At 72.0% G+C, this 57,671-nt stretch carries 35 protein-coding genes (1 of these 35 running past the window's edge); 21 read left to right on the top strand and 14 right to left on the bottom strand.

Annotation, left to right across the window (positions count from 1 at the left end):
- The 4 genes in view from AB0L45_RS16610 to AB0L45_RS16595 are tightly spaced (at most 56 nt apart) and all read right to left on the bottom strand, a layout consistent with a single transcriptional unit that may run on beyond the window.
- On the bottom strand, positions 1-670 hold the 5' portion of the coding sequence (locus AB0L45_RS16610; RefSeq protein ID WP_365840385.1) for a hypothetical protein. The gene continues 260 nt to the left of window position 1, outside the view; the window shows 670 of its 930 coding nt (coding positions 1-670); its start codon is at positions 668-670; its stop codon lies beyond the left edge, outside the window.
- A gap of 56 nt (positions 671-726) precedes the next feature.
- Positions 727-1,617: a fumarylacetoacetate hydrolase family protein gene (locus tag AB0L45_RS16605; RefSeq protein WP_365840383.1), complete on the bottom strand. Its 891-nt coding sequence runs from the start codon at positions 1,615-1,617 to the stop codon at positions 727-729.
- Positions 1,614-2,180, bottom strand: coding sequence for a hypothetical protein (locus AB0L45_RS16600; protein WP_365840381.1), 567 nt, complete (start codon positions 2,178-2,180; stop codon positions 1,614-1,616). The genes AB0L45_RS16605 and AB0L45_RS16600 overlap by 4 nt, the downstream gene beginning before the upstream one ends.
- Positions 2,177-3,295 (bottom strand): epoxide hydrolase family protein, encoded by a 1,119-nt coding sequence (locus tag AB0L45_RS16595; protein ID WP_365840379.1) that lies wholly within the window; start codon positions 3,293-3,295, stop codon positions 2,177-2,179. Before AB0L45_RS16595 ends, AB0L45_RS16600 begins: the two co-directional genes overlap by 4 nt.
- Positions 3,296-3,380: 85 nt before the next feature.
- Here AB0L45_RS16595 and AB0L45_RS16590 point away from each other — a divergent pair, with 85 nt between their 5' ends.
- Together AB0L45_RS16590 and AB0L45_RS16585 are read left to right on the top strand one after the other, a co-directional pair.
- A complete protein-coding gene (locus AB0L45_RS16590) occupies positions 3,381-4,307 on the top strand; it encodes a LysR family transcriptional regulator (RefSeq protein WP_365840377.1) in 927 nt (308 codons plus the stop codon).
- Complete coding sequence (locus AB0L45_RS16585) at positions 4,304-4,666, top strand: DUF6193 family natural product biosynthesis protein (protein WP_365840375.1); 363 nt, start codon at positions 4,304-4,306, stop codon at positions 4,664-4,666. Before AB0L45_RS16590 ends, AB0L45_RS16585 begins: the two co-directional genes overlap by 4 nt.
- Before the next feature lie 170 nt (positions 4,667-4,836).
- Here AB0L45_RS16585 and AB0L45_RS16580 read toward each other — a convergent pair whose 3' ends face one another.
- Together AB0L45_RS16580 and AB0L45_RS16575 are read right to left on the bottom strand one after the other, a co-directional pair.
- Positions 4,837-6,087: an MFS transporter gene (locus tag AB0L45_RS16580; protein WP_365840373.1), complete on the bottom strand. Its 1,251-nt coding sequence runs from the start codon at positions 6,085-6,087 to the stop codon at positions 4,837-4,839.
- The gene (locus tag AB0L45_RS16575) at positions 6,084-7,229 is read right to left on the bottom strand and encodes a PLP-dependent cysteine synthase family protein (protein ID WP_365840372.1); all 1,146 of its coding nucleotides are present in this window, start codon (positions 7,227-7,229) and stop codon (positions 6,084-6,086) included. Before AB0L45_RS16575 ends, AB0L45_RS16580 begins: the two co-directional genes overlap by 4 nt.
- 875 nt (positions 7,230-8,104) lie before the next feature.
- Here AB0L45_RS16575 and AB0L45_RS16570 point away from each other — a divergent pair.
- Positions 8,105-8,521 carry a hypothetical protein gene (locus tag AB0L45_RS16570; RefSeq protein WP_365840370.1) on the top strand — a complete coding sequence of 139 codons (417 nt, stop codon included), beginning with the start codon at positions 8,105-8,107 and terminating at the stop codon, positions 8,519-8,521.
- Positions 8,522-9,206: 685 nt separating this feature from the next.
- Positions 9,207-10,520, top strand: a complete 1,314-nt coding sequence (locus AB0L45_RS16565; RefSeq protein ID WP_365840368.1) for a YcaO-like family protein — start codon at positions 9,207-9,209, stop codon at positions 10,518-10,520.
- A gap of 322 nt (positions 10,521-10,842) precedes the next feature.
- Here the strand turns inward: AB0L45_RS16565 and AB0L45_RS16560 are convergent, their stop codons facing one another.
- The gene (locus AB0L45_RS16560; RefSeq protein WP_365840366.1) at positions 10,843-13,620 is read right to left on the bottom strand and encodes an AAA family ATPase; all 2,778 of its coding nucleotides are present in this window, start codon (positions 13,618-13,620) and stop codon (positions 10,843-10,845) included.
- A 268-nt stretch (positions 13,621-13,888) separates the two neighbouring features.
- Here AB0L45_RS16560 and AB0L45_RS16555 point away from each other — a divergent pair, with 268 nt between their 5' ends.
- The 8 genes from AB0L45_RS16555 to AB0L45_RS16520 all read left to right on the top strand — a co-directional run bounded on the left by AB0L45_RS16555 (position 13,889) and on the right by AB0L45_RS16520 (position 24,327).
- On the top strand, positions 13,889-15,547 hold the full coding sequence (locus AB0L45_RS16555) for a hypothetical protein (protein ID WP_365840364.1): 1,659 nt from the start codon (positions 13,889-13,891) through the stop codon (positions 15,545-15,547).
- The gene (locus tag AB0L45_RS16550) at positions 15,537-16,652 is read left to right on the top strand and encodes a Gfo/Idh/MocA family oxidoreductase (protein WP_365840363.1); all 1,116 of its coding nucleotides are present in this window, start codon (positions 15,537-15,539) and stop codon (positions 16,650-16,652) included. Before AB0L45_RS16555 ends, AB0L45_RS16550 begins: the two co-directional genes overlap by 11 nt.
- A complete protein-coding gene (locus AB0L45_RS16545) occupies positions 16,649-17,956 on the top strand; it encodes a radical SAM protein (protein ID WP_365840361.1) in 1,308 nt (435 codons plus the stop codon). The genes AB0L45_RS16550 and AB0L45_RS16545 overlap by 4 nt, the downstream gene beginning before the upstream one ends.
- Positions 17,953-19,101, top strand: coding sequence for a Gfo/Idh/MocA family oxidoreductase (locus AB0L45_RS16540; RefSeq protein WP_365840359.1), 1,149 nt, complete (start codon positions 17,953-17,955; stop codon positions 19,099-19,101). Before AB0L45_RS16545 ends, AB0L45_RS16540 begins: the two co-directional genes overlap by 4 nt.
- On the top strand, positions 19,098-20,027 hold the full coding sequence (locus AB0L45_RS16535; RefSeq protein ID WP_365840357.1) for a methyltransferase domain-containing protein: 930 nt from the start codon (positions 19,098-19,100) through the stop codon (positions 20,025-20,027). The genes AB0L45_RS16540 and AB0L45_RS16535 overlap by 4 nt, the downstream gene beginning before the upstream one ends.
- A complete protein-coding gene (locus AB0L45_RS16530) occupies positions 20,024-21,703 on the top strand; it encodes a serine hydrolase domain-containing protein (protein WP_365840355.1) in 1,680 nt (559 codons plus the stop codon). The genes AB0L45_RS16535 and AB0L45_RS16530 overlap by 4 nt, the downstream gene beginning before the upstream one ends.
- Before the next feature lie 82 nt (positions 21,704-21,785).
- Positions 21,786-22,871 (top strand): methyltransferase, encoded by a 1,086-nt coding sequence (locus AB0L45_RS16525; protein WP_365840353.1) that lies wholly within the window; start codon positions 21,786-21,788, stop codon positions 22,869-22,871.
- 172 nt (positions 22,872-23,043) lie between these two features.
- Positions 23,044-24,327: a cytochrome P450 gene (locus AB0L45_RS16520; RefSeq protein ID WP_365840351.1), complete on the top strand. Its 1,284-nt coding sequence runs from the start codon at positions 23,044-23,046 to the stop codon at positions 24,325-24,327.
- Between the two features lie 239 nt (positions 24,328-24,566).
- Here AB0L45_RS16520 and AB0L45_RS16515 read toward each other — a convergent pair whose 3' ends face one another.
- Entirely contained in the window at positions 24,567-24,704 is a 138-nt protein-coding gene (locus AB0L45_RS16515; RefSeq protein WP_365840349.1) for a hypothetical protein, read from the bottom strand.
- A gap of 531 nt (positions 24,705-25,235) precedes the next feature.
- Between AB0L45_RS16515 and AB0L45_RS16510 the strand changes: the two genes are divergently transcribed.
- On the top strand, positions 25,236-25,700 hold the full coding sequence (locus AB0L45_RS16510; RefSeq protein WP_365840347.1) for a hypothetical protein: 465 nt from the start codon (positions 25,236-25,238) through the stop codon (positions 25,698-25,700).
- Between the two features lie 24 nt (positions 25,701-25,724).
- Here AB0L45_RS16510 and rfbC read toward each other — a convergent pair whose 3' ends face one another.
- Genes rfbC through AB0L45_RS16495 form a run of 3 tightly spaced genes read right to left on the bottom strand, consistent with a single transcriptional unit; the run spans position 25,725 to position 28,590 of the window.
- On the bottom strand, positions 25,725-26,348 hold the full coding sequence (rfbC, locus tag AB0L45_RS16505) for a dTDP-4-dehydrorhamnose 3,5-epimerase (RefSeq protein ID WP_365840345.1): 624 nt from the start codon (positions 26,346-26,348) through the stop codon (positions 25,725-25,727).
- A 58-nt stretch (positions 26,349-26,406) separates the two neighbouring features.
- A complete protein-coding gene (locus AB0L45_RS16500; RefSeq protein WP_365840343.1) occupies positions 26,407-27,306 on the bottom strand; it encodes an LLM class F420-dependent oxidoreductase in 900 nt (299 codons plus the stop codon).
- Between the two features lie 36 nt (positions 27,307-27,342).
- Positions 27,343-28,590 carry a cytochrome P450 gene (locus AB0L45_RS16495; RefSeq protein ID WP_365840341.1) on the bottom strand — a complete coding sequence of 416 codons (1,248 nt, stop codon included), beginning with the start codon at positions 28,588-28,590 and terminating at the stop codon, positions 27,343-27,345.
- Between the two features lie 414 nt (positions 28,591-29,004).
- Here AB0L45_RS16495 and rfbA point away from each other — a divergent pair, with 414 nt between their 5' ends.
- Both rfbA and rfbB read left to right on the top strand, forming a co-directional pair.
- On the top strand, positions 29,005-29,910 hold the full coding sequence (gene rfbA / locus AB0L45_RS16490) for a glucose-1-phosphate thymidylyltransferase RfbA (protein WP_365840339.1): 906 nt from the start codon (positions 29,005-29,007) through the stop codon (positions 29,908-29,910).
- A complete protein-coding gene (rfbB, locus tag AB0L45_RS16485) occupies positions 29,910-30,893 on the top strand; it encodes a dTDP-glucose 4,6-dehydratase (protein WP_365840337.1) in 984 nt (327 codons plus the stop codon). Before rfbA ends, rfbB begins: the two co-directional genes overlap by 1 nt.
- Positions 30,894-31,042: 149 nt before the next feature.
- On the opposite strand, the gene AB0L45_RS16480 is transcribed toward rfbB, so the two are convergent.
- The 3 genes from AB0L45_RS16480 to AB0L45_RS16470 are packed head-to-tail and all read right to left on the bottom strand — an operon-like array spanning position 31,043 to position 34,768.
- The gene (locus tag AB0L45_RS16480) at positions 31,043-32,428 is read right to left on the bottom strand and encodes an NDP-hexose 2,3-dehydratase family protein (RefSeq protein WP_365840335.1); all 1,386 of its coding nucleotides are present in this window, start codon (positions 32,426-32,428) and stop codon (positions 31,043-31,045) included.
- A complete protein-coding gene (rfbH, locus tag AB0L45_RS16475; RefSeq protein ID WP_365840333.1) occupies positions 32,425-33,729 on the bottom strand; it encodes a lipopolysaccharide biosynthesis protein RfbH in 1,305 nt (434 codons plus the stop codon). Before rfbH ends, AB0L45_RS16480 begins: the two co-directional genes overlap by 4 nt.
- Entirely contained in the window at positions 33,722-34,768 is a 1,047-nt protein-coding gene (locus AB0L45_RS16470; RefSeq protein WP_365840331.1) for an NAD-dependent epimerase/dehydratase, read from the bottom strand. The genes rfbH and AB0L45_RS16470 overlap by 8 nt, the downstream gene beginning before the upstream one ends.
- Positions 34,769-34,965: 197 nt before the next feature.
- On the opposite strand from AB0L45_RS16470, the gene AB0L45_RS16465 reads away from it, so the two are divergent.
- From AB0L45_RS16465 to AB0L45_RS16440, 6 genes are all read left to right on the top strand, one after another.
- A complete protein-coding gene (locus AB0L45_RS16465; RefSeq protein WP_365840329.1) occupies positions 34,966-36,342 on the top strand; it encodes an activator-dependent family glycosyltransferase in 1,377 nt (458 codons plus the stop codon).
- Positions 36,343-36,431: 89 nt separating this feature from the next.
- A complete protein-coding gene (locus AB0L45_RS16460; RefSeq protein ID WP_365840327.1) occupies positions 36,432-38,375 on the top strand; it encodes a non-ribosomal peptide synthetase in 1,944 nt (647 codons plus the stop codon).
- Entirely contained in the window at positions 38,372-54,763 is a 16,392-nt protein-coding gene (locus AB0L45_RS16455; RefSeq protein WP_365840325.1) for an amino acid adenylation domain-containing protein, read from the top strand. The genes AB0L45_RS16460 and AB0L45_RS16455 overlap by 4 nt, the downstream gene beginning before the upstream one ends.
- Before the next feature lie 9 nt (positions 54,764-54,772).
- Positions 54,773-54,985: an MbtH family protein gene (locus tag AB0L45_RS16450; RefSeq protein ID WP_365840323.1), complete on the top strand. Its 213-nt coding sequence runs from the start codon at positions 54,773-54,775 to the stop codon at positions 54,983-54,985.
- 58 nt (positions 54,986-55,043) lie between these two features.
- Positions 55,044-56,246 carry a cytochrome P450 gene (locus AB0L45_RS16445; protein ID WP_365840321.1) on the top strand — a complete coding sequence of 401 codons (1,203 nt, stop codon included), beginning with the start codon at positions 55,044-55,046 and terminating at the stop codon, positions 56,244-56,246.
- A gap of 46 nt (positions 56,247-56,292) precedes the next feature.
- A partial coding sequence (locus AB0L45_RS16440; protein ID WP_365840319.1) for an activator-dependent family glycosyltransferase occupies positions 56,293-57,671 on the top strand: 1,379 nt, incomplete at its 3' end.

Raw genomic sequence — 57,671 nt, 5'->3', positions numbered from 1 at the left:
CGCGTGTGACGAGGCGTGTCGTTGCCGCGGCCACCTCCTCGTCGTTCCACAGCCGGGTGGCACGTGCGATCGCTTCCGGGAAGTGACCTGTCGCGGTTTGCAGGACGTTGCAGTCACACGGCCCGAGGCCGTTGGCGGCGAGCACGGTGACATGCGCGTCGCCGCGCCACTCGCGCAGCACCGTGATCTGCTGCCATAGCGCGACGAGCGGATCGGCTGGGAGGGGGACCGAGGCGTTGGCGGCAGCCATGGTCTTCCCGGCGTAGTCGGCGCTCGCGACGACCGGGTCGATCAGCGATCGTGCCTCGGCGATCTGATCGGCGGTAAGGCTCACGCCGACGCGCCGCAACGCACGATCGACGGCGGCGAAGCGAGCGGCCTGCCACTCCTCTGGCGTCGCTGCATCCCACACGCCTGCCATGGCCTGCACCGACCGCGGGCTGAAGTTGTAGAAGGCCGCGAGGGTGACCTGCCACGGGACTGCGCCCATCGGGGCTGACCGGAACGCGAAGTACGCCGGTCCGTACTCGGTCACGCCCAGCTTGGCGGCCTCTTCTGGTGCCTCGGGGATGAAGTAGACGAACAGGTGGGTCGCGTTGATGGTGAGGCTGGCCTCGCGGACGGCGCTCGGGTCCATGTCGGCGCGAGCGAAGGTGTGGGCGAGATGCATCGCGGTGGTCTCCTGGCAAGTGGAAGGATCAGGATCGTCTTGGTGCGTCCGGGAGGTCAGGACGGCTCTGGCGCGGTGATCCGTGCGGAGACCGCGCCGAGTTCCTGCACTTCGATCCGGACCGTGTCTCCCGGTGCCAGGTAGGGGCGGTGGCCGGACAACTCCTGGATGCAGCCGGTGCCCACGGGGCCGCTGGCGATGATGTCACCGGTTCGCAGCGTGGTGCCGCGCGACGCGTGCGCCAGCATCTCGCCGAACGACCAGTGGATCTCGTCCCAGCTGCCGCCGCCGTAATGCTCGTCGTTGACGTACCCGTCCATGCGCAGCGCATAGCCCTTGTCCGAGCGGTAGGGCTCCAGTTCGTCGGGGGTGACGAGGAACGGGCCGAGGCTGGTCGAGGCGTCCGTGCTCTTGGACGGACCGTACACGAACCCCATCTCGCTCGCGGATATGTCGCGTGCGCTCCAGTCGCAGTAGACCAGGTAGCCGGCGATGTGATGCTCCGCCGTGGTGGCGTCAAGATTCGAGCAGTCCCCGGCGATCACCGCGGCGACCTCGACCTCGTAGTCCCACAACTGAGCGCCCGGGGCGATGGGGACCTCGTCGTGCGGCCCCTTGATCGCTGCCGGGTTGGAGAAGTAGAAGAGCGGATGCCTGTACCAGACCGGGCTGACCGTGCCGTCGCCAACGGCTGCCTTACCCGCGTTGCTGACGTGACGTTCGAACGCGGCGAAGTCCCGGACCGCCGGGGGCACCGGTACCGGCGCCAGCAGGTCGGCCGCGGCCAGCTCGACGATCTCAGCCGGTTCCCTGGTTGCGGCGGCCTCCAGCCCGCCTTCCGCGCGCAACAGCTCCAACAGGCCCGTACCCACGGCGTGGATCTTGTTGTCGTGCACCACGCCGCAGCGCGTGGAACCGCCGGCGGAGCGGTAGCTGACCCACTTCATCGGGCAAGCACCTCCCGGGTGCAGTCGTAGAGCCATCGTGCGCAGGCGGGGGAGGATGCCTGACGGGCCAGGGGGACGGCGACTCCCTCGCTCACGGCGACGGGGCGTCCCGGGGTGCCGGAGTCCAGGAACGGCAGGACCTCCTTGGCGGCGGTCTCCACGGGCTCACCGGTCGCGCGAAGACGGCTGATCTGCGCGGTCTCGGCCTCGTCATAGTCACCGGGGAAGCTCGTGGCGACGGTGCCGGGGAAGTTGTTCACGTACCGGATGGCAGGGTGACGGTTGACGAAGTGGAACTCCAGGCCGTCGGCGGTCTCCGTACGCCTGGAGCGCTGGAACCGGGCACCCAGGGCGAGGACTTCGACCGTGACGAGCTCGGCGGAGAGCCGGTCGATCAGCCGCCTGTTCTCGTCGATGAGCTCCAGGTCGGTCCGGACGAACCAGGCGCCGGGCTCGGCCTTGTCGGTCCCGACGGCCACGACCCAGCCTCCACCCTTGAGGTGGATACGGGCGAGGCCGCGCCCGATGCCGTCGGTGTCTTCGGTGATCACGACCGTTTTCATGCGGCCACCGTCCGCGCGAACTTGACGATCTCCGCAACGAACAGCTCAGGCTGCTCCAGGGCGGCGAAGTGGCCGCCCGCGGGGATCTCGTCGTTGAAGTAGCGCAGGTCGTGATAGGCGCGCTCGGCCCAGATGCGCGGCGTACGCGTCAGTTCGTCCGGGAAGACGCTGACCCCGACGGGAAGGTCCAGCTCGGTCGGAACGAGCGGCTGCCGGGCGTACTCCCAGTACAGGCGGGCGGAGGAAGCAGCGGTGCCGGTGAACCAGTACAGGGAGATGTGGTCGAGGATCTCGTCAGGGGTGAGGGCGTCGGGCCGGGCCCAGTCGAGGAACTTCTCGTAGATCCAAGCAGCCAGCCCGGCCGGGGAGTCGGTCAGGGCGTAGCCGATGGTCTGCGGCCGGGTGCGCTGCACGACGTGGTATCCGGCATGGACGGCGAAGAAGCGGCTGCCCTGTTCGAGTGCGGCCTTCTCCTCAGGGGCCGGGTCGTCACCGACCGGTGGTGCGGCGAGGAACTCCGGGAAGTTGACGTGGATCGCACGCAGGCCCGCCAGGCGCTGCGCCCCCATGCGGGTCGCGACGACACCGCCCCAGTCGCCTCCCTGGGCCAGGTAGGAGCCATAGCCGAGGCGCCGCATGAGCACGCCGTACGCACGGGCGATCCGGTCCGGATCCCAGCCGGTCGAGGCGGGTTGGTCGGAGAAGCCGTAGCCGGGCATCGAGGGGACGACGAGGTGGAAGCCGTGCTCGGTGAGCGGGCCGAGGGTCTTGAGGAACTCCAGGAACGAGCCCGGCCATCCGTGCAGCAGCAACAGGGGGGTGGCGTCGGGGCGGGGCGAGCGTACGTGCATGAAGTGGAGGCCGAGACCGTCGACGGTCGTGCGGAACTGGCCCAGCTCGTTGAGCCGCCGCTCCAGAACGCGCCAGTCGTACCCGGTGGCCCAGTACTCCAGCAGCTCCTCAAGGCGCTCCCGCTGCACCCCTTGGCTGCTGTCCGGCGCTGTCTCCCGGCCGGCCAGGCGTACCCGGTGGAGCCGATCCGTCAGATCCTCCAGGGCACTGTCCGGAATGCCGATACGAAACGGTGTCACGCTGTCCGATGTCATGGTCACCACGGTGCGGCCGCGACGAGCGCGCAGTCCAATGATTGTTCCGATACAGGTCATACGGACTGCGCATAAGGGCAGCTAGAGTGGGGTGGTGTCCGAACGCTTCCCCGCACCCGTGGACCTCGACCTCCGGCTGGTGCAGTGCTTCACGGTGGTCGCCGAGCACCGGCACTTCGGCCGTGCCGCCGAGGCGCTGCACACCACCCAGCCGTCGCTGAGCCGGCAGATCCGCCGCCTCGAACAGCAAGTGGGCGTCCGCCTGCTCGACCGCACCACGCACGGCACCCGGCTCAGCGAGGCCGGCGAGGTTTTCCTGCCACAGGCCCAGGGGCTGCTGCGCACCGCCGTCGAGGCGATGGCCCGCACCCGTGCCGCGGCCCGGCCCAGCAGCATCACCATCGGCTACAGCAAGGGGCTGGTCATCACTGCGGCCGTGCGGGCCCTGCGGGACCGCAATCCCGATGCCGAGGTCCACACCCGCCTGCTCGCCTGGAACGACTCACGCGGCGCGCTGCTGGAACACCGCGTCGACGCGGTGGTGACGCGCCTGCCGTTCCCCACCGACCGGCTGCGCGTCACCGTCCTCCATGACGAGCCGCGCGTGCTGGTCGTGTCCCGGGACCACCGTCTGGCCGGCAAGGAGTCGGTCACCCTCGGCGACATCGCCGACGAGCCGATCCCCCACGTACGCCAGTCCGACCCGTTGCTGAACGCCTACTGGCGGCTCGATCCCCGCCCCGACGGGCGGCCCGCGCCCGACGGCCCCCTGGCCGAAGCCCTTGAGGACAAACACGAACTCATCGCCGCCGGACAGGCCGTGGCCATCGGACCGCCCCTCGACCACGCCACCGGCCTGCACCCCAGCCTCACCACCGTCCCGTTGCACGGGGTCGAACCGAGCCAGGTCGTACTCGCCACGCGCACCGGCGACCGCAGCCGTCTGGTCACCGCTTTCCGTAGCCTTGCCGAAGCTCTGCTCACCGGACCCCACCGGACCGGACCGATACACACGACATGATCAGACGCCACGATCGCCTGCGACGGCATGCCTCGCTGCTCGCGGCGGCCTACGCCGAGCCGCGGCTGCGGCAGCTCTTTCCGTGGGTCGGGATGTGGGAGTTGCATTTCAGCCGCTGTACTGAACTCCGTTGGACGTGGGATGTGCCGTACATCGGCCCGGCAGCACCCGGTCCGGACCACTCCGGTGCGTACTACGTCGCAGGGCCCTCACGGACACAGAAGGCCGGTAGGGCCGCTAGCGCGCAGGAAGCCGTGGCGATGGTCGTTGCGCGGGTGCCGTCCAACTGTGGCCCTGCGTTCGTCGGCACATCCGAGGGCCTCGCCGAGCACGAACGCCGGCATCGACAGAGCTCTTGAGCAGCCGCGGCTGGAGGAGGGGCCCACAGCAGGGAGTCCTCCCGCACCGTGCGGCGGACTCCACCGAGGTCGGGTCCTTCGCTGCGGGAACGGCAGCACGGCCGCGGCCGCCAGGGCGAGGCGGTGTGTGCCGGCCCGGCGCCGGTGGCCCGGGCCGGCACAGCAGCTGACTATGCCGAGGCAGGGTGTGGCCGCCGGCTCGGTGCCAGGTATCCGCCCCGGGCGAGGGCGGCCAGGGCTGTCGCGCAGGCCAGTCCCGTCGCGGCCAGGACGCTCCAGGCCAGCCAGCGGGCCTCGTGGCGGGCGGCGAAGTCCCACAGCGCGCCGGTACCGATGTTGCCCACGGTGACGCCCAGTCCGGAAACGGTGTTGTAGAGGCCGTAGTGGGTGGCTACCAGACGGCCTTCGGACAGCGCGACGACGGTGTCCATCTCGTAGGGGTAGACCACAGCGCTGCCCGCGGCCAGCAGGACGACGGCGGCGACGAGCGCGGCCAGGACCGCAGCGGGTACGCCGGAAGAAGTCAAGGCCAGGGGGAAGAACGCGAGCCCCATGGCGGCCAGGCCGCGCACCAGGGCCTGGCTGGGGCTCCACCGGGCCTTGGCCCAGCCGGTCAGCCGGAGTTGGCCGGCGACGGTGACGGCGGCCGAGATGACGAACAGGCCGCTGGTGGCCAGGGTGCCCCGGGCACCGAGGGCGTCGGAGGCGGCCAGCGGCAGGGCGAGGTAGACCTGAAAGGTCAGGACGTAGGAACCGACCATCGCCAGCGAGAACAGCAGGAAGGGCCGGTTCGAGGCGACCGTGCGCCACTGCGTGAGCACCCGTTCCCGTGCGATGGCGGTCGTGCCGCTGAGCCGGGGCAGGGTGCGCCATTGCAGCAGGGTGAGTGCGGCGAACACGGCGGCGGCGACCGTGCACACCAGGCGGAAGTCGGCGGTCAGCAGCGCCAGGCCGACGAGCGGACCTGCGAGCATGCCGGCTTGGTAGTAGACGTTGAAGGTGGCGAAGGCGTCCACCCGCCGCGGGCCGGCTTCGGCGGCGAGGTAGGCGCGGACGGCCGGGTTGAACAGGGCGCCGGCGAAGCCGGTCGCTGCGGAGGCGGCGATCAGGGCGGGCAGGCTGTCGACCCAGCCGAGCAGGCCGAAGCCGACGGTGCGCAGCAGGCAGCCGGCCATGATGGGGATCTTGTAGCCGACGCGGTCGGCGAGGGTGCCGCCGATGAGGAACATGCCCTGCTGGGAGAAGTTGCGTACGCCCAGGACGAGGCCGACGGCCCAGGCTGCCAGGGCCAGGGTGCCGGCCAGGTGGGCGGCGAGATAGGGCATGAGCATGTAGAAGGCGAGGTTGATGGCGAACTGGTTGGCCATCAGCAGCTGTGCTGCGGGCGGAAAGGAGCGGGTCTGCTGCCACAGGCGCTTCATCGGACTGCTCCCGCGGCGGTCCGGTCGTGGCAGGCGGTGGGTCGGGTCGGGTCGGTGACGTGGCGGCAGCGGGTCCAGCGGGTGACGACCCGCTGGCCGGGGGCGTCGATCTCGTCGGGGTCTTCGGCGGGCAGCTGGTCCAGCAGGTGGTGTTCGCGGCCGTAGGTGTCGTCGAAGACGGTGCTGACGTAGCGCTGCGGGCCGTCGGGGAAGACCGCGACGATCCGTTCCTCGGCGGGCACGGTGCGGGCCAGCCAGCGGGCGACCAGGGCGACGGCGCCCACGCTCCAGCCGCCGGTGGCGTAGTGGTGGCGGGCCAGGCGTCGTGCGGCCCAGACGGCTTCGGGGGCGGCGACCCAGTGCACCTCGTCGAAGAGGTGGTAGGCGACGTTGCGGGGGTAGATGCTGGAGCCCAGACCACGCATCAGGCGAGGCGCGGCGGGCTGGCCGAAGATCGTGGAGCCGGTGGTGTCGACGCCGACGACGCGCAGGCGCGGGAAGAAGCCGCGCAGGACGGAGGCGATGCCGGCCGAGTGGCCGCCGGTTCCCACCGACACCACCAGGGTGTCGATCCGGCCGAGCTGAGCGGTCAGTTCGTGGGCGAGCGGGGCGTAGGCGGCTACGTTGTCGGGGTTGTTGTACTGGTCGGGGCACCAGGCGTCACGGTGTGCGGCCAGGAGTTCTTCGACGCGGTGGCGGCGGGCCTGCTGCCAGCCGCCGGCCGGGTGGGGGCGATTCACCAGGGTGATGTCGGCACCGTAGGCGGTGAGCAGGCCCGTCATCAGGGGTTCCATGCCCGGGTCGGTGACAACGGTGACCGGATGGCCGAAGGTGGCGCCGGCCAGGGCCAGTCCGAGGCCCAGGGTGCCTGAGGTGGATTCGACGATGCGGGCGCCGGGCAGCAGCTGCCCCCGCGCCCGCGCCTCACGGACCATGTGCAAGGCGGTGCGGTCCTTGATGCCGCCGGGATTGTGTCCTTCGAGCTTCGCCCAGAAACCCCGCCCGGGGGCGGTGAAGGGCTCGCCGATCCACAGGACGGGGGTGTCTCCGACGAGGCCGGCGGGGGTGTGCATCGGGCGCCGGGCGCCGGCCAGCAGTTGGGCCGGGGCGGTGGGCACGGCAGTGCGGGTGAGCTGGTTCAAGGCGTGTTCCTCCTGCGGCCGGCGCCGTACGGCGGCCACCGGCCGTGAGTCGGGAAAGGCGGACGTGCTCACTGGCCGCGCCCGGAGCCGGCGCGGCCCTCGGAGCGCTCAGGTCCGCCACACGCCAAGGCGGGCCCGCTCCTGCCCGGCCGACGTGCGGCCGGGATTGGGGGGCGGCGGCTGGTCAGCCGCCGCGCTGTCCGGCTCGGCTTTGGTGAATCCGGTCGGCACAAGGCCCGGAAACGGCGGGGGAGAGGTGACCTGCCGTGAGGGCTGGAGTGTCGGACTGTCCAAACCTGAGCACGCTTCCCCGTGTCCGTGCAGCGCGTGCGCGGCCGCGGTGTCCGTGCGCTGTTCCGGTGCGTCCGCGCAGTCGAAGGCGACTGCCGTGACGGGGGTGTCGATGCGACCGGCACCTGCCGGTCCCGGTCCGTGCGCGCAGACCAGTACGTGGGCCAGGGCAGCAAGCAGTACCAGGATCACCGCTCCGGTCCGGGACGCGGAGCAGCCGAGCGGTACTGCACGGTCGGCCGTCATCGGCGGCCACAGTAATCGTCACGCCCGTGAAGAGAGCGTCAGATGTGAATTGTGGCCGATACCGGCGCTGCCGTCACCGCAAACGGTGAGGGCCGCGCGCCGTGCAGTCCGGGGCGGGCCTGCCGTGTCCCCGGGCGCAGTAGCCGTTCTTTCGGTGCCTGGCCGCTGGTGCGCTGTGGTTCCGGCAGGGATGGCTGGTTCTTCGCTCATCTTCCGCATCTGCGGCACCACAGACTGTGCCCCGGCTCGTGCAGCCCGCCCCGGAGAGGGCGCTCAGGCCGGCTCCATGACGGGCGGGGGAACTTCTACAGATCTTCGTTGCGAGCAGGGAGACAACTATGAACGGATCCAAGAAGCTGGCCGTGGGCGCCGCAGCGGTGACTCTCACGCTCGGCGGCTCGGTCGCGGCATCGTCCGCGTCCGCCGAGTCCGCTCAGGCCGCGGTGACGGCCACCACCACCGCATGGGCCAAGGTCACCTCGAACGGTCAGCTCCTGGGCGGCCAGGGCATCACCGGGATCAACAAGTTCGGCATCGGCCGCTACAACATCACCACGACCTCCGGCCTCAACGGGTGCGCCCTCCTGGGCACCATCAACACCAGCGGCGGCAGCGACCCCGGGCCGGGCAGCGCGTCCATCCTGGTCGGCCAGGTGAACGGGAACACCCTCTTCGTCCGCACCGCGACGCCGTCCGGGTCCGGCAGCGCAGCCGTGGACAGTGACCGGCCGTTCTCGATCACCGTCGTCTGCTGACCCTCCGCCAGACGCCGGAGCACGGCGTCACTCTGGCCGGACCGGTCAGAGCCAAGAACGCCCGCCAGTCCCGCGCCGGCTCGGCAGCCTCGGAAGCCGGCTGCTCTCCGGGACTTCGTCCGGAAGCGCCTCTCCCGGCCCGGTTCCTGGCGCGTCACACTGCCCGCAGGCTGAGGCGCTCTGTGCCGCGGTAGCGGCCGGCGTCTTGTCCCAGCCCCGTCGAAGACGGTTGTCACGGGCGGCAGCTTCAGCCTGCCAGGACGCTGCGGGGTACGCGCCGATTCCGCCAGTGATCATGCGCAGCTGGTACCGAAAGCCGGCGGAAGGAGGTCCCCGACGCCTCCTGCGGCCGCCGGAACGTGATGGCCGGCCGGCACCCTGCCAGCCGCACCCGCCGCCACGCTCATGATCACGTTGCCTGCCCAGGCGCCGCACCCGAATCTGCGGATAATTGAGACAAAAGGTGATTCACCTAGGAAGGACTGGTCATGGGCAAAGTCAGAGAATGGGGCAGGGCCCTGGAAGCCCAGCAGAAGCTGACCTCCGCGGAGCAGCAGCGGCTGCAGCGGCTGCTGGCTCAGGTCCGTCGCAGCAGCAAGTAGAGCCGGGCCCGGCAAGGCCGGCATACCGAGGTGGGCACGGGCGCGCTGCCCGTGCCTGCGTACGTGCTGCGGCGGGAGACCGGATGAACACATCAGTGCGCCGTGCCGCCGGCCGGCTGGGCCCGGCCGAGAGCATGCCGCTTTCCGGTACGGAGCGGGAGGTGCCGCCGGCCGAGGCCGCACGGCGAGTGACGGCGGCGCTCCAGGCACTCGACCTGCAACCCCATCTGACCGAACTGGGAGACGGCGGCGAGCCGACCGCCTGGCGGTGCGAACTGCGCACGCGCGACGGCGGGCTCGCGCCGGAGGCGCAGGGCGCGGGCAAGGGCAGTCGGGACGAGGCCCGGGTGGGCGCGCTGTTCGAGGCGCTGGAGCACTACCTGAGCGGCCCGGCACGCTTCGACCCGGCCGCCGTGGAGCAGCTGCCCGCCGCCACCGTGGCCCAGGACCTGGCCGCCGATGTCATCGCCCCGCTGCTGCAGCCCTCTTCGGTACCGCTGGCCTGCCACCGCTACCACCGCCTGGACACCGGCCGCCGGTCCCCGCACCGGCCGCCCCGGGCAAACCCCCTGGCCGTACCGGTGTTCTTGCCGTGCCCGTGGTACATCGACGAACCCGCCTGGCGGCACCGCGCCGGTGACGCCTTCGACTACACCCCGGTGGGCCGCTACAGCTGCAACAGCGGCTCCGCCATCGGGGTCAGCGCCGCCGAAGCGGCCGTGCACGGTCTCGACGAAGCCATCGAACGCGACGCCTTCTCCCTGCTGCTGGCCCGCACCTTCCTCGCCGGCCACCCCCTGCGCGTGATCGACCCCACCACCCTGCCCGGCGACCTCGCCCACGCCCTGGAAGTGGCCCGCCACCACGCCGGCCACCCGGTCCACCTGCTCGACATCACCACCGACCTGGGCGTACCCACCTTCTTGGCCTACACCGCCCCCGCCGGCGACCGGCCGCACCAGCGCGGCTGCGGCACCTCCCTGGACGCCCGCTACGCCGCCTGGCGCGCCATCAGCGAACACGTCCAAGGCAGCCTCGCCGACGACCACATGGGCATGCAGCCGGCCGACCTGTCCGCGCTGGCGCCCTACCCCGAACTCCACGCCTGCGCCCGCTTCGACCTCACCACGCACCTGACCGGCGCCCGCACCGTCGCCTACCGGACCACCCCGGCCGCGCCCCACCACCCCGACGGTCACCTCCACGAGCTCACCCGCCTCCTGACCGCCGCCGGCCACCCGCCCTACCACCGCACCGTGGCCCGCCTGCCCGGCGGCATCACCGCGGCCCACACCCTCCCCCTCGGCCTGGAACGCTTCATCCTCATCCTCGACGGCGCCCTCGTCCTGCCCGGAGAACGCGCCACCGCTGCCCTGGACCACTCGACAGCCCCCTGACCGGCCCCGTGGCGGGCGGTGAAGGAACTGAGCCGGTCACAGGCGCACCCATCGGTCGGCTGGTTCGCCCTGCTGGGCTTCGGGACCATGCCGACGGAAACCGGCGCACGGACAGTAGACACGCCTTTTCACCACAAGCAGGTGAGCATGCAGAAGGCGAGGTTGATGGCGAACTGATCGGCCGGCCACAGCCGCGCTCATGTCGCCGAGCTCCCGTCGCTGCTCGACGCCATCCGCAGGTGTGCTTCGCTTCGCCCCCTGGGGCCTGTCATTTTGCAGGTCGCCGGGGGCGGGGCGCTTCCATGGGGCGGCCGGGTGCCGGTCACCGTGCCTCGTCGAAGGCCATGCCGCGCAGTTCGGCGCGGGAGCCCACACCCAGTTTGGGGAACGCCTTGTAGAGGTGGTAGCCCACGGTGCGGGGGCTGAGGAAGAGACGCGCGCCGATCTCGCCGTTGCTCAGCCCCTGTGCTGCGAGGTGTACGACTTGGTGTTCCCGCACGGTGAGGGAGGACTCGTCAGCGGCCCTGGCGGGCGCGGCGGCACGGGCGGACCGGTCGCCCGCCGCTGCCAGTTCCATACGGGCCAGCCGGGCCCACGGCAGGGCGCCGATCCTGCGCAGATGGATCTCGGCCAGCCGCAATTGCTTGCGGGCGAACTTGATGCGGCGCTCGCGTCGCAGCCACTCGCCGTACAGCAGCAGGGTGCGGCCCGTTTCGAAGGGGGAGACGTCGGCCTTGTCCAGAGCGGCGGTGAAGAGTTCTTCGGCACGGTCGCCCTGGGCGAGCAGGGCTTGGCAGCGCAGCCGGGCCGCGAGCAGGTGCGGACCGTCGTGCGGGTGGAGGCCACCGATGCGCCGTAGTGCCTCCTCAGCGCGCCGGGGTTCGCCGGCCCGTACGCCGGCCTCGACGTAGTCGGGAAGGACGAGGCGGCGCAGCATGAAGTGGCCGGCCGCACCGCCTTCCGCGCAGACCTCGCCCAGCAGCTGCGCGGCCTGCGCAGGCCGGCGCTCGGCCAGGCTGTTCAGCCCCAGTGCCCAGTGGCCGAGCGTCACCGCGCTGGCTATGCGGCGCGGTACGGCGATGTCCAGGGACTCCCGCGCCAGGAGCAGACAGCGGGCACTGTCGCCCTGGGCAGCGGCCATCCAGGCGAGCATCGCGCGCAGGTGGCTCGCGGCGCCGAGCTGTCCCGTCTCCAGGGCCAGGGCGAGGGCTTCGTTGCCGTGGGCGGTGGCCTCGGACCACGGGCCGGTGACCATCTGGAGGGCGACCAGCGGCGCCAGGGACATGGGCAGCGCGCCGATCGCGCCGTTGCGGCGCAGGGTGTCCACGGCCTGTCGGAGGGTGTCGCGCAGGGGCAGGGTGGCGTTCAGGAGGTGCGGCAGGAAGGTCGGCGGCCACACCCACGGGCGGGGGTCCTCGGGGCGGATCCAGGTGTCGGGGATGCGCGCGCCGCGTACGTCGGCGTCGGCGGAGCCCGGGGGAGAGGTGGTGCGGTCGGCGGCCAGGCCGCTCAGGTACCGCAGGTGCCGGGCGAGCGGATCGGGGGACTCGCCCCGCTGTACGCCGGGACGGTCGCCGTCCGTCGTGGCCAGACGTTCCAGCAGACCCGCCACGTGTGCCAGCCGGCCGGGATCGTCGGCGACCCACGCGGAGCGGGCGGCCATGGCCAGGGACTCCCGGGCGAGGTACGGATCGGAACGCCCTGTCAGCTCGGCGCTTTCGAGGAGCGTCACGCAGGCTATGGACGGGTCGCCGGAGGCATGGGTGATGGTGCCGCGCACCCGCACCAGCCGGGCCCGTGACGCCGGCCGGTCCACCAGCGGCTCCGCCTCCTTGAGGAGGGCCTCGGCCTCGGTGGCCTGAGCCGCGGTCCAGGCGCAGTCGGCGGCGTCGATGAGCAGCTGGGCCCGTAAAGGGGGCGACGGCGCGAGGGCGGCCGCGCGGCGCAGGGCCTTGGCGGCGGTGGCGACGCCCCCGGTGTACCGGGTCCGGGCGGCCATCTCCGCCAGCAGGTGGCAGACCTGCTGGTCCGGGCCCACGGCCGCGGCGGCCCGATGCCATACGTGCCGGTCGTCGCCTGCGTCGAGGGCCTCGGCCAGGGCGATGTGCGCGGCGCGGCGCAGGCTCAGCGGCGCGCCCTGGTAGAAGGCGGAGCGGACCAGGGGGTGCCGGAAGCGCAGGTGTTGCTGGTCGAGGGTGAGCAGGCCCGCGCTCTCCGCGGCGGCCAGTTCGTCCATGGCCCGGTCGGTGTCGCCGGCGGCGCGCAGGATGACGGCCAGTTCACCGTCGCCCTCGGCCGCGGCCAGCAGGCAGGCGTTGCCCGGCCGGGCGAGCAGGTCGCTGATCCGGTGCCGGTAGAGCCGTTGCAGCCGTTCGGTGAGCGGCAGTTCCTCGGGCAGCGCCGCCGCGCCGTCGAGCTGGGCGCGGCTGAGGGCGAGGGGGAGTTCGGTCAGGGCCAGCGGATTGCCGCCGGCCGCGCGCAGCAGCCTGTCGCGGGTGGCGGGGGCGGTGCGCGGCAGGTGCCGGGCCAAGAGGGTCGTGGCGGCGGCCGGGGCCAGCGGGCCGATGTGCAGCTCGGCCAGGCCCGGTGCGGGAAAGGGACGCGAGCCGTCGCGTACGGCGAAGACGATGCCGACGGCTTCCGCGCCCAGGCGCCGGGCGACGAACAGGAGGGCGTCCGCCGACGGGGCGTCGAGCCATTGGGCGTCGTCGACCAGGAGCAGCAGCGGAGTGGTGCGGGACGCCTCCGACAGGAGGGTGAGCGCGGCGAGCGCCACCAGGAACCGGTCGGCGGGGGTGCTCTGCAGGCCGAAGGCCGAGCGCAGGGCGACGCTCTGGGGCGGCGGAAGCCGGTCCACGGAGCTGAGTAAGGGCAGGAGTAACTGATGCAAAGCGGCGAAGGGCAGTTCGGCCTCGCTCTCGACGCCGACCGCGCCGAACACCGTCACGTCCGGTTGCGCTTCGTGCCTCAGTTGCTGCAGCAGTGCGCTCTTGCCGATACCGGCCGCGCCTCTCAGGACGAGAGAGCCGCTCCGGCCCTCCCGCAACGCGGCGACGATCCGCGTCAGTTCACGTTCTTCCTGCTCCCGCCCGACGAGCATCCGGTGTGCCTTTCCTGGTGACCGCCCCCGTCGACTGATGCATTGACGGATGCGCGGCGGTTCATGCCGTCCTGTTACGTGATCCTCGCCCGCCGTGCCGCACGGAAAGACTCGTAACCCGACAGATGCCCGGCCGTCGGTCCCCGGCGGAAGGTAGCTGCCGAGGCCGATCACCGGATGCTTTGCACAGAGCACCGACTCGGCCGCACAGGTCCGTTCTCACGAGGAATGCACGCCTGGCGTGGGTGGATATATGTCGGTATCTGAAGTGGATTCGAGTCACGCTCAGCAGGCGGCGGAAACGCCGCACTCCGGCCCACCGGGCCCGTTCGAGGTGGTGGACGGCCGGCTGGAACCCGCCGCGATCCTGGCGGCGGTGCGTACGGTGATCGCCGGCCAGACCTGGCCCCGGGAGCCGGCCCGGCTGGAGGACGAAGGGCCCGGCCGGTGCACCGTGCGCATTGAGGGCACCGTGGTGACGATCCGCAGCGCCCCCCTGCCTCACCAGCCGCCCGGCACGCTCGACCCCGTTCCGTCCGGACCCGGCGAGCGCCGCGTGCTGGTGACGGCCTCCGGACCGCTGCCGCCCCGTGCGCAGACGGTGTTCGCCGCGCTCGTGGAGGAGCTCGGCCGGCGGGCCCGCTGCTACACCGACGCCGAGATCGCGTCCATCGTCGACGCGATGCCGCTGCTCAGCCGCTTCGACGCCCCCGAACCGGCCCTCGCCGACTGGGCCCTGGTCTTCCGCGACCACTACGTGGAGAACAGCGTCGGCTTCCTGCTCGCCATGGAACGGGCCGGGCTCGACCCCGCGTGGATCTACGCCCTGTCCAAGGGCGACCGCACCCTGCACCGCGACCGGGTGCACGCGTGGTTCGTGCACCGCGGCTACGCCAGCGACGTGCTGGACAACTCGGTGATCAACGGTACGGCGGACGCATCCGCCCGTGCCGAGGCGCTGGCGGTCGACGCCCGCGTGGAGGACTTCATCCGCCGGGCGCACGCCGTCGGCCGCAGGGTCCTCGTCATCGACGACGGCGGCCTGCTCGCCCAGGGCCGCGGGAGCGACAACGGCCTCGTCGAGCGGGTGGACGCGGCCGTCGAACTCACCGTCAGCGGCCTCAAGCGCATCCAGAACGCCCCGGGCCGGCTCGCCGTCCCGGTGCTGAACATGGCCCGCTCGCGCCTGAAGTCGCACCTGGGCTACAACGAGATCGCCGACTCCTGCATCCGCCGGCTGCGGGCCATCGTCCCCGGTGAGAAGTTCATCGGACGGCACGTCCTGCTCCTCGGTTACGGCACGCTCGGCAAGCGCGCGGCGCAGGCTCTGCGCGGGCTCGGCTGCCGCGTCCACATCGTCGACACCGACATCCTCGCGCTCATCACCGCCGCGGAAGACGGTTTCGAGACGCACCGCACCATCGCCCAGGCGCTCACCCTGCACCGCCCCTTCCTCGTCGTGGGCAGCAGCGGCGGCACCGCCATCACCGAGCAGGACGTACCGCTGCTGCCCGACGGCACGTTCCTGGCAGGCTTCGCCACCAAGGACTTCAGCGTGCTCAGCGAGGGCCGCTGCGGTGCCACGGAGACACCCGTCCCGCACGTCGGGGTGCGCCACCGCCTGCCGCACGGCGCGACGGTCACCCTGCTCGGCGACGGCCGCTCACTCAACCTCTTCGAGTACGAGGGCATCGCCAACCGGGGATACGACGCGTACCGGGCCGGAACCCTGCTCGCGGCGAAGAGACTCTGCCGGGACGTGGACTCCTTCCCCCCGGGGGTCCACCTCGACGTCGTCGACGAACTCATCGACGAGGCCGGACTCTTCGCCGCGTACTACGACTGCTACCTGCACGACGGGCAGCCCGGCGGCACCCGCCCGTACGGCACCGCCGCCGCGCCCGCGGGGGACGCACATGCCCAATAGGACCCACGTGTGCGTCATCGGCCACGGTGTCGCGGGCCGGCTGCACCACCACCTGCTCACCGGACTGGGCGTACGCGTCTCCGTCGTCGACCCGCTCGCCACCGCGCTGCCGTCCGCCACCCCCGCCGTCACCCGGATCGAGGACGTACCGCACGATCCGCCGGTCGACGTCTGGTCGGTGTGCACGCCGACCGCCGCGCACCTGGAGACGGTCGCCGCGGTACTCAAGCGGGATCCACGCGCCCGGCTGCTGGTGGAGAAGCCGGTCTGCCGTTCCTGGGAGGCCCCCGAACTGTCCGCCCTGCTCGCCGAGTACGACGAGAGCCGTCTGGTGGTGATGAACCAGTACGCGCACACCTCGGCACTGGGCGTGCTCAAAGCCGCCATGAAGGAGTGGGCGCCCGGCCACCCCGTCGACGCCGTCCGGATCGCCTTCGGCAAGGACCGGCGGGCGGACATAGCGGCGGGCCGCTTCGTCGACCGGGACTACGGCGTGTTCGGCTACGAGTGGCTGCACATGCTCGCCCTGCTGGGCGCGGTCCTGCCGCGCGACGTCCAGCACCGCTACCTGACCGCCGACCCCCGCCCGGGGGACCTGCGGGTCGCCCACGACCCGGAACTGACCAGCGTCGCGGCCCACGACCTGTCCCGCCCGGACGGCGGCCCCACCGTGGAGCTGTACTCGACGATCACCGGGCCCCGGGCCGCACCCGGCTGGACGGTGCCCGCCTGGTGCCCCCGTCCGCTGCCGGGCCGCGAGAGCCGGCAGCGGCTGGTACAGGTCGCTGCCGGACCGGCGCACTTCACCCTCGAACTGGCCCCGGTCAGCCTGCCCGGCGGCACTCCACTGCCCCCCAACATGCACCGGCTCACCATGCGGCGGCCCGCAGGTGAGCGCGAGTGGCTCATCCACGACTCCCCCATGGAGAACGCCCTGCGCTGGGCCCTGTCCGCGCTGTTCGCCCCGGGAGCGCGCCCGGAGGCGGACCTGCGCGGCATCGGCCGTATCAGCCGGCTCGCCGCGCTGGCCCGCACCCGTGAGCGGCTGCCCGTCGGCGCGCTCAGCCGCCGTGTCCCGGACCCGACTGTGGAAGTGAAGCCATGAGCAGTGTCTGCCTCGTCATCCCCAGCAACCCCTTCGACCAGTACTTCATCCAACTGCCCCTGGACGCGGTGACCGCGGCCGGCCAGCTCAGGGCCGCGGGCCACTCCGTCACCATCTGGGACCAGCGCCTCCAGGACGCGCCGGCCGGCGACGCGTACGACGTCCTGGTCGTCTTCACCGCCATCGCGGACCGGGCCCAGTGCTACCCCCTTGACCTGGACCCGGTACGGGCGGCCGTGGAACGGGCCGTCGCCCGCTTCCCCTCGGCCCGCACCGTCGCGGTCGGCCCGCACGGCACCCACCTGCCCGGATCGACGCGCGCCGACCTCGCCGTCGACCACATAGCCGTCGGCGAGACCGACTCGGCGACCGTCGGCGCGGTCGCCGACGTCCTGGCGGGCGTCGAAGAGCCGGTGCTGTGCGACCGGAGCACCCCCCACAACCTGCTGGACTCCCCGGACTCCCGCCCGCGGCCCTACCCCAACATCCCCCTCGACGGCTTCGCCTTCCCCGCCTTCGACCTGGTGCCCACCGCCGACTACACCGCCGAGGTCATCTCCGGCGGGCTGCCGCTCCCCGGCCCGTGCGGCATGGTCCTGGCCGCCCGCGGCTGCACGTACGGCTGCACCTTCTGCCACCTGCCGTTCGGTACCCGCATGCGCAACCAGCCACTGGACCGGGTGCTGGCGGAGATCGGCGCCCAGCAGGCCGCGGGGCTGGAGTTCGTCTTCTTCCTCGACTACGTCTTCGGCATCAACCGCACCTTCTACGGCGAACTGTGCGACCGGCTGCAAGGCCGCGGCCTGGGCTGGGTGGGACAGACCCGCGCGGAGATCGTGCTCAAGAGCGACGTGTCCCAATGGGCGCGGGCGGGCTGCCAGGGCATGTGGCTGGGCGCCGAGTCGCCCGCCATCGCCGGCACCGGCGTGCACAAGCGGGTCAGCGAGGAGCAGATCAGCCAGGCGGTGATCAAGCTGCGCGACGCGGGCATCGTGCCCTTCGCGTTCGTCCTCATGGGCCTGCCGGACGACGAGGCGTGCGTCTCGGGCCGGCTGGTCGACTGGGCCGCCGGACTGCCGGCCTGGTTCGGCATCAACCAGCTCTACCTGCGGCCGGGCACCACGCTCTACGACCAGCTCGCACCCGCGCACAACGGCGGCCGGACACCGACGACCTGGCGGGAGGTGCAGGAGGTCACCCGGCACTACCGCGCCACCTACCCGGCCGACCTGGACGCCCAGCAGGCCAGGCTGACGGAGCTGCCGAACTTCCTGGGCAACGCCATCGTCCCGACGGCGGGGTGAGCGCCGTGCTGCGCTTCGGCATCATCGGATGCGGTGTGCTCGGCTCATTCCTCGGACGGCTGCTGACCCACGAGCGGGAGGGGCTGCCGGACGCGGCCCGGCTGGCGGCGGTCGCCGGCCGCGATCCACAGCGCACCAAGGACACGGCCGACGCCCTGGGCTGCGACCCGCTGACCGTCACCGACCTGCTCGCCCGCCCGGACATCGACGCCGTGGCCGTATGCACTCCGAGCGGCACCCACGCCGAGCTGGGCGTCCGGGCGCTGCGCGCGGGCAAGCACGTACTGGTCGAAAAGCCCATCGACGTCACCACCGACGCCGCCGACCGGCTGCTGCGCGCCGCACGAGAGACCGGTCAGACCCTCGGCGTCGTCTCCCAGCACCGCTTCGACCCCGCCGTCCGCATCGTCAAGTCCGCCGTGGACAACGGCCGCTTCGGACGTCTGACCTCGCTCGTCGTCGAACTGCCGTGGTGGCGCGAGCAGGCGTACTACGCCTCCGGCTCCTGGCGCGGCTCCCGGGAACTGGACGGCGGCGGCGCGCTGATCAACCAGGCCGTGCACCTGGTCGACCTGGCCCAGTGGTTGGCCGGGCCGGTCACGGAGGCCGTCGCGCACACCGGACTGCTGGCACACCACGGCATCGAGGTCGAGGACGTGGCGACCGCGAGCCTGCGGTTCGCCTGCGGCGCGCAGGGCGTGCTGCTGGCCACCACGGCCGCGTACCCGGGCCGCACCGCTCGCCTGGCGGTGCACGGCGACCGCGGCAGCGCGGTGATCGACAACGACGAGCTGGTCTACTTCCACGCGGCACGCGACGGCGAACATGCCGCGGCCTACGGGGCGTTCGGCGCGGGCAACCAGGTCGCGGACATCCTTCCACGGCAGCGGACCGAGCCGGTGCGCGACCGGAGCGGGCTGCTGTACCAGCCGCACCGCGACCAGATCGCCGACTTCTGCGCCGCCGTACGCGACGGCCGTCCGCCGCTGGCCGACGGTCCCGGCGCCCGCCGGGCGCTGGAGGTGGTGACCGCCGTCTACGCCTCGGCCCGCGCCGGCACCGCGGTCCGTACCCGCCCTGTCGCTCCCACGGGTCCTGCCGGCTCTGCCGACAGGCCGGACGCCCCCGAAAGGACATCACCGTGACCGAGACCGTGCCTGCGCAGCACGTCACCGACGCCGCGCCGCGCCCCACCGCGCAGGACCGCAAGGCCGCGCTCGCCGGGCTCTTCGACCGCAGTGCGCCGACCTACGAGCGGGTCGGGGTCGACCACTTCACCGAGCTGGGGCGGCGCCTCGTCGGACATGCCGCCGTCCTCCCCGGCGACCGGCTGCTGGACGTCGGGTGCGGCACCGGCGCCGTACTCGTCCCGGCCGCCGAAGCGACCGGTTCCACCGGCAGTGCCCTCGGCGTCGACCTGTCCTCCGGCATGGTCGCGCGCTCTCGCGAGGCGCTGCGCGAGGCGGGCCTGACGCACGCCCACGCGGTGGTCGCCGATGCCGAGACGATCGACTGGGACGCCGGGGAGCACGCGGTGCCGCCGCCTGCGAACGGGTCGCTCGACGCCGTGTTCGCCGGCATCTCCCTGTTCTTCTTCCCGCACCCGCACCAGGCCGTGGCCCGCTACCGGGAACTGCTGTCCCCCGGGGGCCGGCTCGCCATCTCGTGGTGGGGACGGCCGGACCCCCGCTGGAACCCGGTCTTCGCCGCCAGCGCGCCCTACGGACGGGGCGGCTCCTCGCACGCCCTGCCCGAGGGCAGCCCCTTCCGCTCCGTCGACGCGCTGCACACCATGCTCAAGGAGGCCGGTTACGCCTCCGTGGAGACGGACGAGCAGCAGTACGTGACGCGTTTCCGAGGGGCGCACCAGTGGTGGGACTGGGTGTGGTCCACCGCCGGGCGGATGTTCTGGGAAGGCGTACCGGCCTCGTCGATGGAGCGCGCCAAAGCGGCGGTCGACGCCGAACTCGACCGGCTGCGGGCCCCCGACGGCAGCCTGACCAACACCTCGGCGGTGCGCTTCACGGTCGCACGTACACAGCCGTCGACGGCCACGGAGACGATGCCGTGACGGGGGTCGGCGAGACGGTAGAGGCCGATGCCCGGACGGCCACCGCCCCTGCCCCCTGCCCCCTCTTCTCCCCGCGCTGGCTCCGGTGCGCCGCCGAACTGACGGGCCCCGACCTCCTGGACACGTCAGCGGCACTGGCCCTGGGCCTGTGCCTCACCGACGCACCGGCCGGCACCGCCGATCGCATCCTCGTCCGGGCCGACCTGTCCGACGGTCACCTGCACTTCACCGGCGGGGGCTGGGACGAGCGGCCCACCCTCGTGCTCACCCTGAGCGTCGCGGACGCCGCGACCCTGCTGTTCGGGGACGGCAGGCAGCGGGTGCAGCTGTTCGAACACGGTGGGCTGCGTCTGGAAGGCGTCTTCCTGTTCGTCTTCTTCCTGGACCGCATGCTCCAACAGGACCGGTCCGGCGTCCTGGCCCGGTTGCGGACCGTGACCGAGGGCCTCGCTCCATCCGCGGACCACGGCCCGGCCGCCGCACAGTGGACCTCCGAGGGAACCGACCGTCGCCCGTCGTACCCGCCGGAGCCCGGAACCGGCGACGAGGACCCGGACACGGAGGCGAGAAGGCAGGCCGAACGGGTGCTGCCGCGCACCATGTCCGTACTGCGCGACGAGATCGGCCGCAGTACGCCCGGCGCGCAGTTCGCCATTGCGCACCACGACTCGGGCACCAGGCTGTCCGTGGCCCTCGGCGACTGCCGGCCCGGCGTACCGTTCACCCGCGACGCCCTGCCGATCTGGTACTGCTGCTCCAAGCCGGTCGGCGCCGTGGCCGCCGGCCGGCTGTGGGAGCGGGACCTGCTCGACCCGATGCGACCGGTCGCCGCGTACCTGCCGTGGTTCACGGGCGACGGCAGGGAGACCGTCACCCTGTACCAGCTGCTCACCCACACCTCGGCCGTACCGATGGGGCTCGACCCCCTGCACGGCACCATGGCCGCGCCCGTGGCGCTCCGCCGCGAGCAGCTGCGCGCGATGACGGTGCCCCGCGACGTCCGGCCGGGCACGAAGATCACGTACGGACCGTGGTGGGCGTGGTTCCTGCTCGCCGAAGTGGTCCGGGCGGTCGACGGACGGGCATACGAGCAGTTCCTCGCCGAGGAGGTCCTGGCGCCCTGCGGCATGCGCGACACCCGGGTGGTCCTCACACCGCGGGAGTACCGGCGTACGGCGGACCGGCTGCCGCTGATCCATGTCGCCGGGGGCGGCGCCCCCATCCAGCCCACCCACTGGTACGCCACCGAGGCGTCCTGCACCCGGCCCATCCCCGGGCTCAACCTGCGCGGCCCGATGTCGGACCTCGTGCTGTTCTTCGAGGCGCTGATGAACGGCGGCCAGGGCCGGGTGGACCGCGTCCTGCGGCCCCAGACCGTCATGGCACTCACCGCTCGCCACCGGGTGGGCCTGGTCGACCCCTTCGGCAACGCCGACTGGGGACTGGGTTTCCGCAACGAGTCGCACCACCTCGGCGCCGTCTGCACGGCTTTCAGCCGCCACGCCTCGCTGCGCACGTTCGGCCACTACGGACTGTGGACGTCGGCGGCCTTCGCGGACCCCGACGCCGGACTCATCGTGGCGCTGCACCTCAATGGCAAGACGTGGCAGGAGGAGCACCAGCAACGCATGATCGCGATCGGCGACGCCCTCTACGAAGACCTGGGCCTGGCGTGACCCGACCACTGCCGCCCTTTCCCCCTGCCTCGGCCTTCCGGCCGACGGCCCTCATCACTCACGACCCTGGACGGAGTCCCGCATGACCAAGCCCTCGGTGTCCGACTCGCCGCACGCCATCATCGATCTCGCGGTCGCCTTCTGGAAGTCGAAGGTCCTGCTGAGCGCCGTGGAACTCAACGTCTTCGAGACCCTGGCCCGGCAGCCGGCGACCGGTGCGGAGCTGCGCGCCCGCCTCGGCATCACCGGCCGCGGCGGTGCCGACTTCCTCGACGCCCTGGTGTCGATGGGCCTGCTGGAGCGGCAGGACGGCGTCTACCGCAACTCCCCGACGGCCGACCGCCACCTCGACCCCGGCAAGCCGGGCACCGACATCTCGGGGTACCTGGAGTTCCTCAACGCGGGCTTCCCCTGCTGGGCCGGTCTCACCGAAGCCCTGCGCACCGGCGGACGGCTCGACTTCTCCCGCGCCCTGGCCGTATCCGGCGGTTCCGGCGACGCGGCACCGGCCGGCCCCGAACCGGTCGCCACCGATGCCGGCAGCGACACCTTCGGTGCCGCGTTCGCCGCCCCGGACCAGGTGACCGGCTTCCTGCGGGCGATGACCGGATACAGCATGGGCGCCAACCACGCGCTGGCCGAGACGTACGACTGGCACCAGGTCGGCTCCGTGGCGGACGTGGGCTGTGCCGAGGGCGCTCTGCTGGCCCAGATCCTCACCCGCCACGAGCACGTGGAAGGCATCGGCTTCGACCTGCCCGCGGTCGAAGCGGGGTTCACGGCCCACACCAAGCAACTGGGCATCGCCGACCGGGCGCGGTTCGAGGGCGGGGACTTCTTCACCGGGCCGCTGCCGACGGCCGACGTCCTCATCATGGGCCACGTCCTGCACGACTGGGACCTGGACACGAAGAAGATGCTCATCCGCAAGGCGTACGACGCGCTGCCCCAGGGCGGTGCGCTGCTCATCTACGAGTCCCTGATCGACGACGACCGCAGGGCCCGTACCACCGGCCTGCTGATCAGCCTCAACGTCTCGCTGGTCTCCGCCGGGGGGCTGGGATACACCGGTGCCGACTGCCGGGCGTGGATGGCCGGGGCCGGATTCCGGGACACATCCGTCCGCCACCTCGACGGTCCGGAGTACCTCGTCGTCGGTACGAAGTAGCGCCATCGAAGGAGCGGGAGTGACGGGAGCGGCAGGCGGGAGACGTGGGGGCGGGCAGACGAACGGCCCGGCGTCCGGCTGCCGCCATCCGGCCGTTCGTCCGGCCGTCCCCGTCCGACCGCCTCCTCCGGGCTGCCCCACCCACCCCTCCACCGGGAGAGAGCGAACACCGATGAATCACCCGGCCCGGCCCGGCGGGGCCGCACCTGACCGTCCCCGTGCCCCCTTTCCCCCCACGGCGCCCGCCGACCACCTCGCCCTCGCTCAAGCCACCCAGCGCGGGCCGCTCCCCGATTTCCTGCCCACCGGGGACAGCGGCGCGGACGTCGTCCCCGTCGTCGCTCCCACGGGAGACCACATCTGGCTCGTCACCGGCTTCGACCTGGGCCGCAAGGTCCTCACCGACGACCGGTTCAGCCGCGCCGCGGCGGTCACCCCCACCGCACCGGCCATCCACCCGCTCCGTCCCGACCCGGCCGCCCTCACCAGCCTCGATCCGCCACAGCACACCCGGCTGCGCAGGCTGGTGAACCGGTCCTTGACCCCGCAGGCCGTCGCCCGCCTGGAAGACGGCATCCGGCACACGGCCCGTCGGCTGCTCGTCGGCCGTACCCGCATCGACCTCGTCGCGCAGTACGCCATGCCCCTGTCGGCCACTACGATCTGCCGCGTACTCGGCGTCCCCGAGGGCGACCACGCGCACTTCGCCGGCCTGGCGGACCGCGCCCTGGGCATCACCACCGGGATCTTCGAGGAGCAGAGCCTGGCCAGGGACGCGCTGCGCGACTACATCCGCAAGCTGATCGCCGAAGCCCGGCGCCGCCCCGGCGGGCACATGCTGGGCGCGCTGGCCACCGCGCACGACGAGAGCGGAGCGCTGAGCCACCAGGAGCTGACGGCCCTGGTCGAGCTGCTCCTCAACGCGGGCTACGAGACCTCCGTCGGCCAACTGGGCCTGGCCGTCGTCGCCCTGCTCGACCACCCGGAGCAGTGGCGCCTCCTGGCCACAGCGGCGCACCCGGAGCACGCGCCGTCCGCGGCCGTGGAGGAACTGCTGCGCTACGCCCCCGTCGTACCGATGAGTTTCACCCGCGTCGCGCGGCAGGACCTGGTCCTCGGTACGGTCCGGATACGTGCCGGAGAGGCCGTCGTGGTGTCCCTGCTGCACGCCGGCTTCGACCCGCGTACGCATCCGGACGCCTCCCGGCTGGACGTCACCCGCCCCCACGCCCGCCACCTGACCTTCGGACACGGCGCCCACACCTGCCTGGGCGCCCAACTGGCCCGCACCCAGCTGCGCGTGGCCCTGGAGGAACTGGCCACGGCGGCTCCCGGCCTCACCCCGCGGGTTCCACTGTCCTCGCTCCGCTGGCGGCGTCCCGAAGCGGTCGTCCGCGGGCCGGTCGCACTGCCGGTGAATCTTTCAGGGAACGCCTGTGGTGCGAGGGCGAGTTGACGAGGTACGGCGGCGCGGCGGCGCGGAGACACGGCGGCGCGGCGGCGCGGGAAAGGCGGAACTGACGAAGCACTGCTCGGGAAGTGAGACGTAGGCGATCCGGCCGCCCGTATCGCGAAGTGGGTGTGGAGGCCGGTTCCTCACCGGTCAGGTTCTCCGTGGAGAGATCACCGGTCTCGCCACAGCGCGGACCAGGCCGCCGTCCGGCTCGGATGCCTGGGCCTCGTCGATCCGCTCGGTCAGGGGCCGGAGCCGGCTCCGGGGGTGCCGTGGCGGGCGGTCCGGGCGTGGTGGCGTCCGGTGACGCACACGGTCTCGCGCTGCTCGGCGCCGACCCGGCTGTCCTGCGCGGCTGGCCGCGTGGACAGATGGATCATGCCTCGGCAGAGGACGGCAGCCCCGGGAAGGTTCCGCTCGCCGCATCCGCGGACGGGCCGCTGACTGCCCCGCGCGTCGATGAGGCGTTCGCGCCCTACGCCGTGCAGCGCATACCGGCCGGTGCATTGCCCGCGGCACTCGAACCTGGCGCGAGCCGCGCCCGCGCGTCAGCCTGTGACCTGGGAGCCCCGGACGACGTCATGGTCGAACTCGCGCCCGGCCTCGACCTCTTCACCTGCTGTCCGGAGGGGGTACGCCGGTACGCGAACGCCTGCTGGTACCCGTATCCCGACGAGCCCGACATGGGGCCGGATGCTCGTCATGGCGAGGGAGGACCACGCCCCGGAATTGTTCCCTCCCGACACCCGCAGCGGTCGGGCGGGAGGCCCAGGAAGATCCACCTGTGAGTTGTCACTCTTTTGCGGTAGCCGGGGGCAGCGCAGCGCGACATGTCGACAGGCCGGGTCGAAGCTGGACATCGCGGCAAGAGCCGTCAGAAATCCGGGGCGGGTCACAGAACAGGAAGCCCGATGCACCTCAACCGCAAGCACCTCGCAGCCGTCATCAGCAGCACCGTACTGGTCTCCCTCTCCGGCGCGTCACATGTCGGCGCGACTTCGCAAGGGCGGGCACAACAAAGGGCGTGTGGCAGCCAGTTGAACGACTGGAGAGGGGCAGGCGGTACGACGTACCACGCTCAGAAGATGGCGCCGAAATCCGGCAGTAGCGTATCGCTGGAGGTGGGCATCAACAAAGCCGGCGACAGGGCCAGAGTGGCGGTCAACGGCACAGATTGGGCGCCGGAAACGGGGGTGAAAGTCACCAACGTGCTCGGCATGATCGCTCTTGAGGGCCAGAACGGCCGCCTCAGGTGGAAGCTGCAGTGGCCGACGTGTGACAAGGCCGGTAACGTGCTGCGGGCACCCAATTCGTACCTGAACCTGAAGTTCGACAGTCAGGAGTTCTGGGGCGACGCGGAACGCACCGCGGGGTGATCGCGGCCCTGCCGCACGGCGCGCTCAGCCCGCCACGGACGTCCGCCTGCCGCGCAGCGCGTCCTCGATCTCGCGACAGCGGGCGTAGTCCGGGAGAAGGCCCTCGGCCTTGGCCTGGGCCAGTGTGGGCGCGGCCTGGTCGCGCTCGGACAGGATCGGCTCGACGTCGTCCAGGAGGGGGAGCGCGAGTGCCGGGTCGCGTACGTCCAGTGCCAGTTCGTTCTCCGGGACGTAACTGGAGGAGAGCATGTAGGACATCACCGTGTCGTCCTCCAGCACGACGAAGGCGTGTCCGACACCGACCGGGCAGTACATGGTCCGGAAGTCCACCTGGTCCATCCGTACCGTGTCCCACGCGCCGAACGTCGGTGAGCCCACCCGGACATCCACGACGATGTCCAGCACCGCGCCGCGCGCGCAGTAGACGTACTTCGCCGTCCCGGGCGGTGTGACGGTGAAGTGGATGCCCCGCACCACGCCGCGCCGTGAACGGCTGTGGTTGGTCTGTTCCACGGGGAACAGCGGCCCGTCCGCCGCCTCGGCGAACGCCGGCCCCTGGAACGGGGAGACGAAGAGCCCGCGCTGGTCCTCGAACACGCGGGGGGTGAACTCCAGGGCCCCCTCGACGGTGAGCTTGCGTGACTTCACTGAGCGAACTCCTTCGATGCCGGGGCGGGGGCGGGGGCGAGGGCCGGGAGCGGGCCGGTCAGGTGACGAGCGACGTGAGGAACGCGCGGGTGCGGACGGCGTCGGCGCCGGTCAGGAATCCGAGCGCCACGAAGTCGGTGACGCCGGCCTTGGCGAGTCCGTCGAGCTGGGCGGCCACGGTGTCCTCGTCACCGATCAGGGCCAGATCGGCGGGGCCTGCGACGCCCTCGCGGTCGATCATCGCCCGGTACGACGGGAGCGTGCCGTACGCCCTGAAGGCCGTCGCCGCGCGGGCGTACGCGCTCTCCGGGTCGCTCGTCACACCGACCGGCAGGATGCACACCACCCGCGGTGCCGGGCGGCCGGCGGCCTGCGCGGCGGCCGTGATGACCGGCACGACATGGTCCCGTACGGTGGCCGGCCCGGTCATCCACAGCACGGTGCCCTCGGTGCGTTCGGCGGCGAGCCTCAGCATCTTGGGGCCGAGCGCCGCGAGCAGCACCGGCACACGGCTCTCGCAGGGGCCCGTCAGCCGGATCTGCGCCTGCACCGTCTCGCCGCTGAACGAGGCGGGACGCCCTTCCAGGAGCGGGAGGAGCACCGAGAGGTATTCGTCCATGTGCCGCAGCGGCCGCTTGAAGGAGTAGCCGTAGAAGTCCTCGACGATGACCCGGTGCGACAGGCCGACGCCCAGGGTCAGCCGCCCCGGCCCGGTCGCCAGAGCGGTGGTGCGGGCCTGCTGTGCCAGCGCGGCCGGGTGGCGCGGGAACGTCGGTACGACGGCCGTGCCCACCTCGATGTCCGGCACCCGGGCGCCCGCCACCGCGAGGGCCGTGAGCGCGTCCATGCCGAAGATGTGCGACATCCAGGCGGAGGCGAAGCCGTCGTCGTTCGCGCGCCGCAGGTCATCGGTCAGCCGCGGCAGCGCGTCCGGCCCGTCGTGCTCGTCGAGAGTCACGCCGATGCGCACCATTACCTCCAGGGTCGTAGGCGGTCAGTCAAGGGTGGGGAAGCGCACCGGCAGGGCTTTGAGGTGGACGCCGTCGCCGGGCCGTGCCGCGAATTGCAGTGCGTCGCGGTGGACGGCCAGCTCGGGGGCGTCGCCTTGGAGGAACAGCCGGTCGATGACGATCTCGGCTTCCATGCGGGCGAGCGCGGCGCCGATGCAGAAGTGGGGGCCGTGACCGAAGGCCATATGGCCCACGCCGGTGCCGGGTGCACGGCCCAGATCGAGGCCCAGGGCGTCGTCAGGGTACTCGTGCGGGTCGTGGTTGGCGGCCAGGATGCCGGGGATGACCGCTTCGCCACGTGTGATGCGTACGCCGGCGAAGTCCAGGTCCTCGGTGGCGTACATCGGGGCGCCGACCGGGACGGAGGAGGTGAAGCGCAGGAGTTCGGGCACGGCCCGGGTGTGCAGGAGCTGGGGCTCCTCGCGCAGCCGTGCGAGCTGGCCGGGGTGGTCGAGCAGGGCCAGGATCATGTCCGCGAGGAAATGCGCGGCGGGCCCGACCCCGGTGTCGATGAGCACCATGGTGATCGCGACGATCTGCTTCTGGTCGAAGCGGTCCTCCTCCCGGGCGACTCGCAGCAGATCGGAGATCAGGTCGTCCTGAGGGTTTTCCCGGCGCAGCTCGATCAGCGCCTTGCTGCGCTCGACCATGCTGGTGAACGCGGGGACCAGCCGCCCGGGTTCACCGGAGATGGCATCCATCATCTGCTTGCGCACCTGGGGCTGGTCGACTTCCACGATGCCGAGCAGTTCGCAGATCGCGGCGCATGCCAGGGGGTAGCAGAACTCTTCGAGGAGTTCAGCCTTCCCCTTCGCGGACAGGGACCGGTGCAGTTCCCGGGTGAGGCGTTCGAGGGTGGGGCGCAGCGCGTTGACACGGCGGGCGGTGAACGCGCGCGTGATGATCCTGCGCATCCGAAGGTGCTCGTCCCCGTCGGCCAGCACCAGAATGCTGTGGTAATCGCCGAATTCCGGCGGCAGCCCGTACGCCTCGATCATCTGGTCCACGACGCTGGGGCCCTCCTGATCGGAGAGCTTGGCGGCATCGCGGACGAAACGGGAATCGCTCAGAATTTCCTTCATGTGCGCGTAGCGAGTGACGAGCCACATAGGGGTGTCCACGTCCGGGAGTTTCACCTGGACCAGTGGGGCCTGCTCGCGCAGGGCGCGATAGCCGTCGGCGGTACTGACGAACTCCGAAGTGAGACTGGGGATGTGCTCCGACACCGTCACGATCGCGCCTCCAACGAGGGCCGTCTACAGGGCAGCTGGCCGGAACCCTATGCGGGCCACCGCTTTCGCTTCAATGATGCGCTGCCGGGAACGGACGCGGCCCCGGGAGAACGGCAGCAGAGCAGGCTACGTCCCGCCGCAGTCCTGTCCTGGCGACAGTACAAGGGAAAGGCAGCGGGATATCAACGTGGCCCCTGCATGAGCAGCCCCGCAGCCACGCGTGAACCAACCGCTCGGAGCTTTCGGGTGCGCCGCTGCGCCGGAGTTTTCGACCGGCCCAAGACCGGCTTTAGACGACCGCTCAGTATGGAGCGAGCCGCAGAAGTCTGTCGCACCTGGAGGATTCGTGGTTCAGCCCAAGTCGCGGGCGTGGCGCCGAAAGGCCGCAGTCCCCGGTCGCACGACCGCAGTCCGGTGAAGGGCATAGTGCTGGCGGGGGGAAACGGGACGCGGCTGCGGCCCCTCACCCTCGTGGGCTCCAAACAGCTTGCGCCGATCTACGACAAGCCCATGGTCTATTACCCGATGTCGATGCTGATGCTCGCGGGCATCGACGACGTCCTGATCATCGCCCGCCCGACGGAGGTCGAGCAGTTCCGCGGCCTGTTCGGAGACGGCAGCAGGCTGGGCATGCGCATCGCCTACGCGGCCCAGGACGAGCCGCGGGGCATCGCCGACGCCTTCCGGGTCGGCGCCGACCACATCGAGGGCGAGGAGTGCGCCCTGATCCTGGGCGACAACCTCTTCCACGGGGCCAGGCTGCCCTCCTTGCTGCGCAGGGCCGCTCGGGAACTGCGCGGCTGTGTGCTGTTCGGGCACCAGGTCGCCGAGCCCTGGCGCTTCGGGGTCGTCGAGACCGACGCGAAGGGCAAGCTCCTCTCGATCGAGGAGAAGCCGGAGCACCCGCGCTCCAACCTCGCGATCCCGGGCCTGTACTTCTTCGACGACACCGTGACCGACATCGCCGGCGGCCTGCGGCCCTCGGCCCGCGGCGAGCTGGAGATCACCGACGTCCTGCGCGCCTACCTGGCGGAGGGACGCGCCGATCTGGTGCGGCTCGGCAGGGGCGTCACCTGGCTGGACACCGGAACCCATGAATCCCTGCTGGACGCCGGCCGGTTCGTCCGGGACATGCAGCACTACCAGGGCATCCGTCTCGGCTGTGTCGAGGAGGTCGCCATGTTCATGGGCTTCATCAGCCCGGAGGCCTGTTTCGACCTCGGCGCCGAGATGCCCGGTTCGCCCTACGGCCAGTACGTCATGGAGAGCGCCCGCACCCACCGTGACAACCCGGTGCCCACCGAGCTTCTGGAGTACTGATGCGTCTCCTGGTCACCGGCGCCGCCGGCTTCATCGGTTCGGCCTACGTACGGATGCTGCTGGCGCCCGGCGCTCCCGAGTCGGCGGCCGACGTCTCCGAGATCACCGTCCTCGACAAGCTCACCTACGCCGGCAGGCCGGAGAACCTCGACCTCACCCATCCGCGGCTGAGCCTCGTCCAGGGCGACATCTGCGACGCCGGGCTCGTCGACCGTCTGATGGCCGGGGCCGACCAGGTGGTGCACTTCGCGGCGGAGTCACATGTCGACCGCTCCATCGCCGACGCGGACGCGTTCGTTCGTACCAACGTGACCGGCACCCACCGGCTCCTGGAAGCAGCGGTCCGCCACGGGGTCGGCCGCTTCGTGCACGTGTCCACCGACGAGGTCTACGGATCCATCGCCACCGGATCCTTCACCGAGGAGGACCGCCTGGGGCCCAACTCGCCCTACGCGGCGTCCAAGGCGGCCTCCGACCTCATCGCCCTGTCCTGCCACCGCACCCATGGCCTGGATGTGCGGGTGACCCGCTGCTGCAACAACTACGGGCCGCGGCAGTTCCCCGAGAAGGTCATCCCCCTGTTCATCTCGCGGCTGCTCGACGGCGGCCGGGTACCGCTGTACGGCGACGGCAAGAACGTCCGGGACTGGCTGCACGTCGAGGACCACTGCCGCGGCGTGGACCTGGTGCGGGCCGGCGGGCGTCCGGGCGAGATCTACAACATCAGCGGTGGCACCGAACTCAGCAACCTCGAACTGACCGGGCTGCTGCTCGACGCCTGTGGCGGCAGCTGGGACCAGGTGCGCCAGGTGGCGGACCGCAAGGGCCACGACCGGCGCTACTCGATCCACGACGACAAGGCCCGCACGGAGCTCGGTTACCGCCCCCGGCGGGACTTCGCGTCCGGGCTCGCCGACACGGTCGCCTGGTACCGGGAGAACCGCTCCTGGTGGCAGCCGCTCACCCGCGCTGCCGCGGTCTGACGGCGGAATCCCAGGACACCGGACGACCTCGGCAGCCGGCCGGCTGCCGAGGTCGGCGACGTCTCCGGGCCCGGACGGCACCACCCGGGCCGCGCATACCCGCACCGCTCACGCCCGGCCGACGACGGACCTCCGGCCCAGGCGGCTCATCAGGCGTCCAGCGAGTTGAGGCACAGCAGGAGCGTCCGCGCCTGGATGGTGACGTAGTGGCTGTACCTGGTCAGGACGGCGAGCTGGTCGCGCGAGACCCAGCGGAACCCCGGCGGCGTGTCGAACGGCGCGTCGCTCTCGTCGGCTTCCACGATCAGGTAGCGGCTCACCGCGTTCAAGAAGCGGCCGCCCTCCTCGGAGAGCAGCGCGGAGAAGCGGATCCGGGACGGGTCGGCCGCCAGCACCCGGTCGAGGAAGGGCGGCCGGTCCGTTGCGGGCAGATGCGCGTAGGTGCCGGGCTGGCACTGGACGGTGGGGCCCAGTTCCGCGTCGAGGAAGCCGCCCTCCGCGCGAGCCCGGGCCAGTACGTGCGGAACGCCCTCGACCGTACGGGTCAGGAACGCGACGACGCCCTGTTCACGGGGTTCGAACAGGGGCTGGGTCCAGTGGCCGACCTCGCGGTTGCCCGCCTGCACCGACAGGGCCACGACCCGGAAGTGGAGACCGTCCTCGTGGTCCACCGAGGAGTCGCCGTACGTCCAGGACGGCAGGCCGGCGAGCGGGACGCGTGTGCTGCGGATCGGGGTCACGGACCGCTGGGCGGCCAGCCAGGACAGCAGTTCGGTGTCGGAGTGCAGGGCGCCGGGCGTGCCGGGCACGTACAGGCCGGCGAGGGCCGAGCGCGCGTCCAGGTTCACCGTGTTGTCGTGCCTGAGCAGTTCGTGGATCTGGCCCAGGGTGAGCCAGCGGAAGTCCTCGTGCTCGGGCACCGGGCCGACCGCTTCGACGACCATGTTGCGATTGCGCTTGCGGTGGAACCAGGAGCCGTGCTCGGACTGGAGCGTGTCCGCCAGGACGCGGCCCTGGGACGGGTCGGTGAAGTACTCCAGGTAGCGGACGGCCGCGCCTTTGTGGACCTTGGTGTAGTTGCTGTACGTGGCCTGGACGGTGGGGGAGAGCTGGAGCAGTCCGGGGTTGCCGGGCTCCATCTTGGCCTGCATGAGGAAGTGCAGAACCCCGTCGAACTCCCGGGCCAGGACTCCCAGGATGCCCACCTCCGGCTGGACGATGACGGGCTGGTGCCACTCGACGCAGCCGGGCTGCTCACCGATCCTGACGTGCAGACCCTCCACGGTGAAGAAGCGGCCGCTGCGGTGCACGAGGTTTCCGGTCCCCGGCTCGGACGACCAGCCGTCGAGCGCGTGGAAGGGAATGCGCTCCACCGCGAACGGGACCTGCGCGCGCCGCCGGCCCAGCCAGCCCAGCACCTCCTCCACGGTCCCGTCCGGCCGCTCGGCCGCGGACCGGGCGAAGCGGTCGGGCAGCGAGGCGTCCTGCCGCTCCTTGAGCGCCGGCCAGGGGCGGGTGTCCCACGTCGCGGTCATCGGTGGCTCCCCACGAATGCGGTGATGGAGGCGATGACGTAATCGATCATCTCCTCGGTGAGGCCGGGGTAGACACCGACCCAGAAGGTGTGCTCGGTGACGGTGTCGCTGTTCGTCAGCTCGCCGGAGACCCGGAACGCGCGGTCGGCGTAGGCGGGGTGGCGCGTCAGGTTGCCGGCGAACAGCCGGCGTGTGCCGATCTTGCGGCTCTCCAGGAAGTGCACGAGCTCCGCGCGCTGGAAGGGCGCCTCGGGATCGACGGTGATGACGAAGCCGAACCAGCTCGGATCGCTGCCCGGCGTGGGCTCGGGCAACAGCAGCCACGGTACGTCCTCCAGCCCTTCGCGCAGCCGCCGCCAGTTGCGCCGCCGTGCCGTGCAGAACGCGTCGAGCTTGCTGAGCTGGGTGAGACCGAGGGCCGCCTGGAGATCGGTGGCTTTCAGGTTGTAACCCACGTGGGAGAAAATGTACTTGTGGTCGTAACCGGCCGGCAGCGTCCCCATCTGGAAGTCGAACCGCTTCAGGCAGGTGTCGCTCTCGCCCGGTTCGCACCAGCAGTCCCGGCCCCAGTCCCGCAGCGACTCCACGATCCGGGCCAGCGACAGGTTCGAGGTGAGCACACAGCCGCCCTCACCCATGGTGAGGTGGTGGGCCGGATAGAAACTGACGGTGGTCAGGTCGCCGAAGGTCCCGGCGAGGCGCCCCTTGTAGGTGGTGCCGACCGCGTCGCAGGTGTCCTCGATCAGCAGCAGGCCGTGTTCCTCGGCCAGCTGCGCCACCTCCGCGACCTCGAAGGGGTTGCCGAGGGCGTGCGCGATCATGATGGCCCGGGTACGGGGGCCGATGGCCTTCTCGACGCGGTCGACGGTGGTGTTGTAGGTGTTCAGCTCGATGTCCACGAAGACCGGGACCAGGCCGTTCTGCAGGATGGGGTTGACGGTCGTGGGGAAGCCCGCCGCCACCGTGATCACCTCGTCGCCCGGCGTGAGCCTGCGGTCCTCCAACTGCGGGGACGTCAGGGCGGTGAGGGCCAGCAGATTCGCCGAGGAGCCGGAGTTGGTCAGATGCGCCTTGCGCCGCTGCATCCTGCGGGCGAAGGCCGACTCGAACTTGCGCGACGACTTGCCCGCCGCGATCCGCAGGTCCAGGGCGGCCTCGACCAGGGCTGCCCGGTCCTCCTCGTCGAGGACGGCTCCGGACGGCCAGATCTCCGTGACACCGGGCACGAAGGCCTGGGTGTCCCGGACGTCCTGATGGTAGGTGCGGACCTCGTCGAGGATGTGCGCGGACCGTTCACTCATGGACTGTCCCTAAGAATGTCGATGATCCGGAGGCGACGTCTTCCGGCACGCCGGGTACGGCCACGCCCGCGGCCGTGAGGAGATCGCGCACCGATTCCGTCAGGGACCGGTGCGGTGTCCAGCCGAGCAGGTGCCGCGCTCGCGAGACGTCCAGGCGCTGCCACAGGGTGCCCGAGCGGTTCGCGTCGGGCTGCTCCTCCCGTACGCGCACGGAGCGTCCGCTGCACGCGATCATCAGGTCGACGAGCCGGCGGACCGGGACGGACTCGCCCCGGGCGATGTTGATGACGGCGCCCGCTTCGGCGATCGCCGGTCCGGGAACCCGGGCCGCCGCGACGACGGCATCGGCGACGTCCCGTACGTCCAGGATGTCGCGGTGGGCACGCAGCGGTGCGAGCCGCAGCACGCCGCGGCCCGCCGCCAGGTCGGCGGCCACGTTCCCGGGGAGGCTGCCCCGGGGAGCGCCCGGCCCGCACGTGACCGAAGCACGCAGGACCACCCCGTCGACCTCTCCCTTCCGGACGGCGCCGAGGACGGCACGGGTGCCCGCCAGCTTGGTGCGGCCGTAGGCGGTCGCCGGTGCCGGTGGCCAGTCCTCGCCGATGAGGTCGTCGGGACCGGCCGGCCCGTACTCGTAGGCCGTGCCGATCTGGATGAGCCGGGGCCGCCGCGGCAGAGCCGCCACGGCGTCCGTCAGCCGCTCCACCAGGCGTGTGTTGCACTCGGCCATCTGGTCCTCGGTGCCTTGCCACACCGTCCCTACGGCGTTGACCACGACCTGTGCCGCGGAAGCCGCGCACAGACGGGTGAGTGCGGCGCTGCCCGAGGCGGCGAGGTCCAGGTGCACGGTGTCGGTCATGGCGGCGCCCGCGGTGCCGGCGCTCCGGCCGTCGGGCCTGCTCGGGGCGCCCTGCCGGGCACCCCTGCTGACCCCGGTCACCCGGGCGCCCGCCGCGGCGAACGCCGTGCAGATGTGCTGCCCCAAGTAGCCGGACGCGCCCAGTACGAGCACCGGCCGGCCGGTCAGCGCTCGGCTCACCAGCGGGCACCGTCCTTCGTGTCCGGGGCCTGCCGGCCGGCTCGGAAGCTCCCTGCCATCCGGCCCTCCACTCCGTAGGCGTTCACACGAACCTGCCCGCCGAGCATGACCCGCCGGGCTAAAGCAGATCTAGGGCCGGCCTTCTGCGCCATTCCGCCGGGAATTCCGCGGGGTGCCGGTCCTCCGGCGGTTCCTGGATGCGACAAGAACAGTTCAAGGTCTGCTTAAGGCGGGGCGGCAATGGTCATTTCCCGGTGACCACGGAGGTGAAGACCGCAATGCGCGTCCTGTTTGTCACATTCCCCTGGCGGACCCATTTCCACGGCTCGGTGTCGTTGTGCTGGGCCCTGCAGGCGGCGGGGCACGAGGTGCGTGTGGCCAGTGGCCCGGAGCTGACCGACGCCATTACCGGAGCGGGGCTGACCGCGGTCCCGGTGGGCTCCGACGAGCCCGTCATGGACAAGCTCAACGGGCTGTACAGCGACGCGATGCACGAGGCTCTCGAAGGCCTCGGGTGGCGTGACGAACTGCTCTTCGACTTCGCCGAACACCGTGAGGCGATGCTCACCTGGGAACGCCTGCCGTGGCTGACCGCGTTCGTCACCGAAGTGCTCAAGGTCATGAACGATTCCATGGTCGAGGACCTGGTGGAGTACTGCCGCTGGTGGAAACCCGATCTGGTGGTCCGGGACTACCTGAGCTACGCGGGCTCGGTCGCGGCCGCCGCGGTGGGGGCGGCCCACGCGCGCGTGCCCACCACGACGGACGTGGATGCCAGATTCCGCCGGCGCTTCGTGCGGGTACGTGACGAGCAGGCGCCGGAGGACCGTCAGGACGCGCTCGCGGACTGGCTGGGCGGCTGGGCGGAGAAGTACGGGGCGTCGTTCTCGGAGTCCATGGTCACCGGGCACTTCACCGTCGAACAGATGATGAGCTCCATGCGGCTGGACTCGGCCGTGCCCCAGGTGGCCATGCGCTACGTCCCCTACAACGGGCCTGCCGTGGTGCCGGACTGGCTCCGCCGCGACCCTCCGCGGCGCCGGGTGCTGGCCACCTTCGGAATGAGCCAGACACTGGCGGTGGAGCACCAGGCCCTCGGCCTCGGACAGGTGCAGGGGATGCTGGACTCCGTCGCCGACCTCGACATCGAGCTGGTCGTGACGCTGCCCGAGCGCCTGCAGAAGAAACTCAAGCGGGTGCCCGACAACACCAGACTGGTGGAGTTCGTGCCGTTGCACGTCGTCATTCCGTCGTGCTCGGTGGTGATCCATCACGGGGGAGCCCCCGCGTTCCTGGACTCGATCGCCCACGAGGTGCCCCAGCTCATCGTCGGGCGCGTCATCCCCGACATCGAGGAGCGCGGTCCGCGACTGGAGCGGGCCGGGGGCGGGCTGTGGCTCCGGCCGCGTGAGACGAACGGGCCGCGGATCCGGGAACTCCTGGTACGGCTCCTGGACGAGCCCGCGTTCCGGGAGGGCTCCGGGCGGCTGCGCAAGGAACTGCTGGCCCAGCCGACACCCGCCGAAGTGGTCCACGAACTGGAACAGCTCACGGCCCGGTACCGCTCCCGCTGAGACCCGGTTGCCGACCGGCCGCCGGTGGGGGAGCGGGCCGTGCGCTTCGCCCATCCCCTCGCACGGTTTCCTGAGCTTCTGGAGATTGCGTGACTGACATCCCTGAGGCACCCGCTGAGAAGTTCACCGGAAGGCCGTCCCCCTCGTCTCCGACTGCACTCCGGGACACGTTCGACGGCGGGGTGCCCGAGACTTCCGGACTGAGCGCCGCCGGGCTGATCGAACGCCAGGTGAAAGAAACGCCGGACGCGGTCGCGGTGGTGTGCGAGGGCGTCGAGCTGACGTACGCGGAGCTGGACGCGCGGGCCGAGCGGCTGGCCCGGGAGCTGGCCGGCCGGGGTGTCGGTCCGGAGACGCTGGTGGGTCTGGCGTTGCCGCGCACGGCGGGCCTGGTGGTGGCGATGCTGGCCGTGTGGAAGGCGGGCGGCGCGTACGTGCCGGTCGACCCCCGGTACCCCAGTGCCCGTTTGGGCCACATCCTTTCCGATGCGCGACCGCAATGGGTGCTTTCCGACGCGGGCGCGCTGGGGGTGTTGTCGGAGGCGGGTACGGAGGTGCCGGTTCTGCGGGTCGACGCCATCGATTTCACCGCGCCGGGACCGTGGCCGGGGCCGGGCCCGAGAGCGCCGCAGCCGGCCCAGGCGGCGTACGTGATGTACACGTCGGGTTCGACCGCCGCGCCCAAGGGAGTGGTGGTCACTCACCACAGCGTGGTCAATGCCGTGCCGGACCTGGCCGAGCGGGCCGGAATCGGTGCGGGCACACGCGTGCTGGCGGGTACGTCGGTCAATTTCGATGTGTCGGTATTCGAAGTGGTCACCACGTTGTCGGCCGGTGGTGTGGTCGAGATGGTGCGGGACGTCCTGGCGATCGGTGAGCGCGGTGGCTGGTCCGGTGGCGTGGTCAGCACGGTCCCGTCGGTGTTCGCCGAATTGCTGGAGCAGGTGGGCGGAGAGATCGAGGCGGAATCGGTGGTCTTCGCCGGTGAGGCGTTGCCGGGCCGGCTGGTGGACCGGGTTCATGAGCTGATGCCGGGCGCGCGGGTGGTGAATGCCTATGGGCAGACCGAGTCGTTCTACGCGACCGTCTCCGCCGATGACGGAAGCTGGGGAAAAGAGGCCGGCGCGCCCATCGGTGTGCCATTGCGGAATACGCGCGCCTATGTGCTGGGCCCTGAACTGAATCCGGTGCCGCCCGGCGCGGTGGGGGAGCTGTATGTGGCCGGAAATGTGGCGCGTGGATACTGGGGAAAGGCGGCGCTGACCGCCGAGCGGTTCGTCGCCGACCCTCATGGCCCGGCCGGCGGGCGGATGTACCGTACCGGGGACCTGGCCCGGTGGTCGGGCGACGGACAGCTGGAGTACGCGGGCCGAGCGGACGCCCAGCTGAAGGTGCGCGGTTTCCGGATCGAGCCGGGCGAGGTGGAAGCGGCGCTGGCCGCGCATCCTGGTGTGGCGCAGGCGGTGGTCGTCGCGCGTCAGCACCAGGGCCGGACCCGGCTCGTGGGGTACGTGGTGCCGGCCGGCAGGCGGGCATCCGGGCCCGGCACTGCCGACGGCCCGGGCGGACCGGACTGCCCGGACGCCGACGTGCCGGGCGCCGTTTCCGTGCGCGGTCTGCGCGCGTTCGTCTCCGGCAGGCTGCCGGAGTTCATGGTGCCCTCGGCCCTGGTGGTGCTGGAACGCCTCCCGCTCACCCCCAACGGGAAGCTCGACCGGCGGGCCCTGCCCGAGCCGGCGGGCCCCGGTCACGTACCACCCGCCACCCACCAGGAAAAGCAGCTGTGCGACCTGGTCGCGCGGGTGCTGGGCGTCGAGCGGGTGGGCCTGGGCGACAACTTCGTCGCCCTGGGGGGCGACTCCCTGCTCGCCACCCGTCTCACCAACCTGATCGGCAGGTCGATCGGCGCCCGGGTGCTCATCCGGGAGGTGTACGAGTCCAGGGACCTCGCCGAGTTGGCGCACACGGTGAAGAACGCACCTGCGGCGAACCAGCCGCGCCTGCGCAGGATGAACAGGAGTGCCCAGTCATGATCCCACTGTCTTTCGCGCAGCGCCGTCTGTGGTTCATCGACAGGTTCGAGGGCCCGTCGGCGATGTACAACGTGCCCTTCCTCGTCCGGCTGACGGGTGAACTGGACACCGCGGCGCTCACGGAGGCGGTGCGTGACGTGGTGGCACGCCACGAGAGCCTGCGCACCCTGATCGTGGAGGACGCCGCCGGCGTCCCCGCCCAGCGGGTGCTCCCGGCCGGGACGGCCGGCCTGGACATCCCGCTGGTCGAGGTGGACCGCGCGGAGCTGGCTGCCGCGGTCCGGGAGGCCGCCACCGCCACGATCAAGCTGTCGGAAGAGGTGCCCGTACGCGCCACGCTGTTCCGCGTGGGCGCTGCCGAGCACCAGCTGCTGCTCCTGGTCCACCACATCGCCAGTGACGGGGAATCGATCGGCCCGCTCGCTCGTGACCTGGCCGCCGCCTATACCGCCCGCGTCACCGGCGAGCCCCCGAAGTGGCCCGAACTGCCGGTGCAGTACGTGGACTACACGCTGTGGCAGCGCGAGCTGCTGGGCGACGAGGACGATCCCGAGAGCGTGCTGTCCACCCAGCTCGGCTACTGGCGGAGGGAGCTGGACGGCGTGCCGCAGCCGATGCGGCTGCCCACGGACCGGCCGCGTCCCCCGGTGGCCGACCACCGCGGTGATGTCGTCGACCGTACCGTCGACGAGGACCTGCTCGCCGGGGTCGAAGAGCTGGCCCGGCACGTCGGGGTGTCGAAGCCGATGGTGTTCCAGGCCGCCCTCGCGGTCCTCCTGCAGCAGCTGGGTGCGGGCGAAGACATCGCGATCGGTTCCACCATCGCCGGGCGCCGGGATGCCGACCTCGCCGACCTGGTGGGCTTCTTCGTCAACACCTGGGTGCTGCGCACCGACCTGTCGGGCACCCCGTCCTTCGCGGAGGTCCTCGCTCAGGTGCAGCGCAAGGCGCTGACGGCGTACGACCATCAGGACGCGCCGTTCGAGCGGCTGGTGGAAACCCTCAATCCCGAGCGGTCCACCGCCTACCACCCGCTGTTCCAGGTGATGTTCAGCTGGTCGACCGGCGCCCGGGCCGAGTTCGGTCTGCCGGGGGACCTGCACGCGGCCTTCGGCCCGTTGTGGACGTCGGTGGCCAAGTTCGACCTGGAATTCACCTTCTTCGACGAGCCCGCCGAACCGGGCCTCTCGATCTGCCTGGAGTACGCGACCAGCCTGTTCGACCGCTGCACGGCGGAGGCCGTGCTGGACCGTTTCGTACGCCTCCTCCGGCAGCTGGTCGACGCGCCGTCCCGCCCCGCCGCCTGCGCGGACGTGCTGACACGTGCCGAGCGTGAGCTGGTGCTGCGTACCTTCAACGACACGGCTGCCGAGACGCCCGGGCTGAGCGCCGTGGGCTTGATCGAGCGGCAGGCGGCGGCGGCGCCGGACGCGATCGCGGTGGTGTGCGAGGACGAGGAGCTGACGTACGCGGAGCTGGACGCCCGGGCGGAGCGGCTGGCCCGCGCGCTGGCCGGCCGGGGCGTGGGGCCCGAGAGCGTCGTGGGGCTGGCCCTGCCGCGCTCGGCGGAGCTGGTCGTGGCCATGCTCGGGATCTGGAAGGCGGGCGGGGCGTACCTGCCGGTCGATCCCCGGTACCCCGGCGCGCGACTGGGCCACATCCTGGCCGACGCCCGCCCGCAGCTCGTCCTGGCCGGTGCGGAGACGGCCGGGGTGCTGCCGGCGACGGACGTGCCCACCCTGTTGATCGGTGACATCGAGGCCGCGGCGGACGCTCCGCCGGTGCGGACGGCCGCGCAGCACCCCGCGAACGCGGCGTACGTGATGTACACCTCGGGTTCCACCGGGACGCCGAAGGGCGTGACGGTCACCCACCGGGACGTGGTCAACGGCGTGCTGCGGCTGGCCGAGGCCGTCGGTATCGGCGCGGGGACGCGGACCCTGGCCGGTACGTCGGTCAACTTCGACGTCTCGGTCTTCGAGACGGTCACCACTCTGGCGGCCGGCGGCACCCTGGAGGTCGTCCGTGACGTCCTGGTCGTCGGCGAGCGCGGCGGCTGGTCCGGTGGCGTCATCAGCACGGTCCCGTCGGTGTTCGCCGAACTCCTCGACCAGGTGGGCGACAAGATCCGGGCCGACACGGTGGTCTTCGCCGGTGAGGCGCTGTCCGCCTCACTGGTGGAGCGGGTCCGCGAACGCATCCCCGGTGTCCGCGTGGTCAACGCCTACGGGCAGACCGAATCGTTCTACGCCAGCACCTTCACCGTCGACAGCACCTGGAGCGGCACCGCCGGCGTGCCCATCGGCGTCCCGCTGGGCAACATGCGCGCCTACGTTCTCGGCCCCGGCCTCCAGCCGGTCGCGCGGGGCGTGGTGGGCGAACTGTATGTGGCGGGGAACGTGGCGCGCGGCTACCTCGGCAAGGCCCGGCTGACCGCCGAGCGGTTCGTCGCCGACCCGTTCGGCCCGCCCGGTCAGCGGATGTACCGCACCGGGGACCGGGCGCGCTGGACCGGTGAGGGCCGGCTCGAATACGCCGGCCGCGACGACGCGCAGGTGAAGGTGCGCGGCTTCCGCATCGAACCGGGCGAGGTGGAGGCCGCACTGACCGCGCACCCGGCGGTGGCCCAGGCCGTGGTGGTCTCCCGGCCGGACCAGGGCCGTCCCCGGCTGGTCGGCTACGTGGTGCCGACCGGCAGGTGGGACGCGGGGCTCGGTACGGTGCACAGCGTGGGCGACCTGGACGTCGACCTGACGGCCGCCGTCTCCTCGCGCGAGCTGCGCAGGTTCGTCTCCGCCAGGCTGCCCGAGTTCATGGTGCCGTCGGTGCTGGTGATGCTGGACCGGCTCCCGCTGGCCCCCAACGGCAAACTGGACCACGACGCGCTGCCCACGCCCGGGTTCAGCGGCTCCGCCTACCAAGCCCCGCGCACCCCGGTCGAGAAGATCCTCACCGCTGTCTACGCCGAGGTGCTCGGCCTGGACCGCGTCGGCGTGCACGACGACTTCTTCGCCGTCGGCGGCGACAGCATCCGCTCCATCCAGGTCGTCCCGCGGGCCAGGGCGCAGGGCGTCGAGGTCACCCCGCGGCAGATCTTCGAGTCCCGTACCGTGGCGGAACTGGCCCGGGTGGCCACGCACGGGAACCGTCCGGCCCTGCCGGAGCCCGCCGACGGCGGCACGGGCTTCATGCCGCTGCTGCCCATCGGCCACTACCTGCGGGAACTGGGCGGTGACATCGACCGGTTCACCATGGCGATGACGGTCGACCTCCCGGCGGGCATCGACCGGGACGGTCTGGTGGCGACGCTGTCGGCGGCCTTCGGCCGGCACGACATCCTGCGTTCCCGGCTGGTCACCGGCGAGCGCCCCGGGCTGGTGGTGGCCGCGTCCGGCACCGTCGACGTGGGCCCGCTCGTGCACCGGGTCGCGAGCAACGGTGTCTGGGACGACACCTGGCGGGCGCGGGCGGTCGCCGAACTCGACGCGGCGGCGGGCCGGCTGGACACCACGGGTGGCGTGATGGCGCAGTTCGTGTGGTTCGACGCGGGTGCCGAGACCCCGGGACGCCTGAGCATCCTGCTCCACCACTTCGCTGTGGACGGCGTGTCCTGGCGCATCCTGCTGCCCGACCTCGCCGCTGCCTGGCGGCAGGTCCGTGCGGGCCGCACCCCGCGGCTCCCCGAAGCCGGCACCTCCGTACGCCGCTGGGCTCAAGCGCTGGCCGAGGCCGCGTCCGGGCGTGCGGCGGAGCTTCCCTTGTGGCGCCGGGTCGTCTCCGGCCCCGACCCCGACCTGGGCGGACGCCCCTTCGACCCGGCCGTCGACACCATGGCCACCCTCGGGCACGTCTCCCTGGAGCTGCCGGCCGAGGCCACGCGGACCCTGCTGACCACGCTGCCCGCCGCTTTCCGCTGCGGCGTCAACGACGGTCTGCTCACCGCGCTCACCCTCGCCGTCACCGAGTGGCGCAGGCGGCGCGGCATCGACGAAGCGTCCGCGCTGATCCGTCTGGAGGGCCACGGCCGCGAGGAGGCCGTCGTGCCCGGTGCCGACCTCTCCCGCAGCGTGGGCTGGTTCACCAGCATGTACCCGGCCCGCCTCGATGTGGCCGGAGTCGATCTGGACGACGCCCTCGCGGGCGGCGCGTCCGCGGGAGCCGCCGTCAAGGCGGTCAAGGAACAGCTGCTCGCGGTCCCGGACAAGGGCGTCGGGTACGGCATGCTGCGCTATCTGCACCCGGAGAGCGCGGCGATCCTCAAGGAGCACGCCACCGGGCAGATCACCTTCAACTACCTCGGCCACTACGCCGGTTCGGCCAACATGCCGCAGGACCTGCGTGACCTGGGCTTCTCCCAGGCCGAGGACACCACCATGCTGGTGGCCCCGCCGGCCGGGGACATGCCCGCCCTCGCCACTTTGAGCGTCAGCGCTCACGTCACCGACACCGAGCAGGGACCGCGCCTGGACGCCCGCCTGGAATTCCCCACCGGGCTCCTGAGCGCGGACGAGGTCCGCGAACTCGCCGAGCTGTGGAGCACCGCGCTGAAGGGCCTGGCCCGGCACGCCGCCAGACCGGACGCGGGCGGCCTCACGCCGTCGGACGTGCCCCTGGTCGCACTGAGCCAGGAGGAGCTGGACGCGTGGCGGGAGCGGTACGCGGGCCTGACCGACGTGTGGCCGTCGACCGCGATGCAGCGCGGACTGCTCTTCCACACCGAGCTGGCCGGCGCCGCGTTCGACGCCTATCAGATGCAGATGGTCTTCCACCTCAGCGGTGACGTCGACCCGCAGCGGATGCGCGCGGCCGGGCAGGCGCTCCTCGACCGCTACCCCAACCTGCGGGCCGCGTTCGTCACCGACGACGACGGTGACCGGATGCAGCTGGTCCAGGACGGCATCGAACTGCCGTGGCACGTCGAGGACTTCAGTGGCCTCGCCGAAGGCGAACGCGAGGACCGCCGCAGACGCTTCCTCGAAGCGGAGCATCGCACCCGCTTCGACCCGGCCACCGCCCCGCTGCTGCGGATGTCGCTGATCGAGCTGGCCGCCGGCCGGTGGGACCTGGTCCTCACCGCCCACCACGTCCTGTTCGACGGCTGGTCGGTGCCGCTGCTCATGCGGGACCTGGTGCGCCTGTACGGCTCGGCCGGGGACGCCACCGTTCTCGGCAGGGCGCCCGGCTACCGCGACTTCCTGCGCTGGCTCGCCCGGCAGGACCACGAGGCGACCGCCCGCGTCTGGGCACGGGAGCTCGACGGTCTCGACGGGCCCACGCTCCTCGTACCCGAGGCCACCGGCCTGGAAGGGGAGCCCGCCGGGGTCGGCCAGACAGCGGTGCCCCTCACGCCGGAAGGAGCCGCGGCGCTCTCCCGCCGCGCGAGTGAACTGGGCCTGACCCTCAACACCCTGGTCCAGGGCGCCTGGGCGGTCCTTCTCGCGGGCCACACCGGGCGTCAGGACGTGGTGTTCGGCGCGACCGTCTCGGGGCGCCCGCCACAGGTCCCGGGCGTGGACGAGATGGTCGGCATGTTCATCAACACCCTGCCCGTACGGGTGCGGTGCGCTCCCGGCACGTCGCTCGGCGCCGTCCTCGGGGAGCTGCAGGAGAGACAGAGCGCCCTGCTCGACCATCACCACCACGGACTGCTCGACATCCACCGGGCGACCGGGCTGCGCACGCTGTTCGACACGATGGTGGTCTTCGAGTCGTACCCGATCGACAGCGCCGGCCTGAGCGAGGCGTACGAGGCCGCCGGAATCTCGGTGACGGGGATCAGCCCGCTCAGCGGCACCCACTACCCCCTGGTGGTGATGGCCTTCGCCGAACCGCACCTGAAGGTCAGCCTCCAGTACCAGCACCACCTCATCGGTCCGGAGCGGGCGGCCGTCATCGCGCGGCGCTTCGGCCGGGTCCTCGCCCAGCTGGCAGCGGACCCGCGGACCCCGCTCAGCAGGGTGGACCTCCTGGAGCCCGCTGAACGCGAACGGTTCCTGACCGCCGTCGACGCCGACGCCGTCGAGACCCCTGAACTGACCGTCCCCGGCCTGTTCGAGCGGCAGGCCGCGAAGACGCCGGACGCGGTGGCGGTGCGGTGCGGTGAACTCGCCTACACCTACGCGGAGCTGGACGCGCGCGCCGACCGCCTCGCCCGGGCACTGGTCGGGCGCGGCACGGGGCCGGAGACCCTGGTGGGCCTGGCACTGCCCCGTACGGCCGATCTGGTCACCGGCATCCTCGGCATCCTGAAGGCGGGCGGAGCGTACCTGCCGATCGATCCGAAGTACACCAGCGCCCGCCTCGGTCACCTCCTGGCCGACGCCCGGCCGCAGCTGCTGCTCACCGACGCCGACACCGCGCGGGCACTGCCCGGCGCGGAGGTGCCGGCGCTGCTTCTGGAGGACGTGGACCTCGAAGCCGGCGACGTGTCCGTGAGCCCCAGGGCCGAGCCGCGACCGCGGCAGGCGGCGTACGTGATGTACACCTCCGGCTCCACCGGCATCCCGAAGGGCGTGGTCATCAGCCACGCCGACGTGGTCAACGGTGTCCTGCGGCTCGCCGAGCGGGTGGGCGTGGACTCCGGCACCCGGATGTTCGCGGGCAGCTCCGTCAACTTCGACGTGTCCGTCTTCGAGATCGTCACCACGCTGGCCAGGGGCGGCACCGTCGAGGTCGTCCGGGACGCGCTGGTGCTCGCCGGGCACGAGAGGGTGCCGGCGAATGTGATCAGCACGGTGCCGTCGGTCTTCGCGGAGCTGGGCGACCGCATGGCCGCCCTGACCGGCCTGAAGACCGTGGTCTTCGCCGGTGAGGCGCTGCCCGGCACGCTCGTGCGGCGCATCCGGGAGACGCTGCCCGGCGTGCGCGTCGTCAACGCCTACGGGCAGACCGAGTCGTTCTACGCCACCACGTACGCCCTTCCGGCGGGCGAAGAGCCGCAGACCGCCGGCACCGTCCCGATCGGCACGCCGCTCGGGAACATGCGCACCTACGTACTGGGGCCGAACCTGCTGCCCGTACCGCCCGGCGTGGTGGGTGAGCTGTACGTCGCCGGAAACATCGCCCGCGGCTACCTCGGCCGTGCAGCCCTGACCGCCCAGAGCTTCGTCGCCGATCCCTACGGCCCGGCCGGCTCGCGCATGTACCGCACCGGCGACCTGGCCCGCTGGACCGATGACGGGCAGCTGGAGTACGCCGGCCGCGGCGACGACCAGGTCAAGATCCGCGGTGTCCGCGTGGAGCCTGCCGAGGTCGAGCGCGCCTTGGCCACGCACCCGGGCGTCGCCCAGTGCGTCGTGGTCGCGCGGGACGCGGCGGACGCGGGGGACAAGCGGCTCGTCGCCTACGTGGTGCCCGGCCCGGACGGCATCGGAGGAACGGAACGGGGCGCGGGCCACACGGCACGGGGCGCCGGCCTCGCGGAACGGGACCGGGCGGCCGGCGCCCCGGCCGAGTCGCTCCACGGCTATCTGCGGGAACGCCTGCCCGCGCACCTGGTGCCCGCCGCGGTCGTCGTGGTCGACGCCATGCCACTCGCCGCCAACGGCAAGCTGGACCGCGCGGCACTGCCCGCGCCGGACCGCACCGCGGCCGCCGCGGGCCGCGGACCGCGCACCGCGCAGGAAGAACTGCTGTGCGCGCTGTTCGCCGAGGTCCTGCACGTGGAGCGGGTCGGGATCGACGACGACTTCTTCGCCCTGGGCGGCCATTCGATCATGGCCACCAAGCTGGTCAACCGCATCCGCGCCGCGCTGCGGACCGAGGTGGAGCTGCGGACCCTGTTCGCCCACCCCACCGTCGCCGGTCTCGTCCCGCACCTGGACGTCGGCACCGGCGGCCGGGCCCCGCTGGCCCCGGTGGTGGAGCGGCCCGAGCGGCTTCCGCTGTCCTTCGCGCAGCGGCGGCTGTGGTTCCTGTACAAGTTCGAGGGCCACGCGGCGACGTACAACATGCCGCTCATCCTGCGGCTCAGCGGTGACCTGGACGTACGGGCCCTGGAGGAGACGGTCAACGACCTCGTTTCCCGGCACGAGATCCTGCGCACCGTGTACCGCGAGGCCGAAGGCAGGCCGTACCAGCACATCCTGGGTCCGGAGGAGGCCCGTGTCGCGCTGCCCGTACGGCCGGCGGCGGACGAGGAGAGCCTGGCCGAGGCCATCGCCGCGGCGGCCCGTCACCCCTTCGACATCACCACCGGGACACCGTTGAAAGCCGTCCTGCTGGGCGTCCGCCCGGACGAGCACGTCCTGGTCCTGGTGATCCATCACATCGCGGCCGACGGCTGGTCCGCGACGCCCCTGGCGAAGGACCTGGCCACCGCCTATGCGGCCCGCACCCGGGGTGAGGCCCCCCGGTGGGCACCGCTGCCCTTGCAGTACGCGGACTACGCCCTGTGGCAGCGGCAGCTCCTGGGGGACGACACGGACCCCGACAGCCTGTTCAGCAGGCAGTACCGCTACTGGTCCAGGCAACTGGCCCGGCTGCCCGAGACGGTCACCGTCCCCACCGACCGGCCCCGTCCCGCGGAGCTCGACCGCAGCGGTGACCTGCGGGAATTCACCATGGACGCGGCTTTGCACCAGGGCGTCGCGGACCTCGCCCGTACCACCGGCACCACCCCGTTCATGGTGCTGCAGGCCACCATGGCGGCCCTGCTCACCCGGCTGGGCGCGGGCACCGACATCGCCCTCGGCAGCGGCATCGCGGGCCGCGTGGACGAGAACCTGAACGACCTCATCGGCCTGTTCGTCAACGTCCAGGTGATGCGCGCGGACACCTCCGGCGACCCGGCCTTCACCGACCTGCTCGGCCAGGTGCGCAGGACGAGCCTGGCCGCGTACACCCACCAGGACATCCCCTTCGAGGCCCTGGTGGAAAAGCTCAACCCGGTGCGCTCGGCCTCGGTCAACCCGCTCTTCCAGATCGCACTGATCCTGCAGAACACCGAGGACACGGACTTCGAGCTGCCCGGGCTGCGGGTCGTCAGCGAAGGCGCCGGCACCGGAACGTCGCGGTACGACCTCACGCTGAGCCTGAACGAGACGTTCGAGGACCACAGCACGCCGGCGGGCATCCACATCGCCGCCGAGTACTCGACCGTGCTCTTCGACCCCTCCACGATCGAGGCACTGATCGCCCGCTGGGAGCGGCTCCTGGCCGCCGTGGTCCAGGACCCCGCACGGCGCATCGGCGACGTCGACCTGCTCACCGCCGAGGAGCACGCGGCGCTCCTCGGCGGTACGGGGCACGCCGCACCGACGGTGCCGACGGCCACCTTCCCGGAGCTCTTCCGGGCGCAGCTGCTGCGGGCTCCGCAGGCGCCGGCGGTGGAGTCGGCCGACCGGACCTGGACGTACAAGGAGCTGGACGCGCGAGCGAACCGCATCGCGCAGTGGCTGATCGCCCGGGGCGCCGGCCCCGAGCAGCCGGTCGGCGTGTCCATGCCCCGCTGCGCGGAGCAGGTCGCCGTGGCCCTCGGCGTGTTCAAGGCGGGCGCCGCCTACCTGCCCGTCGACCTCACCTACCCGGCCGACCGGATCCGCTTCATGCTCACCGACGCCGGCCCCGGCGTGCTGCTCACCACGCGAGGCGGCGCCGAAGGGCTGCCGGCGGGACTGACCACCGAGGTCGTGGCCGTCGACACCCCCGAGATCCGAGCGGCCTGGGAGGGCGGCCCGGACACCGACCCCGGTACCCCGCTGCTCCCGGAACACCCCGCGTACGTCATCTTCACCTCCGGCTCCACCGGACTCCCCAAGGGCGTCACCGTCACCCACGCGGGCCTCGCGGCACTCAGCCGCACCACGCGGGAACGCCTCGCCCTGACCCCGGACGCGCGCGTCCTCCAAGTCGCGGCGCCCAGCTTCGACGCCGCGTTCTGGGAGCTGGTCCAGACGCTCACCACCGGCGCCTGCCTCGTGATACCGGACGACCGGCGCCTGGTCGGCGACGACTTGGCCCGCACCCTGGCCAGGCGTCGCGTGACCCATGTGATGGTGCCGCCCAGCGTGCTCGCCTCCCTCCCCGCCGACGCTCCCCGCACTCTGACCGCACTGCGCACCGTCACCGTGGGCGGCGAAGCCTGTCCGCCCGGCCTGGCCGCCGCCTGGTCGCCGGGGCGCCGCTTCGTCAACGCCTACGGCCCCACCGAGACCACCGTCTGCGCCGCCGTCAGCGACCCGCTCAGCACCGGGCGGACACCCATCGGCACCGCCGTCGCCGACAACCGGCTGCGCGTGCTCGACGAGCGGCTCGCGCCGGTCCCGCCGGGCACCCCCGGCGAACTGTACGTCGCGGGCCCCAGCCTGGCCCGCGGCTACCTGAACCGCTCCGCGCTCACCGCCGAGCGTTTCGTCGCCGACCCGTACGGCCCGGCCGGTGCGCGGATGTACCGCACCGGCGACATCGTGCGCCGGGGCACCGACGGGCAGCTGGAGTACGTCGGCCGCGGCGACGACCAGGTCAAGATCAACGGGATGCGCATCGAGCCCGGCGAGATCGCCGCCGCCCTGACCCGGCACCCGGACGTCGCGCAGGCCGTCGTGACCGCCCAGGAGACCGAGGCCGGCGGCCTGCGCCTGGTGGGCTACGCGGTGCCCGTACGCACCGGGGAGAGCGGCCCGGAGCGCGGCGCCGGCCCCAGCCCGGAAACGCTGCGCGCCTTCCTCGCCGAGCAGCTCGCCGCGTTCATGGTGCCTTCGAGGATCATGCTGCTGGACAGCCTGCCGCTGACACCCAACGGAAAGCTCGACAAGGCCGCACTGCCCGCGCCGGAGACCACCGGCGGTACCTACCGGGCGCCCCGCACCCCCGAGGAGAAGACGCTCGCCGGAATCTACGCCGAGATCCTCAAACGGGACCGGGTCGGCGTCGACGACGACTTCTTCGCCATCGGCGGCGACAGCATCCGCTCCATCCAGGTCGTCTCCCGCGCTCGCGCGGAAGGCGTCAGGGTCACGCCGCGGCTGATGTTCAAGCACCGGACCGTTGCCGCGCTCGCCGAGGCGGTCACGGCCGGCGACCAGGGCGGGCCCGCCCGCCGGGAACCCGCGGGCAGCGGCGTGGGGTGGATGCCGCTGCTTCCCGTGGCACGGCAGATGAGCGGACTCGCCGGCGGCCACGACGGATTCGTCATGTCGATGGTGGTGAACCTCCCGACGGGCATCGACGAGAGCGGACTGGTCGCCACCCTGGCCGCAGTCGTCGACCACCACGACATGCTCCGCTCCCGTCTCCGCGTCCGTGCCGGAGAACCGGGCCTGGAGACCGCCGGACCCGGCACCGTCGACGTGGCCGCGCTCGTCCGCCGCCGACCCTGCACCGGTGACTGGCACGACCCGGCCTGGCGGCGGGAGACGAAGGCCGAGGTCGACGCCGCGGTCCGGGAACTGGACGCGGCGGCCGGCCGGATGGCCCGCTTCATCTGGTGCGACGCGGGCCCGGACACGTCCGGACGGCTGATCCTCGTCCTGCACCACCTGGTGGTCGACGGAGTCTCCTGGCGCATCCTGCTGCCCGACCTCGCCCAGGCATGGGACCAGGTCCGCCAGGGCCGCACGCCGCGGCCGGCCCCGGTGCCGACCACGATGCGCCGCTGGTCGCACGGCCTCGTGGCGGCGGCGGCCACGCCCGAGCGGGAGGCCGAACTCCCGCTCTGGCGCCGGGTGCTGGACGGCCCCGACCCGCTCCTCGGCTCCCGCCCCCTCGACCCGGCCGTCGACGTGCGCGACACCGTGGAGACCGTACGGGTCACGCTGGAACCCCAGGTCACCGAGGCGCTGCTGACGGCGCTGCCCGCCGCCTTCCACAGCGGCGCCGACGAAGGCCTGCTCACCGCCCTCGCGCTGGCCCTGGCCACGTGGCGCCGGGCCAGGGGCGTCGAAGAGCGCTCGGCCCTGATCCGGCTCGAAGGACACGGCCGCGAGGAGGCCGCGGTACCCGGCGCCGACATCACCCGTACGGTGGGCTGGTTCACCAGCGTCCACCCCGTCCGCCTCGACCTCGGCGGCATCGACCTCGACGACGCCGTCACGGGCGGCCGCCACGCCGGCCTCGCCGTCAAGGCGGTCAAGGAACAGCTCCGCTCGGTCCCGGACAAGGGCATCGGATACGGCCTGCTGCGCCACCTCAACCCGAAGACCGCCGAAGCCCTCAGCGGTCACGGTGACGGGCAGGTCTCCTTCAACTACCTGGGCCGGTTCGACTCGGACGGCCGGACGGCGGAGCCCGGCGGCACGGACTGGACGATCGCCGCCGACCTGGACGAGCTCGCCCCCGAACTGACCACGCCCGCCCTGGCCGTGGTGGACATCACCGCCTACACCGCCGAGACCGCACAGGGGCCGCGGCTGCACGCCGGTATCGCCTTTCCCACCGGAGTGCTGACCCGGCAGGACGCGCAGGAGTTCGCGGAGCTGTGGCGCACGGCTCTCGAAGGCCTGGCCCGGCACGCCACCGAGCCCGGCGCGGGCGGCCTGACTCCGGCGGACGTGCCGCTCGTCACGGTGCGCCAGCGGGACCTGGAGGGGTGGGAGGAGCAGTACCCGGGTGTGAAGGACGTATGGCCGCTGACCTCGATGCAGGCCGGCCTGCTGTTCGAAAGCCAGCTGGCCGGAGCCGGATTCGACGCCTACCAGGTGCAACTGGTCTTCCACCTGACCGGCCGGACGGACCCGGAGCGGATGCGCGCCGCCGGCCAGGCGGTCCTCGACCGCCACGACAGCCTCCGCACCGCGTTCACCGCCACAGCCGCCGGTGACCAGGTGCAGGTACTGCTCGAACACGTCGAACTGCCCTGGCAGGCCCTCGACTGGAGCGACCTGCCCGAGGTGGAACAGGAGGCGCGCCTGCGCGAGTTCCTCGCCCGGGACCAGGACACGCATTTCGACCCGGCCGCCCCGCCGATGCTGCGCCTGGCCCTGGTGAGGCGCGCCGCCGACCGCCACGAGCTGATCCTCACCGTCCACCACATCGTGTACGACGGCTGGTCCGGCGCCGTCGTCCTGAGGGACCTGCTCGCCTTGTACACCACCGGCGGGAACGCCGAGCGGCTGGGCCGGGCGCGCCGCTACCGCGACTTCCTCGCCTGGCAGGCGCGCCAGGACCGCGAGGTCGCGGCCCGGGCCTGGGCGGCCGAGCTGACCGGGGTGGACGAACCGACCCTCGTGGCCCCGCAGACCCGGCAGGAGGCGAGCGGCGCGTTCCGCCATGTGCGGGTCGACCTGGGGCGGGACACCGCGCAACGGCTGACACGGCGTGCGGCGGAACTCGGCCTGACCCTGAACACGTTGGTGCAGGGCGCCTGGGCGCTGCTCGTCGCGGGCCAGACCGGCCGTCAGGACGTGCTGTTCGGCGCCACGGTCTCCGGGCGGCCGCCGCAGGTCGCGGGGGTGGACGAGATGGTGGGACTGTTCATCAACACCCTGCCGGTGCGGGTCCGTTCGGACCCGGGACAGAGCCTGGCCGAGCTGCTGCGCGACCTGCAGGAGCGGCAGGCCGCGCTGATGGACCACCACCACTTCGGGCTCGCCGAGATCCACCGGACCACCGGGCTCGGGACACTCTTCGACACGGTCGTGGTCTACGAGTCCTACCCGGCGGACGAGGGCAGCATCGACGCGTCGCAGAAGAGGGCCGGAATCCGCATCGCGGGCGTCGACGGCACGGCGACCGTGCACTACCCGCTGGCCCTGCTCGCCGACGCCGACCCGGATCTGCGGCTGAGCCTGGGGTACCAGGAGCATGCCTTCGACACCCGGTCCGCACACCGCCTCGCGGACCGCCTGGTGCGGATCTTCCGGCACATCGCGGACGACCCCGACACCCCGGTGAGCCTGGTCCAGGCGGTGGAGCCGGCCGAGCGCGAGCGGATGCTGACCGAGTTCAACGACTTCGCCACCGATGTCGCCGAGACCTCTCTGGCCGAGCTGTTCGAGCGGCGGGCGGCCCAGCACCCCGATGCGGTCGCGGTGGTGTCCGGCGACACCACGCTCACCTTCCGGGAACTGGACGAGCGGGCCAACCGGCTGGCGAGGGTCCTGGTGGCGCGCGGTGTCGTCCAGGAGTCCGTGGTCGGGCTCGCGCTGCCCCGTTCGCCGGAGCACGTGGTGGCCGTGCTCGCCGCGCTCAAAGCGGGCGCCGCCTACCTGCCCGTCGAACCGGACTACCCGGCCGAGCGCCTCACCTTCATCCTGGCCGACGCGGGCCCCACGGTCCTGGTCACCGACGAGAAGACAGCGGCGGAGCTGCCCGAGAGCGCCTGCCCGCGGCTGGTCGTCGACGAGCCCGGCACCGCCCACGAGATCGCTGCCGCCCGGCCGGAACCCCTCACGACGGCCAGGCCCACCCACCCGCACCAACTCGCCTACGTGATCTACACCTCCGGGTCCACCGGCCGGCCCAAGGGCGTCGGCACCCCCCACCAGGCCGTGGTGGTCCTGGCGGCGGACCGGTCCTTCGACGCCGGTCACCAGGACCGCTACCTCATGCACAACACCCAGGCCTTCGACGCCTCCGTCATCGAGCTGTGGGTTCCGCTGCTCCGCGGCGGCACCATCGTCGTCGCACCTCCCGGACGGCTGGATCCCCCGGGCCTCATGCGCATGATCGCCGAGCAGGGAGTGACCGCTCTCGCCATGGCGGCAGGCCTGTTCGTCGCCTTCGCCGACGAGGCACCGGAGGCGTTCCGAGGAGCGCGCCAGGTCTGGGCGGGCGGCGACGTGGTCACCGCGGCCGCCGCGAAGCGGGTGCTGGGCGCGTGCCCGGGCCTGTCCGTCGTGAACGGGTACGGGCCGACCGAGACGACCGTGGTCACCTCCCGGCACACCATGACCGGCGCCGCGGACCTCGGGGAGGTCCTGCCCATCGGACACCCGATGGACAACACCCGTCTGTACGTGCTCGACACGGCGCTGCGACCGGTCCCGATCGGTGTCGCCGGCGAACTCTACGTCACCGGTGACCGCCTGGCCCGCGGCTACCTGGGCCGCCGTGACCTGACGGCGGAGCGCTTCGTGGCCTGCCCCTTCGGCGGGCCCGGGGAGCGCATGTACCGCACGGGTGACGTGGTGGCCTGGACCGAGGAGGGCCTCCTCGCCTTCCAGGGCCGCACCGACAACCAGGTGAAGATCCGTGGCTTCCGCGTCGAACCCGGCGAGATCGAAGCGCTGCTGGGCACCCACCCGGCCGTCGCCCAGGCCGTGGTGGTCGCCCGGGACCACCGCAACACCGGCAAGCGCCTGGTCGCGTACGTCACCCCGGGTGACGCGGCGGCACCCGACGCCGACGAGCTGCGGAACTTCGTCGCCCAGCGGCTGCCGAACTACATGGTGCCGTCCGCGTTCGTGACCCTGGAGAGCATGCCGCTGACCGAGAACGGCAAGGTGGACCGCAGGGCACTGCCCGTACCGGAGCTCACCAGCGGCGCTGCCTACCGGGCCCCGGGCACTCCGCAGGAAGAGCTGCTGACGGACGTCTTCGCCCAGCTCCTCGGCGTCGAGCGGGTGGGCGTCGACGACAACTTCTTCGACCTCGGCGGCCACTCGCTGCTCGCCACCAAACTCATCAGCCGGATCCGTACCGTGCTCGGCGTCGAGGTGCCGATCCGCCTGGTGTTCCGGGCGCCGACCGTCGCGGAACTGGCCGCGCACCTGAGCGGCGGCTCCGAGACCACCGGCGAGAGTGACCCGTTCAGCGTGGTGCTGCCGCTGCGGACCAGCGGAAGCGGCACACCGGTGTGGTTGTTCCACCCGGGCTTCGGCCTGTGCTGGTCGTACCTGGGCATGGCCGGCCTGCTCGGCGACCGGCCGGTGTACGGCATCCAGGCGCGCGGTTTCGACGGGGCGCCGCTGCCGGAGAGCTTCGAGGCCATGATCGCCGATTACACGGAGCAGATCCTCTCCGTACAACCGGAAGGCCCCTTCCAGCTGGGGGGACATTCGCTCGGTGGCCCCATCGCCCACGCGGTCGGCGTCGAACTCCAGCGCCGCGGACACGACGTGCCCCTCATCGTGCTCCTGGACGCCGTCCCCGGCGGCTGGTTCTCCCAGCAGGCGGAGGCGCACCTCGACCGGTCCGAGGCGCGTGACTTCCTGGAGGGCTACGTCCCCGGCGACGCCGACGACGACAACCGCCGGACCATCGTCGACAACGGCGCCACCGTCATGGTCGAACACAGCCGCATGGTCAAGAAGTTCACCCAGCCCGTCTACCGCGGCACCGCACTGTTCTTCAACGCGACGCAGAGCCCCGAGGCACGGCCCGACACCTGGGGCCCCCACATCGAGGGCGAGCTGTTCTCGTACGACATCGACGCCACGCACTTCGGCCTGACCGGCCCGAAGCCCGCGGCGCAGATCTGCGCCCTCGTGAACCCCCACCTCCGGAACTAGGGAGACCGCATGAGCACCAACCCCTTCGACGACGCGAACGGCACGTTCTACGTCCTGGTCAACGACGAGGAACAGCATTCCCTGTGGCCGGCGTTCGCCGCTGTCCCGGCCGGCTGGCGCACCGTCCTCGGCCCGGAAGAGCGCGGCACGTGCCTCGCCTACATCGAGGAGAACTGGACCGACCTGCGGCCCAAGAGCCTGCGCGAGGCCATGAACGCCTAGGCGCTGTTCGCGGTCGGCGGCGCCCCGTAAGCCCGAAGAGGACAAGAGGAAGCAGGACATGACGGAACTCGCTGACCGCTGGGGACTTGACCCGGTGTTCTTCTGGATGCGGGACGACTGGCGACCGGACGCGCCCGTCGAGATCGACGGCAACGGCGTGGCCCATGTGTACGGGTACGCCGAGTGCGTCGGTGTCTACGGCGACCCGGAACACTACTCGTCCAAGGTGGAAGCCCTGCTGCTCGGCGACAACGGGCTGGACGAGATGCTGACCGAGGGCACGCTGACCCAGGCGGACCCGCCGAAGCACACGAAACTGCGCAGGGCCGCCGGCCGGGCGTTCACCCCGCAGACGGTGGCGGGTCTGGAGCCGGCGGTCACGGCCGTCGTCCACGAACTCCTCGACGCGGTGGCGGGCAAGGAACGCCTGGACCTGGTCGAGGACCTGGCGTACCCGATGCCGGTGACCGTGATAGCCGACCTGCTCGGCGTACCGCACAGCGACCGTGAACTCTTCAAGAAGTGGAGCGATCAGATGATCGCCGCCGCGGGCGAGGTGCCCGTGGAGATCGGGGACGCGCGACGGGACGACACCGATGTCGCGGCTGCCCTGGGCCACATCCCCGAGCTGCTGGAGTACCTGCGCGCCCACGTCGTTGAGCGGCGCCGGAAGCCCCGTGAGGACCTGCTCACCAAGCTGGTCGAGGTGGAGATCGACGGCGAGCGGCTGAGCGAGAACGCCGTGGTGAACTTCGCCAGGGAGCTGCTGATCGCCGGCCATTCGACGTCCAGCGCGGCACTCGGCAACATGCTGCTGTGCCTGGACGCGCACCCGGACCAGCTGGCCCGGCTGCGCACGGACCCGCACCTCGCCCGGGGGGCGTTCGAGGAGACCATGCGGTTCCTCAGCCCGATCGCGGGCTCCTCCCGCGCGACCACCGCCGACGTGGAGCTGGCAGGGGTCACGATCCCCAAGGGGTCACTGGTCCGGCTCTGGCTCGCCGCGGCCAACCGGGACGAGCGCCAGTTCGCCCGTCCGAAGGTGTTCGACGTGGACCGCGACCCCAACCCGCACCTGGGCTTCGGCCGCGGGATCCACTTCTGCATCGGCGCGCCGCTGGCCCGCCTGGAGAGCCGCATCGCGGTGAACGCCCTGCTGGACCGGTTCCCACGGCTGCGTACGGACCCGGACGACCCGGTGGAGTTCAGGCCGGCCGACGACGTGCTGGGCGTCAGCAAGCTGACGCTGCTCACCGGCTGACGGGCGGCGAGGATCCCGATGGCGCGGCCCACGAAGGAGTAACGCTGTGCGTGTCTTGTTTGTCGTCATCCCCTGGCGGACCCACCTCCACCTCCTCGTGCCGTTGGGCTGGGCCCTGCAGACGGCGGGACACGAGGTACGGGTCGCCAGCGGCCCGGAGGTGACCGGCTTCGTGACCGGTTCGGGGCTGACCGCGGCGCCCGTCGGTTCCGACGAGCCGACCTTCGAGAAGGTGCAGCGGGCGCAGGCCGAGGTGCTCCGGAAGATCGTCGAAGAGCGCGGCGGCTTGGACGGCCTCCTGGACGACGTGTGCGAGGACCGCGAGGAAGAGCTCACCTGGGAGCGCCTGCGGTGGCTGTACCGGGTGCTGGGCGAGACCTTCAAGGCCATGAACGACGCGATGGTCGAGGACCTGGTGGAGTACTGCCGCTGGTGGAAACCCGACCTGGTGGTCTGGGACTACCTGAGCTACGCGGGCCCGGTCGCGGCCACCGCGACCGGGGCGGTCCACGCCCGCGTGCCGATCGGGCTGGACGCGCCGGCCCGGATGCGGCGGCACTTCCTGCGGGTGCGGGCGCAGCAGCCCCCGCAGGACCGCGAGGATCCGCTGGCGGACTGGCTGGGGGGCTGGGCGGAGAAGTACGGGGCGTCGTTCTCCGAGGACATGCTGACGGGACATTTCACCATCGACCACATGGTGGGCTCCATGCTGCTGGAGCAGGACGTTCCCCAGGTGCCCCTCGGCTATGTGCCGTACAACGGGCCTGCCGTCGTGCCGGACTGGCTGCGCGGCGACCCGCCGCGGCGGCGGGTCCTGGCCACCTTCGGAGTGAGTCTGGAAAAGGATCCGTCGGCCCTGGAGTTCTCCGTCGAGCAACTGCAGGAGATGCTGGACTCCCTCGCCGACCTCGACATGGAGCTGGTCGTCACGCTGCCGGAGCGGATCCAGCGGGAGTTCGAGCGCGTCCCCGCGAACACCAGGATGGTGGAGTTCGTGCCGCTGCACGTCGTCATTCCGACGTGCTCGGCCGTCATCCACCACGGCGGGGCCCCCGCGTTCCTGGACGCGGTCGCCCATGGGATACCCCAGCTCGTCGTCACCCGCATCTGTCCGGACAGCGGCGCACGGGGCCCGCGGCTGGAGCGGGCCGGAGCCGGGCTGTGGATCTCCGGGGACGAACCGGCGGACCTGAGCGGCGCCGGGATCCGCGAACACCTGGTGCGGCTCCTGGACGACCCCGCGTTCCGGGAAGGCACCGGGCGGCTGCGCAAGGAACTGCTCAGCCAGCCGAGTCCGAGCCGAGCCGTCGGTGTACTGGAAGAGCTCACCAGCCGTTGTCGTGCCCGCGCACCGCCCGCGGGGGGGGGGGGGGGCCCCCCCACGCGGCGGGGGCCCCACCCCGGGGGGCCCCCCCCCGCGCCGGG

The sequence above is a fragment of the Streptomyces sp. NPDC052496 genome (assembly GCF_040679095.1).
Taxonomy (GTDB): Bacteria; Actinomycetota; Actinomycetes; order Streptomycetales; family Streptomycetaceae; genus Streptomyces.
This window is presented reverse-complemented; position numbering and strand designations above follow the sequence as displayed.

Bases quoted from the DNA above. Each gene is read 5' to 3' on its own strand.
- AB0L45_RS16605 (WP_365840383.1), bottom strand. From the start codon at position 1,617: ATGAAGTGGGTCAGCTACCGCTCCGCCGGCGGTTCCACGCGCTGCGGC.
- AB0L45_RS16600 (WP_365840381.1), bottom strand. From the start codon at position 2,180: ATGAAAACGGTCGTGATCACCGAAGACACCGACGGCATCGGGCGCGGC.
- AB0L45_RS16585 (WP_365840375.1), top strand. From the start codon at position 4,304: ATGATCAGACGCCACGATCGCCTGCGACGGCATGCCTCGCTGCTCGCG.
- AB0L45_RS16580 (WP_365840373.1), bottom strand. From the start codon at position 6,087: ATGAAGCGCCTGTGGCAGCAGACCCGCTCCTTTCCGCCCGCAGCACAG.
- AB0L45_RS16570 (WP_365840370.1), top strand. From the start codon at position 8,105: ATGAACGGATCCAAGAAGCTGGCCGTGGGCGCCGCAGCGGTGACTCTC.
- AB0L45_RS16565 (WP_365840368.1), top strand. From the start codon at position 9,207: ATGAACACATCAGTGCGCCGTGCCGCCGGCCGGCTGGGCCCGGCCGAG.
- AB0L45_RS16560 (WP_365840366.1), bottom strand. From the start codon at position 13,620: ATGCTCGTCGGGCGGGAGCAGGAAGAACGTGAACTGACGCGGATCGTC.
- AB0L45_RS16550 (WP_365840363.1), top strand. From the start codon at position 15,537: ATGCCCAATAGGACCCACGTGTGCGTCATCGGCCACGGTGTCGCGGGC.
- AB0L45_RS16545 (WP_365840361.1), top strand. From the start codon at position 16,649: ATGAGCAGTGTCTGCCTCGTCATCCCCAGCAACCCCTTCGACCAGTAC.
- AB0L45_RS16525 (WP_365840353.1), top strand. From the start codon at position 21,786: ATGACCAAGCCCTCGGTGTCCGACTCGCCGCACGCCATCATCGATCTC.
- AB0L45_RS16520 (WP_365840351.1), top strand. From the start codon at position 23,044: ATGAATCACCCGGCCCGGCCCGGCGGGGCCGCACCTGACCGTCCCCGT.
- AB0L45_RS16515 (WP_365840349.1), bottom strand. From the start codon at position 24,704: ATGATCCATCTGTCCACGCGGCCAGCCGCGCAGGACAGCCGGGTCGGC.
- AB0L45_RS16510 (WP_365840347.1), top strand. From the start codon at position 25,236: ATGCACCTCAACCGCAAGCACCTCGCAGCCGTCATCAGCAGCACCGTA.
- rfbB (WP_365840337.1), top strand. From the start codon at position 29,910: ATGCGTCTCCTGGTCACCGGCGCCGCCGGCTTCATCGGTTCGGCCTAC.
- AB0L45_RS16480 (WP_365840335.1), bottom strand. From the start codon at position 32,428: ATGACCGCGACGTGGGACACCCGCCCCTGGCCGGCGCTCAAGGAGCGG.
- rfbH (WP_365840333.1), bottom strand. From the start codon at position 33,729: ATGAGTGAACGGTCCGCGCACATCCTCGACGAGGTCCGCACCTACCAT.
- AB0L45_RS16465 (WP_365840329.1), top strand. From the start codon at position 34,966: ATGCGACAAGAACAGTTCAAGGTCTGCTTAAGGCGGGGCGGCAATGGT.
- AB0L45_RS16455 (WP_365840325.1), top strand. From the start codon at position 38,372: ATGATCCCACTGTCTTTCGCGCAGCGCCGTCTGTGGTTCATCGACAGG.
- AB0L45_RS16450 (WP_365840323.1), top strand. From the start codon at position 54,773: ATGAGCACCAACCCCTTCGACGACGCGAACGGCACGTTCTACGTCCTG.
- AB0L45_RS16445 (WP_365840321.1), top strand. From the start codon at position 55,044: ATGACGGAACTCGCTGACCGCTGGGGACTTGACCCGGTGTTCTTCTGG.